The organism is Dethiosulfatarculus sandiegensis (assembly GCF_000931935.2).
Classification (GTDB): domain Bacteria; phylum Desulfobacterota; class Desulfarculia; order Desulfarculales; family Desulfarculaceae; genus Dethiosulfatarculus; species Dethiosulfatarculus sandiegensis.
Genome location: NZ_AZAC01000033.1, coordinates 1 through 57,032, shown reverse-complemented (window position 1 = coordinate 57,032; position 57,032 = coordinate 1). Strand labels below are relative to the sequence as shown.

The window sequence follows — 57,032 nt, the reverse complement described above, 5'->3', positions numbered from 1 at the left end:
CGAAATTCCTGACACTCCTTAAAGGCCTTATTGGTGGTATTCCCTGGCCCCGAAGATGGCCGTGCCGACCCTTACCAGGGTGGCGCCTTCTTTTATCGCCGCTTCAAAGTCTCCGCTCATGCCCATGGAAAGTTCATCCATGGCTCCTTTGGGCAGGCCCTTGGCCAGGTTTTGAGCCAGTTCATACAGTTTGGCGAAAATGGGGCGCACCTTTTCCGGCTGATCGAAAAAGGGCGGCATGGTCATAAGACCCTTTAGCTTGAGATTCGGCAGCTCAGCCACCTTAAGGGCCAGTTCCCTGGCTTCATCTTCAGAGCAGCCGGATTTTTGAATCTCTTCCCCCACATTCACCTGCAACAGGATGCCCAAGGTTTTGCCCGCCTCTTCTGCGTGACGGTTAAGCGCCTTGGCCAGTTTAAAACGGTCCACAGTCTGCACCACATGGCTGTGAAGGGCGGCGGGTTTGGCCTTGTTGGATTGCAGGTGTCCAATGAAGTGCCATTCAGGACCCTGGCCCAAGGCGGGTACTTTTTCGGTCAGCTCCTGTACGTAGTTCTCCCCAAACAAAACCTGCCCGGCCTTAAACGCCTCTTCAACCGCGCTGATCGGTTTGGTTTTGCTCACTGCCACCAGCCTGACGCTCTTGGGATCTCTGCCGCAGGATTGGGCCGCCTTTTCGATTCTTTCCAGTATGACTTGCAGGTTTTGGGCAATGCTCATAATTTCACCTTTTTTCAATAAACGCCTATATTACAGGCTCAAATTTTATCCTTTTCCGGCAATAGGGCAATAAACCAACCAGAACCGGTGGATCGCAAGCCCCTGGTCTTGACGGGCAATGAAAATAAGAATTTAGACCAGCTTCATGTGCAGCAGGGGAAAGGGCCTGCCTTGGCCGTCAACCGGTGAACGGCCCATGATTTGAAAGCCAATATGTTTATAGAAACCTATTGCCTGCGGATTTTGCTCGTTTACATCAACAGTTGAAACGTTTAAGTTTTCAATAGCATATTTGCAAAGAAAAGAGCCGACTCCCCGCCCTCTGCTCTCCGGCAGTACGAACAGCATTTCAAGTTTATTTTCAGCCACTCCGCCGAAACCAAGGATCTTGCCCTGTTGGTCTTTTACACACCTCAAGAAAACCGCATCAAAATACTCTTCCAGAATCAGCGGTTTTAATAATGCAATGTCTTCTTCTGTTAAAAAGTCGTGAGTCGCTCGAACAGAGGCTTCCCACACTTTTATCAATTCAGGGTAATCATTTTTTACGACATGTTCTATTCTCATGCAAACCTTTGCTCAAGCGCTAGGCTCTGGGTGCAGGCGGCTAGAGTGGATTACTTAACCGTGCGCATCTGCCCGGGGTTTTATGCGGAAATCCCGGGGCTGCGTGGGGAAAAAGTTTAACTGTGTTTTATAAATTATTCCGATGGAAGCGGCAACCCGTGAATTCTCAGGAACGACAGCTTGTCCCAGTACCCGCGTTGAAAGACAATTTTCCCCTTCCGCACATGGAAAAAGCCGCACCCCCTGAGCCCCAACGGGTCTTTCCATTCCAGGATTCCCCATTCTCCGTCTTCAAAGATGTTTTCCACAATGCAAGTCATGTTTGCTTTTGAAAATTCTGTGACAAACATATCCTTTATGGCTTGCCTCCCCTTAACGGGGACTTCCGCCACCTGGTGATTGACCGCCTCATCCGCATACAATTCCGAGAGTTGTTCTGCATCAGCGGCATTGAATGCCTTTACAAATTTTTCAATAACTTGTCTGGGGCCCATTTCCCACTTCCGTCATATTTAAGTTATAAGTAAAAGATGTGCCCGGTCGAACCTTTGTCTGAATGTTCAGGGGGAAAAGGCCTAAAAACCCCATATGCCGCCGGTCAGGCAAAAGAGGTCCAGCATTATTCCGGAACTATAACACCCCAATCAAGCAAAATGCCGAGAACCCTTGCCAAGGGCAGGCCCACCACATTGGTGTAGCTGCCCGAAACTTCTTCCACAAAGGCGGCTCCCAGGCCTTGAATGGCATAGGCCCCGGCCTTGCCCATGGGCTCCCCGCTTCTGACATAGGCTTTTATCTCGGCCGGGCTCAGGCCGCGGAATTTGACCCGACTCACAGCCGACCCCTGGTGCTCGCCCTGGCTGTTTATGAGGCTGAATCCGGTGACCACCTGGTGTTCCCGGCCGGAGAGGATCTTGATCATTTCCATGGCCTGGTCAGCGTCTTTTGGCTTGCCCAGGATCTCATCCCCCAGGGCCACCAGGGTGTCGGCCGCCAGAATATTGCGGTTTGGGTGGCTTTGGAAAATGGAGACGGCCTTCAGCCGGGCCAGGCGGCAGGACGCCTCAAGCGCCCCTTCGTCTGGCAGAAGGGTTTCATCCACATCAGCGGGCAGGCATTCAAAGTCAATACCCATGCGTAAAAGCATCTCCCGCCTTCGGGGAGAGGCCGAGGCCAGGATAAGCGGGTTTTTGCCGGTCAGGCGGTACATTTGGTTTCTTCCAGGTCAAGATTCAGCCCAAAAAGGCGGTTTGTGTTCTGGCTGGTGGCCAGGGCCAGTTTTTCCGGGTCTTTTTCCAATACCCGGGCCAGGGCTGCAACTGTATAGGGCAGGTAGCTCGGTTCGTTGGGTTTTCCCCTTTTGGGCACCGGAGCCAGGAAGGGGCAGTCGGTCTCCACCAAGAGCCGGTCAAGGGGTGTTATGGCCACTGCCCTGCGCAAGCCTTCGCTCTTGGGAAAGGTGATGGTGCCGGTTATTCCCAAATGAAAACCCAGGTCCAGGGCCTTTTGGGCGATTATTTCGTCACCGCTGAAGCAGTGGATCACCCCCCCCACCTGGCCTGCGTCCTGTTCCGCCAAAAGGGCCAGGATTTCTTCGTGGGCCTCTCGATCGTGGATCACAAGCGGCAGCCCGGCCTTTTTAGCTGCCTCTATCTGTTCGGAAAAGACCCGGCGCTGTATTTCTTTAGGGGATTTGTTGTAAAAATAATCCAACCCGCATTCACCCCAGCCCACTGCGCCCTTGTTTTGGGCCAGCTCAAGCAGCTGTTTTGGGAAATCCGGCGGCGCACCGGCTGCGTCATGGGGGTGAATCCCCGGGCAAAAGGAGACATCCTTTTCCTTTTCGGCAAACTCGGCCGCCTTGACCGAGGTCTCGAGATCGACTCCTATGGCAACCACATGAATCACCTTTGCCTGGCGGGCGCGATCAAGCGCCGCCTGCGGGTCCTCCAGAAGATCCAAGTGGGCATGGCTATCTATTATCATTAAAACTCCTTGCGGATGCATTGGTTATGGCCGGATTCAGCCTGTTCCGAAAAAGGCGGCAGGGGGGAGATTCATGTTTGAGAGTCAAATTCCCCTTGGGCAAAAACCACTTGGCCTTTAAACACCTTGCACAAACGTACCACCCGTACGAGTTCCCTGTCGAGGGCGTCCATCATCACCACATCCAGCCCGGCTCCGGCGGCTGCGGCCAAAAAGGACGGGGCCGCGAAATCGGTCTTTACACCCGCGGTTTTGGTGGTGAGGTTGCTCAGGGCGATCATGGTAAGCGGCCTGGGCTCAATGACAGAGTCCAGACTGCGTAAAAATCCCAGCACACCTGCCGCGTGGGCCTCTCCCTGGGGAAGGCCCAGGGGCATGACCATGGGGTCCAAGACCAGCCTTTGGCCGGTGATGCCTTTCTGCCGGGCCCGCTCCGCTATCAGGGCGGCCAGGGCCAGGCGGCCTTCCGCGTCCTGGGGCACCTGGCCGGTCATGGTGGAAGCCACCAGGGTCAGGCCGTTTTTTTGGGCCAGCTCGAGCAGGGGGTCAAGGCGGCTTTCTTCGGCTGTGGCCATGTTCAATATGGGGGGCCTTTTACAGAACAAAAGCCCGGTTTCCAGGTCCTCGGCCCGTGGCGCGTCCAGCATGAGTTTAAGTCCGCAGGCCTTTTCAGCCGTCTTGATCAGAAATTTCCAGACCTCTCTTTTTTGGGAGGCCGCCACATAGCCCGGATTAAGGTCCAGCCAATGGGCTCCGGCTTCCTCCACCTGTCGGCAAAGCCGGGCCAGGAATTCCGCATCCCTTTTTTGGATGGCCCGGGCCACTGAAGGCCTGGAAGCGGTCAGGTTGTCGGCTGCTATTAACATGAATGCATTCTAGCCTTGCACAGACCGCTTGCCAAGTCCGGCAAGCATGACTTGACATTGGCCGGTATAAGAGGTCTATTTTTAGCTGAGTATTTATCCGTCAGCCGGGGGAAAGAGCATGACAGCTTCTCGCATAATTGATCTGCGCCGTCAACTGGATAAAGAGGAAAAAACCCGGCTGAGCCTTCATGCCTGCTTAAGCACCCAAGCCCTGCGCAGAAATGAGGAGCCCATGATCGGCTTGGGGCACCGTCAGTTCTTCAGCCTGGATGCGGACCGTGTGATGCATTCCCTGGCCTATACCCGCTACATTGACAAGACCCAGGTCTTCAGCCTGGTGGATAACGACCAGATCACCCACCGGGTTTTGCATGTGCAGCTTGTTTCCAAGATCGCACGCACCATAGGGCGTTTTTTGCGCTTAAACGAAGACCTCATAGAGGCCATCGCCCTGGCCCATGACATAGGCCATCCGCCTTTTGGCCATGACGGAGAGAAGTTTCTGGCCGAAAAATGCAGGCAGGAGGGACTGGGAGGTTTTCAGCACAATCTTCAGTCCGTGAGATTTTTGGAAAAGGTGGAAAAAGGCGGCAGGGGGCTTAACTTAAGCCTTCAGGTGCTGGATGGGGTGCTTTGCCACGACGGGGAGGTGCACTCGGCAAACCTGACGCCTGTAAAAGACAAGACCTTCAGCCGCTTTGACCGGGAAATAAAGGACAAGGAAGAAGACCCGTCCCTGCCGGTTATCCCCATGACAACCGAAGGCTGTGTGGTGCGCATATCAGACACCATCAGCTACATTGGCCGCGACCTGGAGGACGCCATTCTCCTGGGCCTGGTGAAACGCGAGGATCTGCCTGAAAAAGTGGTCCGCGTCCTGGGCCGTACAAACGGCACCATGGTTTATCGCCTGGTGGAGGACCTGATTGAAAATTCCCGGGAGAACCCCAGGGTGCGGTTCAGTGAACCCACCGGCGAGGCGCTTAAGGAGCTTAAGGACTTCAACCTGGAGAGGATTTACTTAAATCCCAAGATCAAGACCGAACACGACAAAATAAGACAAGCTTATCATAGACTTTTTGAAAGCTGTCTGGATGAGCTTAAAAGGGGCGTTAACATAAACAGCACGTTGAGCTCGTTTTTAAAGGGCATGCTTCCGGAATATCTTGACGAGCATCCGGCAGTGATCTGCCGGGATTTTATCTCCGGCATGACCGATGAATATTTCCTGCGCTGCTGCCAGTCCCTTGATGACCCGCCGCCCCTGCCCAAAAGACTGGGCAGTTCATTTTAGGCCTTTATTGGTGCTTTTATTCGTGAAGTTTTTCATTTGCCCCCTATTCAACAAGGCCCCTCAAAATTATTTTCACAATAAACTTGCATTTTCTTTATTTGTCCTTGACAATCCCCAAGCCAATAAGATTAAACTTTGGCTACGGGAGGGATGCTTCAAGTTCTGTGGGAGGAACTAAGTTAGAACGATATCCCGCCTAATTCGTGGTCTTTGCAGTCGTGCTGCGCTGTTTGTTGACCGCTCGATATTTTTGCTCTTGAATCACTAAATTGTCCTGTTCTCGGCCAAACAGATGAGGTCTGTCCAGGTATGGCGGACCACTATAGGCTTTGTTTGGTCCGGGCCGGGGAGGAATCATGGTTGCTAAAGCATCCCAGCCAGGTGCTGCTGCAAAGGCGCGTCTTGGCGAGGAGCCGCAATTGGCCCTCGAAGATATTCATTTAAGGTTCGGTGGTTTAAACGCCTTGAGCGGTGTCAGCTTCAAGGTCGCCAAGGGCCATATCCAGGCCATCATAGGCCCTAACGGTGCGGGCAAGACCTGCATCTTAAACTGCATCTGCCGTTTTTATCACCCCTATCGGGGGCGAATTTTTTATGAGGGGCAGGACATCTCCAAGATATCCACCCACAAGGTGGCTTCCTTAGGCATTGCCCGCAGTTTCCAGAACATCGAGCTCTTCAAGGGCATGACCGTGCTGGACAATATCAAACTGGGGCACCATGTGCACATGCACGGCGGCTTTCTCTCCGGCGGCCTGTATCTGGGTAAGGCCAAGCGGGAGGAAATGAGGGTGCGCACCGAGATCGAGGAGAAGATTATCGATCTGCTGGAGATTGAGGCCATCCGTAAAAAGGTGGTGGGAACCCTGCCCTATGGTTTTCAGAAAAGGGTTGAGCTGGCCAGGGCCCTGGCCATGCGTCCCAGGATTCTTCTTCTGGACGAGCCCATGGCCGGAATGAACCTGGAAGAAACCGAGGATATGGCCCGCTTTATTCTGGATGTCAATGAAGAGTGGGGCGTCACCGTGGTTTTGATCGAGCATGATATGGGTGTGGTCATGGATATCAGCGACCGGGTGGTGGTGCTTGATTTCGGCACCAAAATCGCCGAAGGCACCCCGGAACAGGTGAGTAAGGACCCCCATGTGATTCAGGCCTATCTGGGCTCCGAGGAAGCGGCCCACTCCAAGCTGGGGCTCTGACAACAGGCAACGGGAGGGTTAAGACGAAAAAAAATAAACCGGCTTTTGCAGCCGTCTTACAGATACATGCTCATTTAAGGTTCTTTTGATATCGGCTTTGCCGGTAGTTGACACGAGGATCGTATCATTAAATCTCTTCCTAAGCGGAGACAAGGCGAAAGTGGTCCAAACATACATCAAGGCTGAAGAAAAGGGAGTCGACATAGGGCAGAACACCTTGCCTGGACTGCTTCTGCGAAACGCGGAAAAGTTCGGTGACAGCCAGGTTGCCCTGAGGGAAAAGGAGTTCGGTATCTGGCAGGATGTCACCTGGCGCGGATACCTTTCCCATGTCAAATATTTCGCTCTGGGGCTCAAGTCCCTGGGGTTTTGTGATGATGATTCCCTGGCCATTATCGGCGACAACCGTCCGGAGTGGGTATATGCCGAACTGGCCGCCCAGGCCTTGAAGGGCATGCCTTTGGGAATCTATCAGGATTCCATCTTGACCGAGGTGGCCTATGTGATCGACCATTCAGACGCTTCTTTTGTGGTGGCCGAAGACCAGGAGCAGACCGACAAGGTCCTGGATATGAAAGACGAACTGCCGAAGGTCAGGAAAGTCATCTACACCGATCCAAAGGGCATGAGGGCCTATGACGATCCTCTTTTGATTTATTTCCCCGATGTGGAGGAGCTGGGCCGGGAATATGAAAAAGAACACCCCGGCGCCTTTGAGGAATCGGTCAACCGCCTGACTCCGGCCGACGTGGCCCTGATCGCCTATACTTCGGGCACCACGGGCAAACCCAAGGGCTCGGTTCTGACCCATTCCAATATGCTCAAGATGGCCTTGAACTTAAGCGAGGTGGACCCCAAGCTGCAAGGCGACGAATTTGTCTCGTTTTTGCCCCTGCCCTGGATAGGCGAGCAGATGATGAGCATCAGCTCGGCCTTGGCCATTGGCTTTACGGTTAATTTCCCGGAAGAGCCGGAGACGGCCATGACCGATCTCTATGAGATCGGACCCAATGTGGTTTTCAGCCCGCCAAGGGTTTGGGAGCAGCTTTCCCGAACCGTGATGGTGAAACACTTAGACGCCTCTGCCTTTAAGCGTTTTATCTACAGGCTTTGCATGCCTATCGGTTATCAGATGGCCGATTTCCACTTTGAAAGAAAAGAGCCCAGCCTGGGTTGGAAAATACTCTATGGCATGAGTTACCTGCTTTTGTTCAGGGCCTTGAAAGACAGACTGGGCTTTTCCAATATCAGAAGCGCCTCAACCGGCGGTGCGGCCCTGGGGCCGGATGTGTTCCGTTTCTTTCATGCCTGTGGCGTGAATTTAAAACAGATCTACGGCCAGACCGAGATCAGTGGCATCTCCTGCATCCACCGGGCCGACGAGGTGGATTTTACCTCTGTGGGAGCGCCCATCCCTGAGACCGAAGTCAAGATTGCGGATCCGGACCCCGAGGGCGTGGGTGAGATCATAAGTAAATCACCGGCACTTTTCGAAGGTTACCTGAAAAACGATAAGGCCACCGAAGAAACAATCTTAGATGGTTGGCTCTATTCAGGTGACGCCGGTTATGTAACCGAGAATAAACAGCTTGTCTGTATTGACCGTATAAAAGACCTCATGAAATTAACCAGCGGAGCCAGGTTCTCGCCCATGTTTATCGAGAACAAGCTCAAGTTCTGCCCCTATGTGGTTGAATGCTGCGTTTTGGGTCATGACCGGAACTATGTAACGGCCATGATCTGTATTGACTACAACCACACAGGTAAGTGGGCAGAGGAACACAGGGTGGGCTACACCACCTACACCGACCTGGCCAGCAAGTCCGAGGTTTACGAGCTTATTGAAAAAGAAGTGGTCAGGGTGAACCGCTTCCTGCCCGAGGCGGCCAGGCTCGCCAAGTTTGTCTTGCTTTACAAGGAGTTCGACCCGGACGACGGCGAGTTGACCAGGACGCGCAAGCTGCGCAGGCGCTTTATTGCCGAGCGCTACGCCAGTGAAATCGAGGCCCTTTATGAGGACACCGACCAGGTGCACGTTGAGAGTGAGATCCAATACCAGGACGGCAAAACCACCACCATTATCACGGACCTGCATATCCGTCAGATGAAGCCTCTTGAGGAGTATGAGCTGGAGGCGGAGCGCAAGTGGTGGCAATTCTGGAAACCGGTTCATTAGCAGGTTGCACAGCCTGCCCGAGGCCGGAGACATTCGGTTTGTTTGAAACGCCTGCCCTTGGGGGGCGGGTTTGAGCGGTCCCAAAAGGCCCGTGAATAAAATCAGCGCTTTTAAGGCGCCAGGGAGACTAAGCCCTTATGCAGGAGTTCATTCAGTTAGTCGTCACCGGATTGGTCATCGGCTCGGTCTATGCCCTTGTGGCCATGGGCTTTGCCCTGATCTACAAATCCACCAGCATCATCAACTTTGCCCAGGGCGAATTTGTGCTGGTGGGCGCCTATGTCTGCCTATGGCTGTATTCCGGGTTGGGGCTGCCCATTGTATGGGCCTTTTTACTGACCATGGTGGCCAGCGTGCTGATGGGCGTCCTTTTGGAACGTCTTATCCTGCGCCCCATGATCGGCGAGCCGATTATCAGCGTGATTATGATCACCATCGCCCTGGCCACGGTGCTCAAAAGCCTGGTGACCATTCTCTGGGGCACCCAGATTAGGGTCTTTGATCCGCCGATCTTCAGTCAGGCCGCGATTCATCTGGGCACGGTGAGGGTCTCGGAGGTCTATTTATGGACCTTTGGTTTTGCCTTCCTGTTCCTGGGAATTTTTGCCGCCTTTTTTAAATTCACCCGGGTGGGGGTGAGCATGCGGGCTGTGGCCAATGATCAGCAGGTGGCCCAGAGCATGGGCATCAGCGTGAAAAAGGTCTTTGCCATTTCCTGGTCCATCGGCGCTTTGGTCTCGGCGGTTGGCGGTATTCTGGTAGGCAACATAAACGGCATCAACATCACCTTGAGCGGTTTTGGCCTCAAGGTGTTCCCAGCGGTTATCCTGGGCGGACTGGAGTCCATTGGCGGGGCTATTATCGGAGGCCTCACCATAGGAATTCTGGAGAACATCATGGGTGCCTACCTGGATGTCTATCTTGGCGGCGGCGTCAAGGAGATCTCTCCGTTTATTGTTCTGATCATTATTCTCATGGTCAAGCCCTACGGGCTATTCGGCATAAAAGAGATCGAAAGAGTCTAACCGAGCTTGTTTGACGCCCTTTTTAGGGGCCATCAGGAGATAAAAAATGCCTTGCGGCCTGTTTCATTCGACCTATGAGAAAGACGACGCCATCTTCCAGACACGCTGGATAAAGTGTTGGATGGCCGCCTTTATAGTGTTTTTGCTCACCTATCCCCTTTACGGGGACGCGGTGAGCGAATTCATGGGCATGAACACCCTTAACCTGTTCAACCTGATTTTTATCTACATCGTGGGGGCCCACGGCTTAAACCTTCTCACCGGCTATACCGGACAGATATCACTGGGCCATGGGGCTTTCATGGGTGTGGGCGCTTATACCGCCGGAATTCTGGCCAATATGGGCTGGCCTTTTTGGCTTTGCCTGCCCATGGCAGGGCTTATGACAGCCGCGGTGGGCATGATTTTCGGTTTGCCTTCCTTGCGTTTAAGAGGGCTTTACCTGGCTATCGCCACCTTGGCGGCCCAGTTTATCCTGGACTATGCCATGCGCAACTGGTCCGGCCTGACCGGCGGCTCCAGCGGCCTGATCGTGCCTGCGGCCGAGTTGGGTGATTTTATTTTTGATTCGGATATCAGCTTTTACTACCTGGCTCTGACTTTTGCCGCCGCGGCGACCATGTACCTCAAAAACCTGACCCGCACCAGAACCGGCCGGGCCTTTGTGGCGGTGAGGGACCGCTACCTTTCGGCCGAGGTTATAGGGGTCAACCTTTTCAAGTATCGCATCATGAGCTTTGGCATAAGCTCCTTTATGGTGGGCATAGCAGGCGGTTTGTGGGCTTATTACATCACCATCATCAGTGATGAGCACTTCACCCTGTGGCTCAGCGTGCAGTTTCTGGCCATGATCATCGTGGGCGGTATGGGGCATGTACTGGGCTCTATCTTCGGGGTGATTTTCATGACTGTGCTGCCCGAGCTCCTGCGTTTGCCCGCCGAGATGATGAGCGAGATTTATCCCAGTATCTTCGAGATGTTCGCAGCATTGCGCGAGATGATTTTCGGCCTTATGGTAATAGCCTTTCTTATCTTTGAACCGGATGGAATGGCGGCCCGCTGGCATACCATAAGGGCCTATTGGAAGTTGTGGCCGTTCTCCTATTGAGAGTTGCTTTCTGAAAAGGGTTGGGAGGCCCTTTTCGAAAATCTCCAGAATGAAGATAAAGGCTGTTGCCGGCGCAAAGAAAAAGGGAGGTTTAAAAGACCGGCGCAGGCCTTATCGGTCATAGAAGGGTCGCGGAAGATATGGCTTTTTAAAAAGAGGCCGGTTTTTCGTGTCTGACAATTGGGAGGTAATACTTGGGAAGGGAGACTTAGACTATGAAAAAGCTTTTCATGTCTTTAGCTGTGGTGCTGGCCTTGAGCCTGGCCCTGGCGCCGGCTGTTATGGCCAAGGAAATAAACGTAGGCGGCATTTTCGACATTACCGGAGCCACCGGAGCCGTGGGTAAGGACTATGCCAAGGGCGCGGTGGCTGCCACGGGTTATTTCAATGCTCAGGGCGGGGTCGACGGCGAAATGCTGAAGCTCATCGCCAATGACTACGCCTACAAGATCCCCGAGGCAGTCAACCTGTATAAACAGTACAAAAGTGTGGACAAGGTCAATGTGATCCAGGGCTGGGGCACCGGCGACACCAACGCCTTGAGGCCCTTGATCAACAAGGACAAGATCGTATTTTTCAGCGCCAGCTACGACGGCAATTTGACAAACCCCAAAAAGACTCCTTACAACTTTTTTATCGGCACGTCATATTCAACCATGATCCGTCTGGCCCTTTTGTATGCCAAGGAAAACGGTTGCAAGAAGTTTGTCTTTATCTATCCGGACCATCCCTATGGCAAGAACCCCATTCCGGCGGGCAAGGATTTCGCCAAACAGCTGGGGCTTGAGGTGGGGCCTGACCAGATCGTGGGCTTGAGGGCTATCGACGCCACCAGCCAGCTTCTGGCCCTTAAGAAGTTCAATCCCGAGTATGCCTGGATTGGCGGAACCACCCCCTCCACCGCGGTCATCTTGAAAGACGCCGCCAAGTTGGGGCTTAAGACCAAATTCATGGTTAACTGCTGGGGGTTTGACGAGAACCTGCCCAAGCTGGCGGGCAAGGCCGCGGAGAACTCCTTTGGCTTGATGCCTGTGGCCCCCTGGGGCGCGGATGTGCCGGGCATGAAGGCGGTGGTGGAGTCTGCCAAGGGTGAAAACTACACCATGCACTATGTGAAGGCCTGGGTTTCCACCATGATTATGGTGGAGGGCATGAAACGGGCCAAAAAGGCCGGCAAGCTGGATGGACCCGGATTAAAGGCCGCCTTGGAGACGATCAAGGACTTTGACACCCAGGGTCTCACAGCGCCGATTACCTACACCCCAAAAGATCACAGGCCCAACACCAGTTGCGCCATCGGCGGGGTCAAGGATGGAAAGCTCTATATCGTCAAGAGCGTCAAGTTCCCGCGCGAGGCCAAATATATCGGTTGGTAGCAGTCATACAGGGCAAGGGGCTTAAAAGTCCCTTGCCCTATACTTAAAGATCAAAGGTGATCCTAATGCCGCTTCTTTCGGTTAACAACATCGAAGTTATCTACGACGACGTCATATTGGTTTTAAAGGGCCTTTCCCTGGAGGTGGAGGAAGGCCAGATTGTAAGTGTGCTGGGCGCAAATGGCGCTGGTAAAACCACCACCTTGAAGGCCATCAGCGGCTTGTTGAAGACCGAAGAGGGCGAAGTAACCGACGGCTCCATTATTTTTGACGGTGATAAGATCAACGGCCTGGAGGCCGAGGATATCGTCAAAAAAGGTATTTTCCAGGTGATGGAAGGCAGGCGGGTCTTTGAAGACCTGACTGTGCGGGAAAACCTGGTGGCCGCGGCCCACACCCAGAAATGCAGCCGTTCCGAGCTGGATGACCGTATTGACCATGTGTATTCTTATTTTCCCCGTTTAAAGGAAAGGGAAGCCGGTCTGGCCGGTTATCTCTCCGGTGGTGAACAGCAGATGCTGGTGATCGGCAGGGGCATGATGGCCAAGCCCAAGCTGATGATGCTGGATGAACCCAGCCTGGGTCTTTCCCCTCTTTTAGTGGGTGAGATTTTTGAGATAATCGTCAAGCTCAACAAGGAATTGGGCACAACTATCCTTTTGGTTGAGCAGAACGCGCGCATGGCGCTTAATATCGCGGACCATGGCTATATCATGGAAAACGGAAAAATTGTGCTTGACGACACCACTGAAAAATTAAAAAACAATGAAGATGTCAAACAGTTTTACCTTGGCATGACCGAGATGGGCTCCAAACGCTCCTACAGGGACGTTAAGCACTATAAAAGGCGTAAGCGCTGGCTGACTTAGGTGAGAGCCCGACTGAATAGTGAATCCAATGCGCCCGCTTTTGATTATGGTCAAGGGCGGGCGCTCAGGTTGCAAAATATATAAATACCGTCTGTAAGCCCCTTGGGTTCCGGCCTAGGTGACCTGCTTTTTCATCTGATGCGCGCTGCCTGCTAACGGAGAACTACCAGGGGCGGGAGAAAATCATGCCTGATATGAATCGCTCCAAGGGCTTTTATCTGCCAAAGTTGGAAACCATGTCGCCGGATGCGCGTCAGGAATATCTGGATAAAAAGACTCAAGAGATAGTGGCTCATGCCTATGAAAAGGCGCCTTTTTTCAGGGAGCTGATGAAAAAACAGGGCGCCTTGCCCCAGGACATCAAAACCGTTGCGGATTTAAGCGGGCTTCCGGTGACGGAAAAGGCGGAGCTGGTGAGGCTGCAAAGGGAGAACCTGCCCTTTGGCGGATTTTGCGCCGATAAAATGGAGGGCTTGAGGCGGGTTTATGTCTCTCCCGGCCCGATCTACGAGCCTTGTGAAGCGGTTCTGGAAGACACCCGCTGGTCCCAGGCCTTTTTTGCAGCGGGCTTTAGAAAGGGCGACCTGGCCCAGGTGACCTTTAACTTCAATATGGTGCCCTTTGCCTTTATGCTCGACGAGGCCCTTAACCAGATGGGCTGTAAGAGTGTACCCACCGGAGTGGGCAACACCGAGATTCAGGTTCAGGTGTTAAAGGATCTTCAGGTGGAGGCCTATGTGGGCACGCCGAGCTTTTTATCCGCCCTGGCCGAAAGGGCCGAGCAGATGGGGCTGGACCTGCAAGAGGACCTTAACCTCAAGGTGGCCTTTGTGGCGGCTGAGATGCTGCCGGAAAGCCTGCGTGAATCCTTGCAAACCAGGCTGGGTATGATGATACGCCAAAGCTACGGCACAGCCGATGTGGGTTGCCTGAGCTATGAATGCCCCCTGACCGGAGGCATGCACTTTGCCCAGGATTGCGTGGTGGAGGTGGTTGATCCCGAGACCGGACAGCCGGTGGCCGAAGGCGAAATGGGCGAGGTGGTGGCCACGGTCTTTAATAAGACCTACCCCTTGATCCGCTTCGGCACGGGCGATCTTTCCGCCTATACCACCGAAACCTGCGAATGCGGCCGCACCGCGCCTAAGCTGACCAGGATCATGGGTCGGGTGGATCAGGTGACCAAGATCAAGGGCATGTTCGTGCATCCGGGGAGCGTCACCCAAATGTCCGCCCGCTTTGAGCAGATAAGCGCCTGCCAGTTGGTGGTCACCAGGGAGAATAATCAGGACGTAATGACCCTGGTCTGCGAGTTGGCTGACGAGTCAGGGGCTACGGAAGAGTTTGCGGCCGAGGTGATGGACGCCATGAAGGAATTTTTGCGTCTCAAGGGCCGGGTGGAGGTTACGGCCAAAGGCACCTTGGCTGAGGGCTGCGAGGTTATCTCCGATAAAAGGGTCTGGGACTAAGCTTTACGGCTATGAAGCCGAAAAACCGCCCCTTGCCAGTCAAGAGGCGGTTTTTCGGTGCTTGAATCCAGAACCGAGGCAGACTTTGCAAAGATCCTTAAGCGGCGGATCTTGGGGAGGAGATGGTCCAAGCCTCGGAACGGCTGGATGTACTTTTAAATTCAGGATCAAATACGGGCCACAGCGCAAAGATCAGGGCCCTGCCAAAAAAAACATCCGGATTTAGGCCTTGCGGATCTTGCCCGAGGCCATCATGTGCGCCACTGCGGCTACAATCAGGTTGTCTTCATTGGTGTTTTCCTGCATGGCTCCCATGATTTCCATGAGAGAGGTGGTAACGGCCTTTTCGCTCTGGTTATTCTGGTTCATTTTCTCGTCTCCTTTTTAAAGGTCTAAATCCGGTTTATTTAGAATCGGTTTGAAAGTTTCTTTGTTTACCGTTGCCCTTTGGATTAAGCAAAGGGCGTGCCAGACGTCATGGTTATGCCTGATTAATGGTTGTCAAGAGTATTGGATGATTATTTTCAGTCAAACCGGCTGGTTGGGGTTATGAGAATCTCCGATGGCCGGATGGGATTTTTTTTGGGGAATTTGGCGGACGTCGTTTCCGGTTTTCCCGGACCGTTTGTGTCCGGGAAAACCGAAAAAACCGTGTAACTTGTGGGGTTGTGAAAAATTAGCCTCCGGCTCTGACCTTAATCAGTTCGGCCACTATGCTTACGGCTATCTCTTCCGGTGTTTCGGCCTTGATGGGCTCGCCGATAGGTGAGTAGACCTTGTCCAGGGTTTTTTGGCTGACGCCTTCATCCAAAAGGGCGCCATAGATGGCCTTGCGTTTTCTGCTGGAACCTATCATACCTACATATTTGGCATTTTGTTTAATAGCCTGGCTCAGGACTTCCTTGTCATACATGTGCCCCCTGGTCAGGATGACCAGATAGGCGTCTTCGCCCAGGTCCTTTCCCGTAAGCACGTCCTGATAATTATTTACCCAGATTTCGTCTGCCTGGGTAAAACGTTCGCGGTTGGCGAAGTCTTTGCGGTCATCCATCACAACCAGCTTGAAACCAACCATTTTGACCAGTTTTGCCACCTGTAAAGACACATGGCCTGCGCCAAAGAGATAAACCGTGGGGTCTGCCAACACAGCCTCCCAAAGACAGGGCAGGTTCTGGCCCGAGGGAAGCTTAAGGTCATGGATCCCAAAGGGGCGCTCTTTTATATATTCTTCCAGCTTGGGAAGTATCTCTGAGTTAACCTCGGGAAAGCCGTCCAAGCTGCCAACCGGCTCCTTGTCCAGGGCCAGAAGCAGTTTACGCCCCTTTTGGGTCTTGATCGGGCCGGGGAGCGCCGGGGTGAGCAAAAGCCCTTGGCCGCCTTTCTGAGCCAGATGGGCGGCTGCCTGGTAGATATCCCGGGCCGCGGAGTCGGCCGCCTTTACCGGTTCCAAAAAAACGTCTACATTGCCGCCGCAGAGCATTTCACTGTCTGAAACATCCTTGCCCCGCAGGGAAAAGTGCAACAATTTGGTTTGTTCTTCCTGAAGGCAACGGCAGGCTTCCTGTTGAACGTCTCCTTCCAGTTTGCCGCCGCCGATGGTGCCTTTTATGCTGCCGTCGGCCAGGACCAACATGGAGGCCCCGCTGGATCTGGGGGCCGAGCCGGAGCGTTTCACTATGGTTGCCAGGCAAAGGTCATTGGCTTTTTTGAGTTCTTCATTTACCAGGGTTACGAAGTGTGCCATGTGTATCCTTTTGCTCTTTGCCGGTCTCGGCGGCAAGATAACTGATGCTTGCCGGTCCCTTGTCTAGTGATTAAAGGCGTGCATTATGGCCTCCAGGACTGATCCTCCCAGGGCGCGGGCCTTTTCGCTTATGGTGTTTAAATATTCCACCTTTCCCCTGGGGTCGATATCCCCCACCTTTAATCCTTGGTTTACCTGCGACCCGGGCCTGATGAGCCCCCTCACCACCCCGGAGACCTGAGCCGTGAGTTCCGCTTCGTTGATCAGGGCCAGCACCTGGCCTTCTTTCACAGTGTCGCCTAATTGGCATTTTGGCTGAAACCGTCCGTCCGCAGGGGCCCTGAGCACCCTTTTGGCCGTGACTCCCGCCATGGACCCCGGCACGCCGGTATTGGGTTCAGGGCTGCCCTGGTAGATAAGACGCCCCAGGTTGTGGCCCCGGTTGGTCTCGATGGCCAGGTGCACTTCGTCCGGAGCATTGAAACCGGGCCCCAGGCCAATGGTCAGATCGGCCATGCTTTTTTTAAGGCCTGTATTCCTTTTGGCAATAATCGCATCCACTACGACCTTGGGCCGGTACTCGGTCAGGCAGGTGAGTTCCGGGTCCAGCAGGACCGGAAGCATCCCCTTTTCCTGGATCTTCAGGGCGTGTTCCACATTTTTTGCCAGGCGGGCGGTGAGCCCTTCCACGGTTTTTTCTTGATCATGCACAGCTTCGCAGAAACTCACTGCCCGGCGCACCGCCAAGGGGGCGGGCACCTCGGTGGTCAATACCTTGAATCCCGCCTGCACCAGGCGATAGGCCACCCCGGATGCCATCTCTCCTGCACTTTTAATAACTACGCGAAGGTCTTTGAGATCATTCAACTCTGAAACGCCCTTAATCTCGGCCATGGAACAATACCTCGCAGTCTCTGTAAAGGTTTGTAGCCCTTAAGCCCTCTTTGAAGTGGAACAATTTTTTTCCAGCTATTTTAAGACGAATGGGCAAGCGGCAAAGGCCTGCTGAATATGGGTTTATAACAATGATCGCCCTACCATAACTCGAAAAGGCGGTTTTTGGGGAAAAAATTAGCAACACCTGCTTAAGTAAATTACATCGTAAAACATATTGCCCCTTTAGGAAAAGCAATAAAATTAAGAAGTGAACCTGCTGGAAATCTTAAGGGTACTTGATTAGGGGTATTTACTTAACCGAGAGGGATAAGTATTGTAATATTGAATATACATGGGTTTAGTTGTGTTTTAGTGCTCGCGCATCTAAGATGGCTGACAGGGAATTTGAAAACAAGAAAGCGGACCACAACATGATGCCTGAATCCATAGAAGGGGTGCAAAAGGGGCTTAGCCGGGAGGGGTATGTGGCTGACCGGGGGCTGGCCACGGTGGTGTATTTGGCGTTTAAATTAAACAAGCCTCTTTTTCTCGAGGGAGAGCCCGGGGTGGGCAAGACGGAATTGGCCAGGGTGCTCGCAGAGATGGGGAAGGTGGAGCTTATCCGCCTGCAATGCTATGAAGGGCTGGATGCCCATGCCGCGCTTTATGAATGGAACTACGCCAAGCAGCTTCTGACCATACGCATGATGGAAAGAGAGAAAAAGTCAAGCCGGGAGATGGGGCCTGAAATCTTTGGCACGGATTTTTTAATAGAGCGGCCCCTGCTCAAGGCCATCAGGGCCGAGCAGAACGGCGCCCCGGTTCTTTTGATAGACGAACTGGACCGGGCGGATGAAGAGTTTGAGGCTTTTCTACTTGAGTTTCTCGGTGAATTCCAGATCACCATACCGGAGGTCGGCACCCTTAAGGCAACCCGCCCGCCCCTTGTGGTGCTTACCAGCAACCGGACCAGGGATGTGCACGACGCCTTGAAAAGACGTTGCCTTTACCATTGGATAGATCTGCCTTCCTTTGAAAAGGAACTGGCCATTGTCAAGGCCAAGGCCCCGGAGGCGGGTCCTGAGCTGACCAGGCAGGTTACCGCCTTTATGCAGAAGATCCGCCAGGCAGGGCTGGTCAAGCGCCCCGGAGTCAGCGAGACCCTGGATTGGGCCCAGGCCCTGGTTCTTTTGGGAGCTGACTCCCTGGACAAGGAAAACGTGGATGCAACCTTGGGATGCATCTTAAAACACCAGGAAGACCTGCGTTGGTTCCGCAGTCGGCACTGGCAGGATAAAGAGGCCAGGGCCGCATTTTTGGCCGCCCTGAACGCTTGAATTTTAGGGATTATCAAAATAAGAGACGTTTATGCAGAAAAAGGCCCTAAAACCTGAGATGGTAATCCATGTGGTCTCAGACGCCACCGGGGTCGGGGCCGAGCGCATGGCCAGGGCCGCCCTGGTGCAGTTCCAACACAGCATAGAGTTCAGGATTCTGCGCCACGCCTTTGTAAAATCCAAGCCCCAGCTCAAAAGGGTGTTGAAACAGGCGGCCAAGGACCGGGGCATGGTGATCTACACCATGACCGACGCTGAGTTGAGGGCCATGCTTGAGGCGAGTCAATATGACCTGGGCCTGGACGCCCTGGATATGCTGGGGCCCATCCTGCGCCGGGTGGGCAGGCGGAGCAAGGTCAGGCCGGTTTTGGATTCCGGGCTTTTGCCCGGCGCCCTGGGAGACCGGGCCCTGCGTCTGGCCGGGGCCATAGATTTCACCCTGGAACACGACGACGGCCGGGGAATTAATAATTTGGGCAAGGCGGATGTGATTCTCTTGGGGGTGAGCCGAACCAACAAGACCCCCATAAGCATGTATCTTTCCTGCCACCATTGCCTCAAGGTGGCCAATGTGCCCCTGACTCCCCAGGTCATCCCTCCTGAAAAAATATTTAAACTGAAAAAACCCCTTATGGTGGGGCTCACCATAAGCCCTCAAAAGCTTGCTCATTTCAGGCGCAACCGTTTTAAGGGAGGCATGGTTCAGAACTATTACGACCTTAAGACTATCTCCCAGGAACTGGATTTCAGCCGTCGGATCTTCAGTAAAGTTCAAAAAATCAGGCTGATTGACGTTACGGATCGGACCATAGAGGAAGTGGCGGGGCTGATCGCCTGATATTTTTGTTTGTTTCTTCACTTTTCTTTAATTAACCTTTAATTATGATAGATACCGGTTTCTCTATTATCGGGGCATGTTTGGTCTGGAAAAGAGGCGCAAGGCGGTTTAAGCTTTTTCAAGTGGAATAGGCTTTAAATATCAAGCAGCATCCAGGCCCTTCTCAGGGCTGGTACGAGGGAGATTCATGACGCGGATCCAGAGAGTCTTTGTAGTGGGAGCCGGTGCTTTGGGCTCCAGCCTGGCCGGGCTTTTAAAAAAAGCGGCTCAAACAGAGCCTGTCTTGGTGGGGAAAAGCCCTCATCTTAAGGCGATCAGCCAAAAGGGGCTTTTGTTTATCAGTGAAGACGGAGCGGAAGAACTCATCGGCCTGGCCACGGCAGAACCCGCCGAGGTGCCTTTCCTTGGTGCAGGGGATCTGGTCCTGCTGGCCGGTAAGATGACCGACGCCCCTTTTGTCTCTGCCTGGCTCAAGGAAAAGGCCGCAGCCGATACCACAGTGGTGGCCCTGCAGAACGGAATAATGGTTGCAAAGGCATGGGAGGAGCTTTTGTCCCGGCCAGTTGACAGAGGACTTGCCTTTTACGGGGCCAACAGTCTGGAGCCTGGCCGGGTCACCTGTTATGAAGGCGCCTTGCGGTTTAAACACTCCGAGCGCACTGAAGATCTTTGCGAACTGTTTGCCGGGCTGAGCCTGCGCTGCCGGGTAAAGGATGATTTTGAGAGCTTTGTCTGGATCAAACTGGCCATAAACTGCCTGGCCAATCCCCTGGCCGGTATTCTGGGGGCCAATAATCGCGGGCTCAGCAGGGATGTTTTAAACCCGGCCAAAAAGGCGATCCTGGATGAGGTGTTGGCCGTGGCTCAAAGCCGGGGTGTTCTGCTGGATCTGACGGTGGAGAAGATAAACGGATACTTAAGCGGGGAAAATATCCCCTCCCTGCACACTGACCTGGTAAGGGGGCGTCCCACGGAGATCGAGTACTTGAACGGGGCGGTGGCCCGTCTGGGCAGGGAAAAGGGCATCCCCTGTCCGGCCAATGAGTTGATCAGCTCTTTGGTGAGATATCAGAGCGGGCAGTCTATACATTAAAGTGTTTACTTTAATGCTATTTCGAGCAGACGAGCGGTTTTTTTAAGGGCGTTTAAGTTATGGCAGGCCAGAAAGTGGTCCACGTGGGGCAGGGCGGCGGCCATGCCCTGGTTAATGGGTTTGTAGCGGGGGCTTTCCAAAAGGGGGTTTAACCAGAAAACCCTTTGACAACGGGCCTTGAGCCGGGCCATCTGGCGGGCCAGTTCCTCCGGTTCGCCCCTGTCCCAGCCATCACTTATGATCAGGGCCACCGAGTTGGTTAAGGGCGAGCCTGTGGTCCGGCTGAGCAGGCGGGCCAGGTTGCGGCCTATAAGGGTGCCCCCCGCCAGGTCCGGGGCCAGGCGGGCCAGCCGGGCCATGAGCTGATCAACCGGCAGGTCAAAGAACCTTTTTGTGACCAGGGTCAACCGGGTGGCAAAGACATACACCTCCACCTGACGCCAGGCGACGGCCAGGCCCTTTAGAAAATGGAATAAAAACGGGGCCGCCAGGTCCATGGAACCACTTATGTCGGCCAGGATCACCAGCCTTCTGGGCTTTTTCCTGGGGCGTCTGTATTTCAGGTCAACCAGCTCGCCCCCTGAGCGGAGGCCCTTGCGCAGGGTTGCCTGCCAGTAGAGCAAACGGGATCGGCCCGGGGTCTTTCTGCGGGATATCTTTTGGGCCAGGGGCTTCAGGAGGGAGCTGACTTCTTGGGCCATGGCCGCCGCCTGTTCCGGATCAAGGTAATGAAAGCCAACCCTGCCCAGGACCTCTATTTCAGAGGCCGGGTTTTGGGGATCTTTTTCGGTTTCGGTTTTTTTATCGCGGTTCACCCCCAAGCCAAGGTTTGTTTCCCCGAGGGCTCGGGCAGGGGGCGGTTCAAAGGACGGGGCTCGTGGCCGGGCCTGGAAATAATCCTCAAAAAGCAGCTCAAAACCTGCGAACTGTTCCCTGGACTGACACAAGGCCGCCCTGAGCCCGTTTTTAAGATCCGGTTTGGATTCCACACCCAAGATCATGGCGGACTTGACCGCATCCAGCACCTGGGAGGTGGATACCAGAAAACCCTGATCACCCAGATAGCGGGTGAAACCTATGATCATCTCCTGCATATAACCTTGACCAAGTTAAGGGCCTGCAAAACCGGACCCGGCTTTGCAGGCTATGAATCAGGCAAGCCCTTCTATGCTCATAGGTTAAGTTCCAAAGGCCTTGCAGGCCAGTTTATTTATCTTCCTTATTCTTTTGCCGAAGGGCCTTGAGCACCCTCTCCGGGGTCATGGGCAGCCTGCTCATGCGTATGCCAACGGCATCAAAAACAGCATTGGCAATGGCAGGCGCGCTGGGCACACAGCCCGGCTCACCCACGCCTTTGGCCCCAAAGGGTCCCTGGGGATCAAAGGTTTCCACAATAATCGGGGTGATCGGGGGCAGGTCCTTGGCTGTGGGCAGCATGTAATCCGAAAAACGGTCGTTCAACACCCGGCCGTTTTTCAGGATTAGCTCTTCGCTCAAGGCATAACCCAATCCCTGCATGGATCCGCCATAGACCTGACCGGCCAGGGTGAGCGGGTTTAAGGCCCTGCCCACATCATGGGCCGCTTGGTAGTTGAGCACCTCCACCTGGCCGGTTTCCGTATCCACCTCCACCAGCACCCCATGGGCCCCAAAGGCCCAGGCGCAGGAGATATTGCCTTTCATTTCCCTGTCCAGCATTTCATTGGGCGGGTCGTAAAAGGTCTCGGCCATCAGCATTTGGCCCTGGCTTTTGAAATGGGCCTTTTTCAGGATTTTGGCCAGGGGCATGGCCCCCTGGCCTAGGGGGCCGGTGGAGACATGATAAATCATGCTTTTCTGAAGCCTGAGCTCCTCGGGCCTGCACTCGATCAGGTCGGCGGCCAGCCCAAGTATTTTCCTCTTAAGTTTTGATGCGCATTTGATCGCCGCATTGCCCGAGATAAAGGCCTGGCGGCTGGCGTGGGTGCCCACGTCCCAGGGGCAGAGGTCTGTGTCATGGGTGACCAGGACTACGTCCTCCATCTTTACGCCCAGGGCCTCGGCCGTGATCTGGCGCAACACCGTCTCGTTGCCCTGGCCGATCTCCACCGCGCCGGTGAAGACGCTCAGCTTGCCAAAGTCATCAAGCTTCATCATCATGCCGTGGCCGTCTGAACGGTAAACCCTGGCCCCGCCGCCAACGTGGATCATGGAGGCCAGGCCCATGCCTTTTAGTTTTTTGGAGTCGGCCGGGTTGGAGGCCTTTTGTTTCTGGTGCTCCTCCCAGCCCAGCCCCTGGGCCACTTTTTTTAAGCATTCACTTAAACCGCACGAGGTGATGCGGTATTGGGCCGGAGTCGTGGTGTCCGGCCGGTTGGCGTTTAAGAGCCTGAATTCAAGGGGGTCCATGCCTATCTCATGGGCCAGTTGATCCAGGTTTGATTCCACGCAAAAGGTGGCCTGGGGATTGCCGTAACCCCTGAAGGCCTGGCAATAGATATTATTGGTATAGACGCATTCAGCGGTAAAGCTTATGTTCTCAACCTGGTAAAGGGAGCTGATCGGCGAGATCATCACGCTCGGCGTGGTTGCGCCCCAACTGGTGTAGGCCCCGTTATCCAGGAGCATTTTTACTTCCCGGTAGGTGAGCCTGCCGTTTTCGTCGCACCCCTGGCTGATTTTCATTATGGCAGGTTGCCTGGGGGCCAGGGCCTGAAACTCCTCTTCCCTGCTGAACAGGATCTTCACCGGCTTACCGGTGCTGAAGGCGAGCAGTATGGCGATGAATTCATAGCAATGGGTGTCCAGCTTGGAGCCAAAGGCCCCGCCTATGGTCTGGCATTTTATCCGAACCCGGCTGTTATGAAGACCCAGGTCCTTAAGTGCGTTTGCGTAGTCGGCCTGGGCCAGATAGGGAATCTGGGTGATGGAGTGCATGGTCAGGTTCTTTTGCTGGTCAAACTCGGCTATTACCCCGCTCAGTCCCAGGCAGCAATGGCTTTGCCAGGTGGCGTTGTACTCGCCCGAGGCGTGGTGACTGGAGAGGGATTTCGCCTTTTCCAGGTCTCCGCTTTCAAAACGCCATTTAAGCCTTAATTTATTGCTCTCAAGGGGACGTCCCTTGGCATCGGTTTCGTGGAGCAAGGGAGCGTTTTGGGCCAGGGCGTCTTCCGGTGAAAAAATCCCGGGCAGCGGTTCATATTCCACCTCGATAAGCTCAAGGGCGCGGGCCGCGGTTTCCGGATCCGTGGCTGCCACGGCGGCGACTTCGTCCCGTAAAGAACGCACCTTGTCCTTTTTCAAAGGCGAGTTGTCCTTTAAAAACCCTATGTTAATGGGCGGAAAATCCCGTGCCGTGATCACGGCCTTTACTCCGGGGAGTTTTCCGGCCCGGCTGCAGTCTATGTTTTTAATGCGGGCGTGGGGGTGTTTGGCATACAAAATCGCGCCATGGAGCATTCCGGGTCTGACCTGGTCGTTTATATAGACCGCCCGGCCGGTGACCTTGTCCCTGGCGTCTGTCCTCGGCATTTCATGGCCTACGTAATTCAGCTCTGTCATGATTTGTTCCCCGCGGCTAAGATGGCCTTTATGATCTGCTGGTATCCGGTGCAGCGGCAGATATTGCCGTCAATGGCTGTGACCGCCTGGTCTTTATCCGGTTCCGGATTTTCCAGTAAAAGGCCCTTGGCGCTCATAACCATGCCCGGAGTGCAAAAGCCGCATTGCACGGCGCCTTTTTGTACAAAGGCCTCTTGCACCGCATCCAGGCTGCCGTCTGCTTTTGCGAGCCCCTCTATGGTGGTTATCTCGCATCCTTCCACTTCCAGGGCGGGCAAAAGGCAGGCGTTGACCGCCTTGTTGTCCATGAGCACGGTGCAGGCTCCGCATTCGCCGACTCCACAGCCGAGCTTGGCCCCTTTGAGCCCGAACTCTTCGCGCAAAAGTTCCAACAGGGTGTAGCACGGCTTTACCTGGGCGCTTACCTTTTCCCCGTTCAAGATAAAGTCCACCTGCTTGTTCATTTACCGGCCTCCCTCGCGCCTGGGGGTGTTTGGGCCCTTTTGATCGCACTCAGAACGGTTCTTTGCAAAAGCACCTTCAGAACCTGCCTTCTGTACCAGGCCGAAGCCCTGATATCGTCCCAGGGAAGGGTGTCGGCCAAGGCGGCTTCCAGGATATCACCTGAGAGCGGTTTGTCGGCCTGGTGGCCTCGCAGGGCGCGGGCCGCCTGCTTGAGCATAAGCGGGGTGGGGCCGACCGCGCCGGCCGAAATCCTGGCCTTTTCCACGGTCCGGCCTTTTTCATCCAGGCTGAGCCACACCGCCAGGTTCACCACGGCCAGGTCCAGGGATTTTCTGCGCCCCAGCTTACTGAAGGCCACCGCCTTGCCCTGGTTTATGGGTATGACAAATCCCATCAGGAGTTCTTCCGCCTTTGCCTTGGTGGCCCTGGGGCCGGTGAAAAAGCCGTCCAGGTCAAGCAGATGATCGGTATCCAGAGAGGCCAGGCGCACCTGGGCCCCCAGGCTCAAAAGCACCGGTATGGTGTCGGCGCTGGATACCGCGCTCATCACATTGCCCCCCACTGTGGCCAGATTGCGCATCTGGGTGCAACCCATGGTGGCAACCGCCTCCACCAGGCTTGGCAGCTCCTTTTTTAGGAGCGGACTTTCCAGCACCTGGTCCAGGGTCACGCCCGCGCCAAGAAAGATGTGGTCCGGGTATTGTTTTATCTGGTTCAGCTCAGCCACCCTGCGCAGGCTGATAATAGATTTGAATTGCAACCTGCCCGCCCGGTAAAGCACCATTACATCGGTGCCGCCTGCCATGAAGCGGGCGCTTTGGCCCATGGAGGCCTTGGCCCGCAAGGCCTGGTTAACCGTTTCAGCCCTGACATAGTCGTAGCCCAAGATCAGCCCTCCCCTGTTGCCTGTTGAGACCAGGTTTTTTTAAGACGCGGAAAAGGGGCCGGGGCCTTGCCCAAGTTCATCTTCGGGCCCCTTTTCCGCGCCTTGGTTGCCGGAGATTTTTTTACTTGGCCATGACGAACTTGCCGTCCTTGACCTGCACCATGACCATGGAATCCACGCCCAGGCCGTTATGGTCCTTAGGGGTTATGTTGTAGATTCCACTTATGCCCACGTAGTTTTTGGTGCTTTCAATGGCGTCTCTTAAGGCTGCTTTGTCTGTGCCCGCCTTTTCCATGGCCAGCGCCAGGATCATGATGGCGTCCCAGGCATAGCCGGAGTGGGTGTTGATGGGGTATTTTTTGTTGTAGTGGTAGACATCGTTGTAAAGGTGCACAAATTCCTTGATCACCTTTTTCTGGGGGTCTGTGTCCTTCAGCTCCTGCCAGACCATGAGCTTGGTGGAAGGCATGAGATCGCCTTCAGCCGCCGCGCCCGCCAGTTTTATGTATTTGGGGCCGGGCAGGCCGTGACACTGCACCAGGGGCATCTTGAGCCCCAGGGCATGGTGGTTCTTGGAGACAATGGCTCCGGCCGGTCCGATGGTCCAGCAGACAATGGCCTGGGGCTTTAAGCCCGCTATCTTGGTGAGCTGGCTTTTCATATCCACGTCCCTGGGATTGAACTGCTCCTTGGCCACGATCTCAAACCCCATCTCCGGCCCCATTTTGGCGACCCAGCGGGCTCCGTCCCTGCCAAAACCGTCTGAAGCGGTGATCAGCCCCAGCTTGGTGAGGCCCTTGGCCTTTAAGTAGCCCAGCACCTTGGCCACGGCAACCGAGGAGCGTTGGGGGGCCTTGAAGACCCATTTGGCGCTGCCGAAATTCATCTTGCCGATCTTGCCTTCCATGATCACCGGGTCTCCGCCCACGGTCATCACAGTGGGAATCTTGGATTGATCCACCTGCTTTTTAACCGCCATGCCGGTGCCGGTGCGGGTGGGGCCGACCACGGCCACCACTTTGTCCACGCTGACAAATTTCTTAAAAGCCATCACCGCCTTGGTGGGTTCTCCCTCTGTATCGGCAGTGACAAGTTCGATCTTCTTGCCCTTGACTCCGCCTTCCTTGTTGATTTTTTGGGTGACCATTTCAGCCACCATCTGGGTGGGCGCCCCGATAAAGGCAGCCGGTCCGCTCAAGGCGAAAAAGGCTCCGATTTTAATGGGCTCCTCAGCCTGGACCCCCTGAGCGCCTATGCCGCCTAAAAAAAGGGCAATGGTCAGGACGGCCGCAAGTTTTCTGCCTGTCCGCATGGTTAAACCCTCCCTAATGGAAAAAATGCAAAAATTCCCGTCCCCTTAAGGGGACGGGGCCTCCCCGGCCAGGTTTTGAAACCTGCCTTCTAATCAAACCTGTGGTCAAAGACCCTTTTGGATTTACGGTCACTCCTGGGCAGACCGGCGTATTTCACCAGCTCCACCTTGGCCGAGACCATGATCTGCTCCTTGACGGCTTTTTGAATCGCCTTCTTTGTGGCCTCGTCTTCTTCGGGCCGGGCCGTGTCGGAACGCTCCACCCGGATGGTCATGTAGTCTTTTCCGTCTTCACCCCTTTCCAAGATGATCTGGTATTCGCTGCCGATTCCCGGGCTGTTGCTTAAAACATGGTCTATCTGGCCGGGGTAGATATTCACCGCCCGGAAGATGATCATGTCGTCGCTGCGCCCCAGGATGCGCTGGTGTCTCGGCAGGATGGAGCCGCAGGAGCAGGGCTCGGGGATGAGCCTGGTCAGGTCTCTGGTGCGGTAACGGATCAGGGGCGCGGCCTGTTTGCGCAGGGTGGTGACGACCATTTCCCCCATTTCACCGGGCTTCACCGGCTCCAGGGTCATGGGGTCTATGATCTCCAGGATGTAGTAGTCGGCCCAATAGTGAATGCCCTCATGGGCCCGGCATTCCAGGCCGGTGCCCGGCCCGTAGAGTTCTGTGAGCCCGGGAATGTCGAAAAGCTCCACCCCTTCACCCAGGCCCTGAATAATGCGTCTTCTCATGGCTTCGGAGGTTCTTTCCGACCCATAGATGATTTTTTTCAGCTTCACCTCTTGGGTCAGATTCCGTTTTTTAAGCTCTTCAGCCAAAAGAAGGGCCATGGAAGAGGTGCAGCAAAGCACCGTGGCTTTAAAATCAATTAAAAAACGACATTGCATCTCAATGTTGCCCGGACCCAGGGGCAGAGCCATGGCTCCGAAACGTTCACAGCCGTTTTGAAACCCCCAGCCCGCGGTCCAGATGCCGTAACCAACCGCGATCTGCACCCGGTCCAGGGGAGTGAGGCCGGCCATTTCATAGCAACGGGCAAACATGTCGGCCCAGTCGTTTATGTCATCCGCCGTGTAGGCCAGAACCTTTCTCTTGCCGGTGGTGCCGCTGGAGGCGTGAACCCTGACCACCTTTTCTTCGGGCACTGAAAGCAGGGGCAGGGGATAACCCTTTCGCAGGTCGTCGGCTGTGGTAAAGGGCAGTTTTACGAGATCGTCTTTGCTTTTGATGTTTTTTGGGGTCACACCGGCCCGATTCAGCTTTTGGCGGTAATGGGGGCAGTTCTCATAGGCATGTTTCAGAGTCCAGGCAAGCCCCTGATTCTGCAGGGCCAACAGCTGGTTTTCATCTTTAAGCGAAGGCATGAAGGTCATGACCTGTTTCTCCTTGGTCTGGTTTGGGGAGCATTGGGCGAAAAGGTCCGGGCCCGGCCCACAAAAGGGATCAATGGAGCAGGATTTTGTGAGGAGAGGGAAGCTCAGGTCAGGTAGAGATAACGAGCTGGAATAGAGGCCATATACAGATGAAATGCTAAAACGGGTTCAGGTTGGGATAAACTCTCCGGGCGGGCCTGTGGATCTTGGCCACAGACCTTTATTCTTGCCGGAATAATAATGCCTCAAACAGCCCCTCCTTTTTGCCTCCGCTCGGAGGTGGCTTTCTCATCCAGGTTTAACTTTTCGTCAACCACCACCCCATAGTGCTCTTGGGCAGCTTCAATGCTTATGACTCCGTCTTTTACTTCTTGGGCCACCTTTTCAGCCGGGCGCCTGTAAGGCTCGCCCCAACCTCCGCCGCCGCCTGCCTGCTGAAAATAGACGGTTCCCCTGGGCACCCCTGTCACCAGGTCCTTGGTGGTGCAGATATAGCGCCGGCCATCCGGGTAGTTAAGCCAAATGCGGTTTAAGGCTCCCCGGCCGCCCCCGGCCGAGCCAAAGGAAGGCTCCACGTCTCCATCGCCAAAGGTCACGACCTGGGTGTCGTCCGAGCCGATTTCAAATTCCGTGATCACCCCCAGTCCGCCCCGCCACTGCCCCGGCCCGGCCGAGTCGGTCCAATATTCATGGCGTTTGAGCAGATGGGGGGTCTGCTGCTCAAACATCTCGTAATCCTGGTCCAGGACTCCGCCGCTGGCGTCGATCATGCCGATGTGGTCGTAGCCGTCCACGCCTTTCATGGCCCCTGAGCCGCCTTTAAGGCCCATGAAGCCTATATCCACGTAGGCGTCTTGTTTTCTGGGGTCAATGCCGGTGGTCAAAGAGCAGAGCAACTCGTTCCACTCGGCGGTGACCCGGTCCGGGATCACCGGCGAAAGCGCCCGCATGATGGCGTCTGCATTGTTGGGGCACAGATGGTTGCCGTAAGTGGTTGCGGCCGGGTAGGCCGCGTTCAAAAGAGTACCCTCCGGGATGGTGATGCTCATGGGCCTTATCATGCCGTCGTTGTGTGGAATATCCGGGTTCACCATCTGCAGGAAGGTCAACAGCGTGGCAGATGCGCTCGAGGTGTAGGTGCCGTTTACAAATCCCTTGGTCTGGGGGTCTGTGTCGGAATAGTCAAAGTGTATGGATTCATCCTCCACGGTTATTTTAACCCGAATCACATGCACGCTGCCGGGATTTTTGCCGTCAAAATAGGCCCTGGACTCTCCCTGGTAGACTCCGTTGGGAATGGTTCTTATCTCGGCTTTCATCATTTTTTCGGTGGCCCGGAACAGGTATTTTTTGTGGGCTTCGAAGCTAAGAAGACCATAGCGGGCTATGAGGCTTTTGATGCCGCGCTCGCCCACCACGCAGGATCCGATCTCGGCCCGCATGTCTTCGGCCACAATATCCAGGCGGATATTGGCAAAGATGAGGTCCCACACGTCTTTTCTGAGCTTGCCCTTTTCATAGACCTTGATCGGCGGGATGCGCAAGGCCTCTTGCCACACCTCGGTGGCCTGTGGGTTGTAGCCTCCCCGGACCGCCCCGCCTATATCGGCCTGGTGGCCCTTGCAGGCCGCCCAGGCCACCAGGACCCCGTCATGGAAAATGGGTTTAAAGGCGGCCACGTCGTTGTTCTGGTTGCCCAGGGAAAAGACGTCGTTGTGAAAGATCACATCCCCGTCGTGGATATCGTCTCCGTAATAATCCACCAGATACTGACACACGGGACTCAGGCTGAAGGCCAGGATCGGCAGGTTTTCACACTGCTCCAACATGCGGCCCTTGGCATCGTAGAGCCCGGTCACAAAGTCCTTGGCCTCGCAGAGAATAGGGGAGCGGGTGGTTCTGGCCAGGGCGATCGACATCTCGTCGGTTATGGATTTAAAGCGCCGTTTTAAAATGGATACCAGGACCTTGTCTATCTTTGGCTTTGTCATTGTCATGGCCGTATCCTTTCCAAAACTTCCGTTTCCTTGGCGGGCAGGTAAATGGTCATGGTGCCGTAGCGATCCACCACCATGCGGTATTCAGGGGTTATAAAGGTGGAAGTGTTCACCTGTTCCACCATGGCCGGTCCGGCTATGCGCATGCCGTGGCGCAAAAGCGCTCCGTCATACACAGCCATATCCATGAATTCGTCTGCCTGGGGCACATAGGCCCTTCTACGGCCCTTAAAGGCGCTTTGGGGCTCTTCGCCAAAATAGGGCTCTTCCTGGAACTTGGGCTTGTCGGTTCGTCCTATGGTCTTAAGCCGCATGTTGATCAGCTCCACCGGGGTGCCCACGTCGCTCAGCTCATAGCCGAAAAGGCGGTTGTGGGCCGGGTGGAAGCGGTCTATCATGGCCCTTAAATCCAGGTTTTCCACCTCTTCCGCGCTCACTTCCACATTCACCTCGTGGTATTGCTTTAAATAGCGCAGGTCCAGGGAATAGATAGCCTCCACCTTATCCGGGCTTATTCCCTCGCCGCCAAGCAGTTTATGGCCCTCCTGGTTCATCTCGCGGAAGAGCTCCTTAAAACGCCTGGTCTCCACTTTTTCGAACAAGGTGGGATAGGTGCGCACAAAGTCGTGCTCCAGGTCGCTCATCAGCATGCCTGCCGCGCAGAAAATGGAAGATTCCCTCGGCACCAGAAGCAGGGGAATCTCAAGCTCAAGCGCTATCATGCAGGCGTGGTTGGGGCCCGCTCCCCCGGCCACCACCAGGGGGAAATCCCTGGGGTCGGCCCCCTGCTGCACGCTTACTTCCCGCACTGCTGCGGCCATGTTCACGTTTATGACCTGGTACATGCCCGCCGCCGCCTTTTCCACGGAAAAGCCCAAGGGGTCCGCGACATGTTTCTTGATGGCCCGTTTTGCCTTGTCTACGTGCAAAGGCATTTTGCCGCCCGCGAAATATTCGGGCGAGAGATAGCCCAAAACCAGGTCCGCATCTGTGCAGGTGGGCAACTCCCCGCCAAGTCCATAGCAGGCCGGGCCGGGTGAGGAACCGGCCGATTGGGGTCCCATGCGCAAGAGCCCGCCCTCGTCTATCCAGCCGATGGAACCCCCGCCCGCGCCGATGGTGACCACGTTCAGCATGGGCAAGGCAATGCGGCGGTGGTCTATCTCGCCTTCGGTGGTGACCAGGGGCTTGCCGTCCTTGATCAGGGCCGCATCAAAACTGGTGCCGCCCATGTCCACGGTTATGAGGTTTTTTTGTTCATGCACCCGGCCATAGGCAATTCCGGCCACCGGCCCTCCGGCAGGACCGGAGAGCAGGGTGTTGGCTGCCCCCTTCATGGCCGCCTCGGGGCTTATCACCCCTCCGTTGGACTGCATGATCAAAAGCACGCCCTGGTATCTGGCCTCATCCAGTTTACGGATAAGGCTGTCCAGATAGTTTTTCAGAATGGGTCCCACAAATGCGTTCAGGCAGGTGGTGGAGACCCGGTCGTAGAAACGGATGGAGGGTAGAATCCCGGTGGAGGGGCTTAAATAGGCCTCGGGCAGGATTTCCCTTACCAGTTCGGCGGCCTGGTTTTCGTGCTCCGGGTTGGCAAAGGAGTTCATAAAGCAGACGGCAACCGCCTCGCACTGGTTTTCCTTTAGCTTTTCAGCCTGTTCCCGCACCTGTTCAAGGTCCAGGGGAACCAGTTCCCTGCCTGCGTAATCCAGCCTGCCCTTTACCGGAAGCCTCAAGTGCCTCGGAACCACGGGCTTTACATTTTGATAGCGGTTGTTGTATTGCTCTTCCCTGATGCCCCGGCGCATCTCAAGGGCGTCCCTCACCCCGCTGGTGGTCAAGAGCCCGGTCTTGGCCCCGCGCATGGTCAGCACCGCATTGGTGGTGACCGTGGTGCCGTGGACAATTGCCTCCACCTGATCCAGGAACTCCTCCAGGCTCATGCCATGGTCCCCGGCCATGAGCCCCACTCCCTTCATGGTGCCTATGCTCGGGTCTTTGGGAGTGGACAGCACTTTGTAAATGGATGAAGATCCGTCTTGCCTGGTAAGTAGAAAATCAGTAAAGGTGCCTCCCACGTCTATGCCGATCTTGTATTTCATCTGACGCCTCACCCTTAAAGAGGATGGTTTGAATGGCTTTTTTCCGTTTGTTCTGAAAAGGCCGCTTCCCTTGGTTTAAAAAATGGAAGGCTCTTCCATCTCGCCCAGCACCTGGCGCATCACCCCGGCCATCTCGCCCACCGTGGCATAGGCCAGGCAGCATTCCACCAGGTCGGGCATGATGTTCTTGCCCTGATCAAGGTTTTTTTCAAGCCCCTTGAGCGCCTTGGCGACCTGGCTTTGGGAGCGGAAACTTCTCAGCCTTTTCAAGGATTCGGCCTGTTTTTGGGCTGATTCCTCACTGTATTCATGGAGCAGCACTTCCTGGTCCTCCCGGCCTTCGCCTTCATCGTTGTACTTGTTGACCCCAACCTTGACCCTTTCCCCCGAGGCCAGGTCCTTTTCCCACTCATAGGCCTGGCGGGAAACCAGGCGCTGCACCTGGCCGCTCTCCACCGCGGCCACCATGCCGCCCCATTTTTCCACCTGCTCCATTTCAGAGAGGATTTTTTCTTCCATCTGTTTGGTCAGGGTCTCTATGAAATAGGATCCAGCCAAGGGGTCCACCGTGTCCCTTAAGCCCACTTCGTCCATCAATAGCTCCAAGGTGCGCAGGCTTAACAGGGCCGAGTGGGGAGTGGGAATGGTGTAGGCCTCGTCATAGGAGCAAAGGGCCGTGGTCTGGGCTCCGCCGAGCGCCGCGGCCAGGGCGTAGTAGGCTCCCCGCATGATGTTGTTCATGGGTTGGGCCTTGGTCAGCCCATAGCCGCCCCCGCCAAAGAGCCCCCTCAGGAAAAGGGCCTTTTTATTGGTTATGCCGTAGCGCTCTTTCAAGAGTCCTGCCCAGAGTTTGCGCGCGGACCTGAACTTGGCCACCTGTTCCCATAGATTGCCGAAGATGTTGAAGTTAAAGGAGAACCGCCCAGCCACCTGGGTGGGCTCATAACCCCTGGCAATGACATTGTCCAGATAGGCAAAGGCAATGCCAAAGGCAAAGGCGATCTCCTGGGCCGGGGTGGCCCCGGATTCCCGGATGTGATACCCGCAGACGCTCACCGGGTTGCAGCGGGGCAGGTTGCCCTGGGCTGTTGCGTATTCAATCACATCGCAGGTAAGGTCCACGGCCGGACGCACCGGATAGATCCAGGCCCCGCGGCCGATTATCTCCTTGAGGATGTCGTTTTGCGGGGTTGCGCTTATCAGGGCGGGATCAATCCCCTGCTTTACGGCCATGGCCTGGTACATGGCCAGCATGATGTTGGCCACCGCGTTGATGGTGAGCCCGGCCCCGATTCTGGTGAGGTCTATGCCTTTGAAGGCCACCTCAAAGTCGGCCAGGGTGTCCACGGCCATGCCCACCCGGCCCACCTCGCCCACGGCCATTTCATGGTCCGAGTCGTAGCCCATCTGGGTCGGCAGGTCAAAGGCAACGTTCAGCCCGTTCTGGCCATGGCTGATCAGAAGCTTGAAACGCTGGTTGGTCTCCTCCGGCGTGCCGAATCCCGAATACTGGCGAGTGGTCCAGGCCCGGCTGCGGTATCCCTGGGGGTGCAGGGCGCGGGTAAAGGGGAATTCTCCCGGGTCGGCCAGGTCTCTGGCATAGTCAAAGCCGACTTGCTCAAGGTCCGCGGGGCCGTAGACCGGTTTCACCTTGATGCCGCTGGCCAACTCCACTTCCAGGATGGCGTCTTTGGCATCCTTTTTATAGCGGGCGACTCCCATTATTCCTCCTGCTGTCTAAGGCGGATGGCCGTAATCACCCCTTGGGCCAGCTCGGGCAGGGGGGTTCCGCCTGGAAAAACCCCAACCACGCCCATTTTCCTTAACGGTTCTATATCCTTGCTTGGAATCACGCCTCCCACCACCACGGCCACCCGGGTGAGCCCTTTTTCCTTAAGAGCCTGCATGAGGCGTTTACAGATCGGCAGATGAGCCCCGCTCATAATGGAAAGCCCTATGGCGTCCACAGACTCTTCAAGGGCTGTCATCACAATGCGCTCCACACTCTGGTGCAGGCCCGAGTAGATCACCTCAAGCCCTGCGTCCCGCAAGGCGTGGGCAACCACCTTGGCCCCCCGGTCGTGACCGTCCAGACCCGGTTTGGCCACCAGGATGCGTAAACGGCCCTTGCCTTGGTTTTGGTTCAGGGCGTTATTCATGGTTTCCATCCTCTTTGGGCAAAAGAACTGCCAATATGCGGTCCCCGCCTGCGATGATATGGTTTTTGCAGGCCAGGGCAGCCTCTTCGGGCTGCTTGTTTTTAACTGCCTGCAGAAGTTTTCTGTGGTCCTCAAGGGAGCGCCTGGCGGTCTCCGGATCCGAGAGCAAGGCCACCCTGAAGCGATGCAGCACATCGTGCATTCCGTTTATAAGTTTGGTGAGTATGCTTGAGTCGGCGGCCTGATAGAGCATTTCGTGGAAACTGGTGTTCAAGGTGATGAGCCTGTCCTGGTTATCCTCGCGCAAGGCCTTTTCAAACTGATCCACGTTTTGGGTCAGCTTTTTAAGCTGGTCAGCGCTAATGCGTTCAGTGGCCAGTTCCACGGCATAGGATTCCAGGGCCGCCCGCACTCCCACCACCTCGGCCACTTCCTTGGCGCTGATGGGGCGCACCTCGTATCCCCCGGTTTTGCGCCTGGTGACCAATTCCTCCTGCTCCAGCCGGTGCAGGGCTTCGCGCACCGGGGTGCGGCTGGCCCCTATGCGTCCGGCCAATTGTTCCTCCACCAGGCGCTCTCCCTCTTTAAACTCGCCTGTTATGATCATGCTCCTTAAAAGATCAGTTACCTGCTCTCCCAAGGAGCGGCGTTCCAGTTTGATCTTGGCTGCCATTACCTGGCTCCCCAGAAACCCGCCTCACGGGCGATATTCGGCTTAAGCACCTCGTGGGTGCCTCCACCGTAAAGCAGAAAGCGGCAATCCCTGAAATAACGCTGGGCGGGATATTCGCTGGAATAGGCATAGGCCCCCATTATGCGGGTGGCCTCGTCGCAGGCCCGGCAGGCGGTTTCCGTGGCAAAGTATTTCAACATGGCCGATTCCCTGCCGCAAGGCTCGCCGCTGTCGATCATGGCGGCAGTCTTGTAGAGCATCAGTTCAGAGGCCCAGATTTCCGTTGCCATGTCGGCGATTTTGGCCTGGATGAGCTGGTAATTGTTTATGGTCTTGCCGAATTGGCTGCGCTCCTGGGCGTATTGGAAGCTGGTTTCATAGGCCGCCTTGGAAAGCCCCAGGGCCAGGGCCGCGGTCATGGCCCTGATCTCGGCCAGGATGGAAAGCAGCGCACCCAGGCCCTTGCCCGGTTTGCCGAGAAGGTGGTCTTTGGGTATGAGGCAGTTGTCAAAGGCCACTTCGCCTATTTGGGTGGTCCTGGTGCCGAGCAGCTCAAAAGACGGGCTCACGGTCAACCCCTTGGTGTCTCTGGGAAGCAGGAAAAAGTTCAACCCCCTTATTCCCTTTTCCGGGTCTGACTGGCAAAGCACCGTGAAAAAAGAGGCCAGGGGCGCATTGGTTATCCAGGTCTTCATGCCCTGGATCAGCCAGTGGTCTCCCCGGTCCGTGGCGGTTGTGGTGACTCTGCCCAGGTCTCCGCCCGCCTCCGGTTCGGTGAGGCAAAAGGAGCCGAGCATTTCGCCCCGCATGGCAGGCATGAAATAGCGTTCTTTGATTTCATCGGCGCCAAAGCGGTATAAAAAGTTGGTGGCCATAAGGCACTGCTTGGCCGCCACCGCGGCCAGGGATAAAAGCCCCTTGGCCAGCTCTTCGCACATGATGCAGTAAAGGGTGCAGTTGCCGCCCGAGCCGCCCTTGTTCTTGGCGTAGCGGATGCCAAAGGCCTGCATTTCGGCCAGCTTTTTAAATAGCTCCATGGGGAATTCGCCTGATTCGTCTATCTCCTGGGCCAAGGGCGCGACTTCCTGGGCCACGAACCTGGCCATGATCTGGCGCAGAAGCTTCTCAGGGTCCGAGCGCAGGGCTTTTGGGGTCATGACCCGGCTCCTTTCGTGAGGTTTTCCATAATCGCCGGAACCACCTTGAACAGGTCGCCCAAAACGGCATAGTCGGCCACCTTGAAGATCGGGGCCCTGGGGTCTGTATTTACGGCCGCGATATAGCGGGCTCCCAGAAACCCGGCCCGGTGTTGAATGGCCCCACTTATGCCCAGGGCCAGGTACAACTCCGGCCTGACGCTCTGGCCGGTCTGGCCCACCTGGCGTTCAGGTCCTATCCAGCCCTGCTCCACCGCCACCCTGGTGCCGGCCACCTGGCCGCCCAGGGCTTGGGCCAGTTCTTCCAGCAGCTCAAAGCCCTTTTGATCCTTGAGCCCCCGGCCTCCGGCCACGATCACCTTGGCCAAGCCCAGGTCCACCTGTTTTTGGGCCAGGTCCTTAAAGGAAACAAGCCTCGGCAAAAGATCCTCCGGCTCTATTTCCACTTTAAAGTCAATAACCTCTGCCTTTAGTCCCGGATCCTTCTTTGCGACAGCCATGACCCCCGGCCTTACCGTGGCCATCTGGGGCCTGGCCCTGGGGGTGAAGATGGTGGCCATGACATTGCCCCCAAATGCGGGCCTGGTCTGCAAGAGGTTATTGTTTTCCGGGTCAATGGCGAGTTCAGTGCAGTCGGCGGTGAGCCCCAGGTCCAGCCGCCTGCTTAAGCGCGGGGCCAGATCCCTGCCCTGGGGCGTGGCCCCCATCAGCAGTATGGCCGGGTTTTCATTGATAATCAGGTCGGCCAGCACCTTGGTGTAAGCCAGGGTCTGGTATTGGGCCAGGTCCGGGTGATCGGCCACATACACCTTATCCGCCCCATGGGCCGCCAGCTCAGAAATGAGACCCCTCACCCGGTGCCCGAAAAGCACGGCCGCTAGGCTCTGATTGGTGGCCCGGGCCAGTTTGCGCCCCTCGCCGAGAAGCTCCAGGGAGACCCGGTTCAGGTTCTCCTTGTCCACCTGGGCAAACACCCACACCCCTTGATACCCGGAAAGGTCCGGTATGGGTTCTTCTTCGATATCCCCCATCAGGGCCTCGAACTTACAGGCGCTCAAACAGGCCCCGCACTCAGTGCAGCGCCGGTTTATGCCTGCCAGCTTGTCTTCAATGGTTATGGCCCCATAGGGGCAGGCCTTGAGGCAGAGCCCGCAGCCGGTGCAGTTTTCCTCTACTATCCATATGGCCATTACAAACCCCTTTCCAAGGTCTGTTAACCGGGTCTTGATCCCATTGATTTCAGATAAGCTTGTGTTCCCTTAAATGCCCCAGCAAAAGGCCCGCCTGCTCCCGGGCCGAGCCTTCCAGCCAGTTGGTCCTTTTCTCTGATTTGGGGCTGAAGGTGCGGGCCACCTGGGTCAAAGAGCCCTTGAGCCCGGTTTTCCGGGCGGGGCAACCTATGTCAGCCGCGTTTAAGACCGATATGGGCGCCTTTTCCTCACACATCTCAAAGAGCCGGTCCAGCCGGGGCAGGCGGGGGCTTTGCGGCCATTTTTGCACTGTCACCAGGCAGGGCAGGGGGCAGAGCACTTCTTCCTCGCCGTTTTCCAAAAGCCGCCAGGCCCTTACCCAGTCGTGCTCCAGGATCAAGTTCACCACATAGGTGATCTGGGGCCAGCCGAGATGCTCGGCCACTTGGGGCCCGATCTGAGCCGTGTCCCCGTCTATGGCCTGGCGTCCACAGACCACCAGATCCAGCCCCTCTTTTTCCTGCAAATAATCTAGGGCCTTGCCCAGGGTCAGGCTGGTGGCCCAGGTGTCCGCGCCCGCAAAGTTCGGGTCAGATAAGAGGATTCCCTGGTCCGCCCCCATGGCCAGGGCCTCGGTGAGGGCGTCCACCGCCTGGGGCGGGCCCATGGAAAGAACCGTGACCTTGCCCCCGGCCTGGTCTTTGATATTCAGGGCAAGCTCCAGGCCCAGGCGATCGTCCGGGTTTATTATGGAGTCAACCCCTTTCCTGATAAGGGTGCCGGTCTTGGGGTCCAGCCTGATTTCATGGGTGTCGGGCACCTGTTTGATTAAGACTGCCAGGTTCATGGTTTTTCTCCTGATTTGCGTGCTTGTTGCATTTGGCCCCCAAAAAGGCCTCTGCCACCTGTTTGTCGTGCAAAAGCATGGTCGTATCCCCGCTTTGGGTGATGCGTCCGTTCACCATCACATAGCCCCTGGTCGCGGTCTTAAGCGCGGCGTGCGCGTTTTGCTCCACCAAAAGGACGCTGGTCTTCTGCTCGGGCAGGGAGGCGATTATGCGGAATATTTCCTTCACAAAAAGCGGGGCCAGGCCCAGGGATGGTTCATCCAGCAAAAGCACCTTGGGGCGGCTCATGAGAGCCCTGCCCAGGGCCAGCATCTGCTGCTCGCCTCCGCTTAGGGTGCCTGCCAGTTGGGTCTTTCTTTTTTCCAGGATGGGGAATATCTCAAGTATTTGCTTTAAGTCTTTCTCCACCCGGGCCTTTTCCTTTTTCATGCGTAAAAAGGCGCCCAACAAAAGGTTGTCCATCACCGAAAGCGGGGCAAAGACCTGGCGTCCCTCCGGGCATTGCACAACCCCCCTGGCCACCGCCTTGGCCGCTCTGCCCGGGGGAAGGGCCCCGCCTTTTAAAATCACCTCTCCCCGGCTGGCCCGGTGCAGCCCGCTTATCACATTCAACAGGGTTGTCTTGCCTGCTCCGTTGGCTCCAATGATGCAGACTATCTCCCCTTGGGAGACCTCAAGGGAGACTTGGCTCAAGGCCTTGACCGCGCCGTAATGGGCGCTGATCTTTTTCACCTGGAGCATGCTTTCAGAGTTCATCGGTCACCCCGAGATAAGCTGCTATCACCTCCTGGTTGTTCTGCACCTGAAGCGGCGAACCCTGGGCGATCTTGCGCCCATGGTTTAAGACCACCACCTGGTCACTGATGCCCATCACCAGGTCCATGTCGTGTTCGACCAGGATCACGCTGACCCCTTGTTCTTTCATGCTCAGGATGAAACCGGCCATGTCCCGGGTTTCGGTCATGTTCAGCCCGGCGGCGGGTTCATCCAGGAAAACCAGCGCGGGTCTTGCCACCAGGGCCCGGGCTATTTCCACTCTTTTTTGATCCCCATAGGAGAGCTGTCCCGCCCGGTTAAGGGCCAGATGCGACATCTTCATGGCCTCCAGCATGGCAAAGGCCTGGTCTTTTATCCTGGCCTCTTCGGAAAGCAGGCCGGGCAGGCGGAACAACGAGGAGATAAATTCCTTTTTGGTGGCTGCGTGCAGCCCCAGCATTACGTTTTCCAACACCGTCATGTGATTGAACATCTGAAGGTTCTGAAAGGTCCTGGCCAGGCCCAAGGCGGCCAGGTGGTGGGGCTTTTGCCCAAATATGCTCTGCTCCTTGAAAACAGCCTTGCCGTTTTGCGGGGTGTAGACTCCGGTCAAACAGTTGATGGCCGTGGTCTTGCCCGCCCCGTTGGGCCCGATCACCGCAGTTATGGCCCCCATGCCCGCCTCAAAGCCCACATTGCTCAAGGCCTGCACCCCGCCAAAGCGCATATCCAGGTTTTCCAGGGTGAGAATGGGCTTCACGCCGCCTCCTTGCCCCTGGATTTGAACCAGCCCCTAAAAGGCAGGCTCACCAGTCCGCCCGGGGCGAAGATCAAGATGACCATCAGGATGCCGCCATAGAAAAGGTCTTTGTATTCTTCAAAAAAGTGGAGCACCTGGGGCAGGGGGGTGAGAAAGGCCGCCCCCAGGATGCCGCCCCACAAGGACCCCATGCCGCCCACAATGCACATGGTCACCACTTCCACGGAATAGAAGATGTCAAAGGTCTTGGGGGTGATGATCCCGAAGTAATGGGCATAAAGGGAACCGGCCACAGAGGCGTAGACAGCGCTCAGCACAAACACCTTCACCTTGTAGGTGTCGGTGGGCACCCCGGCTGCTGCTGCCGCGGCTTCCGAGCTGTGCAGGGCCCTTAAGCCGCGCCCCACCCTGGAGACCACCAGGTTTCTGGCCAGAAGCACCCCCAAGAGCGCCACTGCCCAGACCAGGACATAGAATCTCAAGTCCGTGTTGATCTCAAACCCGAACAGCGAAAGGGCAGGTATGCCGGTGTAACCGCTGGGTCCGCCGGTGATATCGTCTAATTGCAGGATGACTATGTTTACGATCAGGTTGAAGCCCAAGGTGGCCATTACCAGGTAATTGCCTTTGAGCCGTAAGGTGGGAATGCCTATGAAATAGGCGATAACAGCCACCAGGATGGCCGACAGCACCAGGGTGCACCAGGGATTGGCCCCATAGCTGCCGGTCAACACTCCCGAGATATAGGCCCCCAGGCCGTAAAAAGCCGCGTGCCCCAGGCTGATCTGGCCTGCGTAGCCTATAAGCAGGTTAAGCCCGGTTACCACGATGGCGTTTAAGGCCAGCACGTTCAGTACGTTTAGATAATAAGGATTTTGGATGAAGAAGGGTGTAATCAAAAGGAGAACGGTCAAAAGGAGCAGGCCCGGGAAAAAGCCTTTTTCGCCGCTTTTTACGTTCATACCCGGCTCCCTTCCCCATGCCCCATGAGCCCGCTGGGCCTGATGAAAAGGACTGCCAAAAGCACCACAAAGGCGATGACGTCCTTGTAGGTGCTGGAGATAAGGCCCGCACCCAGGCTTTCTAAAAGCCCCAGCACCACTCCGCCCAGGACAGCCCCGGTGAAGTTGCCGTAGCCTCCCAAAACAGCGGCGGCAAAGCCTTTCAGGCCTATCATCACCCCTACGTTGTAGGAAAGGCTGGTAATGGGGGTTATGAGCATGCCCGCCAAGGCCCCCAGAACACCGGCCAGGCCAAAGGAATACATGATCATGCGGTCGGTGTTGATGCCCATCAGCCTGGCCGCCCTTTGGTTCACCGCTGTTGCCCGCATGGCCTTGCCGGTCATGGTGGCGTTGAAGAAAAAACTGAGCAGCAAAATGGCGACTATGGTCACCCCGACCACCCAAAGGTTCTGGGGTGTGAAGATGGCCCCCAGTATCCTGATCGGCATATCCGGGCTCAAGGGCGGCAGGGCCAGGGCCTCCTTGCCCCAGAACTGCTTGAACACCCCGCGCATGAAGATGCTGGCTCCTATGGTGATAAAGATCAGAACCACGGTCTCGTGCCCCCTGGCCGGCCGCAGGGCCAGGCGCTCCAGCACAAAACCGGTTAAGCCCACACTGATCGCGGCGGCCAAAAAGGCCAGGGGTATGGGCAGGCCCAGGCCAAAGAGAAAGGTGTACATCATAAGCCCGCCCAGGCTCAGAAAGTCTCCCTGGGTGAAGTTCACTATGCCGCTTGCGTTGTGAACCAGGCAGAATCCCAGGGCCACCAGGGCATAGACCGCTCCGGTGGTGAGACCGCTGGTTATGTATTGGGGCAGCTGTTCCAGGATCATTAATTGCCTCTTATCTTGGAGAGGGAATTCGGGTGGTTCATATAACGCCGTTACTTGCCAGCTCATCAAGTCGGCCGTTTTTAAGGCCCAGAGATGAGTACACGGAGCGGTTGTGTTCGCCCTTTCTGGGGGGGAAGCTCAAGGCTCCTTGTCGCTCCTTCAGATAAGAGGTCCATATCGGCGGCGGGGCCAGGGTCAGCTCCAGGCCTGTCACCGGATCTTTGCTATTTAGCAGGGTGGGATTTATCAAGGGATCCGCCACCACCTGTTTAACGGTCTGTATCTTGGAGACCGGAAGCTTGATGCTTTTCAGCAGCTCAACCACCTTGTCCGAGCTGAGCCGGGAAGTGAGCCGGGCCAACTCCCGGTTCAGTTTTTTTACGTCTTCTATACGGCCCTGGTTGGTCTGGTATTCCGGCCTGGCAAGCTCCGCAAACTCCTTAAGTTCAACCATGGCCGCGAACTGGCGGTCATTGCCCACGGCCAGGTAGATAAAACCGTCTTTGGTGGGAAACACGCTCACCGGGGCAAAGAACTGGTGGGTGTTGCCCCTTCTGGTGATGGTCTGGCCAAATGTTTTGTTAAGGGTGATCGGCACTGTGAGCCAGCTCACCGTGGAAGCGAACATGGAGAGGTGGATCTCATCTCCGGCCCCGGTCTTTTCCCTTAGGTAAAGGGCCTTCATGATCTGGCCAAAGGCATGTTCACTGGTTCCCATATCCGGCAGGGGAATGCCCAGCACCTGGGGTTCGCCTCCTGCCTGGCCGGTGAGTTCCATAAGGCCGCCCCTGGCCTGGAGAATGGGGTCATAGGCCGCCTCGGTGTGATCCGGCCCAAAACCAGACACCCCCAGCCAGATAAGATCCGGTTTGATTTCTCTTAAGGTCTTTGGCTCGATCCCCAGCTTGGCGTAGCTTGAAGGGAGCTGGTTGGTGCAGAAGACATCAACCTCAAGCTCCAGCAAAAGCCTGGCCAGGAGGCCTTTGCCCTCTTTTTCGGCCAGGTTAAGGGTGATGGCCTCCTTGCCCGCGTTTATGCATAAAAAATAACGGTTCATGCCCTCTTCGCCGGGCATGGAAAGCCCCACTTTTCGGTTGGGGTCTCCGTATTTTGGGTGTTCCATGCGAATGACCCTGGCCCCTTCCTGGACCAGGCGATAGGTGAAGTAGGGCAGCACAGTGGCTTGTTCCATGCTCAGAACCGTAAGGCCGTTTAGGGATGTCATATATAAGCCTCGCCTGTTGGCTGGGTTGGGGCTTTGGGTTAACTTTCCGCTTTGAGTTTTGAAAGCCTTGTTAATACATGAGTAATCAGGTTTTTTGGTCCGAGTCTTTCCGTCCGGTTGACTCCCATAACTCCTACGGGTTATATTGGCTTTGCGCTGTATCCTGTATACAGTATGCAGATTATAGAAAGCTTGAATTTCCCGTGTCAACCCTTAACCCCTAAAAATATCGGATTAGTAGTATTAACTCTGTTAAGATGATTTCACCCCTGGTCCAAAGGCGGTTTTCCCGGAAACAATAAAATTATTGAGGGAGATGATCATGCCGCTTCCCGGTTTTAAATACGTGGCTCCCGTGAATCTGGATCACGCCCTGGCCCTTAAGGCCCAGCATCAGGAAAGGTCCATGTGGCTGGCCGGAGGGACTGATCTTGTACTTCGCGCCCGGCAGGGTCTGGCCAAACCCGAGGTGGTGATAAGCCTCAAAAAATTGGTCCCCGAACTCAGCGGGGTGCAGAAGCGTGGCAAAAAGCTTTACATAGGCGGATTGAGCAGCCTGGATATGGTGGCCAAAGACCCTTTGCTTAAAGAGCCTTTCCCTGGTCTGGCCGAGGCTTTGGCCTCCATCGGCGCACCCACCTTGCAGCATAGGGTGGGAACCTTATCGGGCAACCTGTGTCTGGAGACCCGTTGTAATTATTTCAATCAGAGCGAGTTCTGGCGCAGCGCCCTGGCTCCCTGCTTTAAAAACGGGGGTGAAGTCTGCCATCCCGGCGGGGAGAGCGCGGACCGCTGTCGTTCTGTCTGCGCCTCGGACGGAGCCATCATGCTGGCCGCCTTGGACGGCGGTTTTGAACTGGCAGACAAATCAGGCTCCCGGCTGCTCCCCTGGCATGAGTTTTATACGGGCAAGGGCGAGACCCCCTTTGCCCTGGAGCCGGATGAACTGGTGCAAGGGGTTTACCTGGATCTGCCCGTGCCCGGCTCGGGAAATGCCTATTTCAAAATGGCTTCCAGAAAAAGTATTGATTTCGCCTTGTTGAGCGCGGGTGTCAATCTGGTTGTGCAAGACGGCCTGGTTAAAAAGGCCAACCTTGTGCTGGGTTCGGTATTTGCCGCTCCCCTGATAATGAAAGAGGCCACCCAGACCCTGGTGGGCAAACCGCCGGAGCAAGACAACCTTGACCGTGCAGCAGACCTGGTGGCCAGGCATGGCGAGGTTTTTCTGATCGATAACCTGGGTGTTGATCTTGATTGGCGCAAAAAAATGTTAAGGGTCTGCGCCTTAAGGGCCCTGAACAAGGCCTTGGGCCGGGTCGAAAAAGGGGGTGCCCATGCAGCCTGAAGCAGTGGAGATGGAGCTTAGGGTTAATGGCTCTACGGAAAAGGTGAAGGTCTTGCCGAACCAGACCCTGCTTGAGGTTTTGCGCGAGAAACTTGGGCTTACCGGAGTGAAGGAGGGGTGTGGCGAAGGGGCTTGCGGGGCCTGCACCGTTTTGGTGGACGGCCTTCCCAGAAGGGCCTGCCTCACCCTTGCCCTGGAAGCCGAGGCCAGGCCCGTGGTCACGGTTGAGGGATTGGGCAAAAGGCGGGGCTTAAGTGACCTGCAAGAGGCCTTTATTGAAAAGGGCGCTATTCAATGCGGGTTTTGCACACCGGGTATGTTGATTTCGGCCCACCATTTTTTACAGCAAAAGGAAAACCCTTCTGAAACGGAAATAAGGACCCAATTGGGCGGGCACATCTGCCGCTGCACCGGCTATGCCAAGATAGTGGAGGCCATAACCTTTGCCGCCTTGAAGTTACAAGAGCAAAAGGAGTCCAGTCATGCCAGTTGAACAGAGCCTGATCGGAAGCCGCATGCCCAGGGTGGACTCAGAGGCCAAGGCCACCGGCAGGGCCATATTCACCGGCGACATCTCCCTGCCCGGCATGTTGCAGGCCAAGGTGCTTCGTTCACCCTATGCCCATGCCAGGATCAAGTCCATTGACACTCAAAAGGCCGAGGCCCTGCCCGGAGTCAGGGCCGTGGTGAGCGGCATGAACACCGCTGGCGTCAAGTGGGGTGTGTTCCGCTATACCAGGGACCAGAAGCTCTTGCCCCAGGAACGGGTGCGTTATGTGGGCGAAGGCGTGGCCGCCGTGGCCGCGGACACCCTGGAGATAGCCCAGGAGGCCGCATCCCTGATCAAGGTGGATTATGAGCCCCTGCCCGCCGTGTTCAATGTCTGGGACGCCATGGCCCCGGACGCCCCGCTTTTGCATGAAGACCATCCCGGCAATATCAACGTTCATGTGGCCATCGAGGCGGGGGAAGTGGAAGAGGGGTTTGCCGGGAGTTATCTGGTGAGGGAGGACACCTTCACCGCGCCGGAAGATTCTTATTTTATGACTGAACCCTATGCCGCGGTGGCCAATCCCAGGCAGGACGGTTCCTTGGAATTGTGGATGCCGAACGCGGCTCCCCACCAAAAGGCCAAGGCGCTCGCCAATGCCCTCAAGATGCCCCTGAACAAGGTGATTGTGCGCAAAAGCTATATCGGCGGGGCCTTTGGCGGCAGGAGCGATGTTTTCCCGGCCGAGTTTATCACCGCCCTTTTGAGCCTGGAGTCCGACAGGCCGGTGAGGCTTTGCTTTACCAGGGAGGAGAACAGCCTGGCCACCAGAAAGGGCCACGGCATGTACACCATAGTCAAGACCGGCATGGATAAACAGGGCCGGGTTCTGGCCAGGGACGTGACCTGTTACATGGACGGCGGGGCCTATTCCAGCACCGGACCCATAGCCACCAGTGTGCCCTTTTTGTGCCATGAACAATGCTACCGCCTGCCTGCGGTGCGCTATAACGGCTACCGGGTCTACACCAATAAGCCCATAGGCGGCATGTATCGGGTGCACGGCCGGGCCTGGGCCACCGGGGTGGATCTGCAGCTCGATATCATGGCAGAGGAACTGGGCCTGGACCCCCTGGAGTTGAGGCTCAGAAACGCCCGTCAGGCAGGCGAAACCACGCCCACCGGCAGTTATGTGCAGTCCTGCAGATTGAGCCAATGCATAGAACAGTCTGCCGAAAAGGCGGGCTGGCGGGAGAAATACGGCAAGCTTCCCGCATATCATGGCATTGGCCTGGGCACCAACAGTGTGCAGACCGGCTTTCCCCTGGGGATCAGGGGCGGTTCCGCGGCGATTATCAAGTTCAATGAAGACGGCGGGGCCACCCTGATAAGCGGGGTGGTGGATAACGGGCAGGGCAATGACAACATGCTGGTGCAGATAGCCGCCGAGATTCTGGGGCTTGATCCCCGGGATATACAGCTTATCAGCGCCGACACCGAGGCAACTCCCAATGATCCGGGGGCTTACTCCATGCAGGCCACCTTTACCGGGGGCAATGCCGTGTTATTGGCCGCAACCGATGCCAGGGACCAGATTTTCGAGGAGGCTGCCCAGGCCCTGGAGGCTCACACCAGGGACCTGGTGGCCAAGGATCGGAGCATCTATGTGGCGGGCGCGCCGGATAAGGCCCTGCCCCTGGCCAAGGTGATCCGCATGGCCCTTTTAAAAGGCAACAATATAATCGGCCGGGGATCGTTTGCCTCCAAGGTTGATCACAGAAGGGAGTGGCTGAAAAATCCCCAGGGCCAGCTCAGCGAAACATTCAGCTTCGGCGCCACCATAGCCGAGGTGAAGGTGGACCCGGAAACCGGCGAGGTCGATATTTTGAATATGGTCTTGAGCCAGGATTGCGGCAAGGCCTTAAACCCCATGCTGGTGGAGGGGCAGTTTGAGGGCGGGGCCGTGATGGGCGGATCAAGCGGCATGATGAAGGAAGAGCATCTCTGGACCAAGGAAGGCTTGTGCCTGAACCCTGGTTTTTTGGATTACAAGGTGGCCCTGCCTTTGGACGTGCCGCCCATGGAGAATGTTATAGTGGAATCCATTGACCCCACCGGACCCTTTGGGGCCAAGGAGGCCGGGATGAGTGTGGCCATGAGCGCGGCCCAGGCCCTGGCCGGGGCGGTCTCCAATGCCATTGGCTGGCCGGTGATGGAGTATCCCCTTACCCCGGACCGGGTGCTAAATGCCCTTGCTCAGAAAAAGGCGGCTTACGGAGATTCAAAAGGAGGCAAGCCATGAAGCCCAAGGCGGTTGACCATATATGCATTGCAGTGCGCGATTTGGCCCGGGCCAGGGCCAGGTATGAAGAAGTGTTGGGTTTCAAACCGGATGGGGTCTATGAGGCCCCTTCGGAATCCATACGGGTGGTGCGTTATTATTTGGGCGAGGTGGCCCTGGAGCTGATGGAGCCCATGACCACGGACTGCGAGGTGGCCCGATTTCTGGAGAAAAAAGGGGAGGGCGTTTTCTTGATTTCCTACCGGGTCAGCGATGTCAAGGCCACCCTGGAGGCCCTGGGAGAAAAGGGGGCGCCGCTTTTGGATAAAAAGCCCAGAAGGCTGATGGGCAACAACTACGCCTTTATAGCCGCCCCTTCCTATACCTCGGGCGTTTTGACCGAGATCATTGATGGTGATTTTGACTACAGCTATGATGACCCCTCCACTTGAAACACCATGGAAAGGCGGGATATGAATTTCGCGGACTGGCCCAAGGAAGACCTGGTCAAGTATCTGGATTTTCTAATGATGAATTACAGGACCATGGACGCCTTCTGGTTCATAAATCTGGAAAACCGCCATGGCCTGGATGAGGCCTGCCTGGTGAATGAGCTGGTCTGGGGAAAGGTCTCGGCCCTGGCGGCCAGGGACCTGAAAGAGCGGTTCAATCTCGGGGAAAAGGGGCTCAAGGGTTTTTTAAAGGCTCAGCTCATGTTCCCCTGGGCCTATCTGGTGGGCTATGAGTTCAGACAAGGCGAAGATGAGCTGGTCTTGGAGGTGCCCTGTTGCCCGGCCCAGGACGGCAGGGTCAAGCACGGCCTGGGTGAATACCCCTGCAAGGCCATGCATCAGGCCGAGTTCGAGGGGTTTGCCCATGAGATAGACCCGGGAATCAAGGTGGAGTGCATCTTTGCCCCGCCGGATGAACACCCGCCGGATATGCATTGCAGATGGCGTTTTAGTATGGCGGATCAATAGGTTGTCGACTCCTAATCAAAAGCTTTTTTTGCATATGTAGAGCTGGTTCAGGCCCCAGCTGAAAGGTTTTTTGAGCTCTATCTTAAGTCCGGCATGAGCCAGCATGGAACTCAGTTCCGAGTCGGTGAGACCCCAGACCTCGCCCGGCTTCATGCCCCGATCGTCCTGGTCTGCATCCCAAAAGGCAAAGGCATGCCATAAGCGGGAGATAAAAGGGGTGAGGTTGGTCAGGATCAGTCTGCCCTGGTCTGAAAGAAGCCTTGCCGCTTCTTTCAGCACGTCTTCGCGGTTGGGAATGTGATTAAGGCAGGCCACCAGGGTTATGGTTTCAAAATTCCCGTCTGCAAAAGCCAGCTTGGAAGTGTCCGCAACCACTTGGTCGGCTCCGGGCCAGGGATGTACGTCCACACCCAGGCCCTGACCGCCTTTTTCCCGGTACATGGCCACCAGCTTGTTTTCAGCGCAACCAATATCCAGAAGATTTCCCTTTACCTGGCTTAGAACCAGGCCCAGGCGTATCTCCTGGTTGGTGGTTAAAAACGGTATTTTTTGGATAATGGGTTGGGGTACGGCAAGCTTCAGCGGCAAGAGAGCCTGGTTTAGCAGGTAAGACCCTATGCCTGGATAGAGAGTTCGTTCCTTGGCTTGCATGGAATAATCCTGAAAAGTGTTTTGAAATTTTTTCAGAACAAATCCCGAATATCGCCATGGTATTTAAATTGTATGTGATAGTCAATAAATAGAAATACCCACTTGGCCGGGTTATTTACCTGGCTATAAAGGCGCAGAACGGAATGTGGTTGTGCTTGGATGAAAAAAGGACATGCTGGTTTTTGCCAAAGTCAGATAATTTCCAGGCGAGTGGCCATAACAGCCGCCTGGGCCCGGTCACTCACATCCAGTTTGTCGTAAACATGCACAACATGGGTCTTTACCGTGTTGGGGCTTATTCCCAGTATTTGGGCAATGTTTTCCCTGGTGAATCCTTTGGCCAAAAGCTTTAGCACCTCCAGCTCCCTAGGGGTGAGCCCAAAGGTTCCCCCGGGGGGAGCAATGCCTCGATCCGAAGAGTCCCCCAGGCTTTTTTCCAAAGAATACATGTACCTCTCCATGCGGGCATGGGCCTGTTTCTGACTGGTGATGTCAAAACCTATCTTCACCGCATAAAGGGTGCGGCCTTTATGATCCTTTATGGGAAATGAATGCACCTCTCTCCAATGGGCGGTGGGGTTGATTTCCGTGAAGAGTTTTTCCCGCACCTGGTGATGCCCGGTATAAAAAACATCCACCACCGGGCAGTCGGGGCAGGGGTGGTCTCTGCCCAAAAGGGCTTTGTGACATTTTTTGCCCACTATTTTTCCCGGCCTGTATTCCGGTTTGCCCCCTGTAAAGCCATTTGACCAGATAAGATTGAAATGACGGTCGATTACATGCACCGGCGCTTGAATGCTGGTGAGAATGGCCATGGGCATGAGGCTTTCCAGGGTGGGTCTGGCCTGGCTGGATTCTGATTTGGCTGCCAACATGACGGCTCCTTGGCCCGAACCCTGTTAAAGGGATGGCATGCAAAGCAAAGAACTTTTGGCAGAAAAATTTTAGCCTACCTGACACAACTTGTCCAGAAATCTAAAAAATGATTACCTGAGTGTGGGTTTTTGGGTTAAAAAATTGTTTCTTGAGATAAAAACCAAGATTCTTTTATTTAATCTTTTTATCAATCTTTCTCAGGGCTCGCCTATAATGAAAAACATATATACGCTTGGCCAACCAGGGTCAGTCAGTGGTTTTCACAGAGAACAAAGGCGCTGAACCTCAAAATATTGGAACGCCGGTTTCCATGGTTGGGAAACGGTCCCTTTGGGGTTGTCAGGTTAAAGTTTTTGTTTTAGATCATTTGGGAAATGATTGGAGGGATCCATGCCTCTTGGCTTTAGTTCTCAAAATTCGGGCAGGGTTGCCTTTGGCTTTTTCCACATTGAAGTTCAGATGCTTTTACTGAACAACTGTTTTTTCTTTGCCAGAGATTTTTGCGAGCTGATCAAAAGATTGGCCTTGGTCCAAGCCGGAGATCCTTTTGAAGAACTTTTAAGAGGGTGGGTCATAGAATACTCTTTGGATATGGGTGAATTGCATGGAGCAATAGCCGGGATATCCAGGCATGGATTTCTAGGCGATCTTTACCGCCGTTGGCCCTTTCCGCAAGACAGGGCTGAGTTTTTTCAGAAGAGCGAAGGCAAGGCCACTAATAAGCTTGTCACCTTGAGTATCGCCGGTTACGGTGAAGCAAGGGATTTGACCCTGGCTGCTTTTGAAACGGATTCCGGTCCTTGCCTGAATTTTTGCGGTTATCATTTTGATCAAAAAGAGGTGAGGCGGTTATTTGATTATGTCTGGCAGGGGGGCATGCCCGGCTGGGAAAATAAGATCCGCCCGGATTATCTTTTAGAGACTGTGGCCATGATGCCCAAGTCCGGTTCCTTTTGGCTGGGGGATAATGATTTTGATAAGGATTCTAACGGCTTTTCTGTCGATTGATCTCCTTAAGCGGGCGTAGCAGAATTGGTTATAAAATTACTCGCCGGAGTTTTGAGCGCGAAATTCAAACACCTTTAAAACGCACGGGGTTGGCATGGAGCACAACAGGTATCTGGATCTTTACCAAGAGAAACTTGCAACCTTTGACCAGGCTGTATCCTCCATCAGGGATAACGGCCTATTAATTCACGCCCTGACCACGGCCGAACCGCCCGGCCTTTTAAACGCAGTGGCCCGCAGGCTGAAAAACGGTGACCTTAAGAAACTCAAGGTGTTTTCCCTGCTTCCGTTGGCCCATGCCTGCAACAGTCTTTTGATCCCTGAACTTTGCGATTGCGTGGAAAGTTTCACCGCCTTTGTGAGCTCCGGCGATCGAGGCCTGGTCAGTGTCGGGTTAAGTCAGTACATCCCCAATCATTTTCACCAGGTTCCCAGATTGATAACCCAAAATATGGATGTGGAGGTTTGCGTCACCACTGTTTCACCCATGGACAAAGCGGGATACATGTCTTTGGGCACGGCCAATGATTTCACCTCCACTGCCGCGCGCAAGGCCAGACTGCTTTTGGTTGAGGTAAACAAAAACATGCCCCGGGTATTTGGCCGTTCTGCGGTGCATGTTTCCGAGGTCCACGCCATTTGCGAAAACCATGTGCCCTTGCAAGAGATGCCCGCCGCATCACCAAAAGAGGAGTTCAAGGCAATCGGCGGCGCCATAGCGGAAATGGTGCCGGATGGGGCAACCTTACAGTTGGGAGTGGGAGGCTTGCCCAATGCGGTGGCCGATTATTTAGGCAGCCACAAAGACCTGGGTATACACACCGAGGTCTTTGGCCCCGGCATGGCCAAACTGATTCAAAAGGGCGTGGTAAACGGTTCAAAGAAAACTCTGCATCCAGAAAAACACGTATTCACCGTGGCCCAGGGAGACCAGGAGATGTTCGACTTCATGGATGACAACCCGGCCATGGAGAGTTATGGGGTGGATTATGTTAATCATCCCGCTGTAATAGCTAAGAACCGGGATATGATCTCCATTAACTCCATAATCGAGGTCGACCTTTTGGGTCAGTGCAATTCCGAGTTCATGCGCGGCCATCAATTCAGCGGAACCGGGGGGCAGTTGGATTTTGTGCGTGGCGCTTATGATGCTCCGGGGGGTAAGTCCATATTGGCCTTTACCTCCACAGCCAGAAAAGGAAGCATCTCAAGAATTGTGCCCCGGCTGGAAAGCGGCGCCATGGTCAGCACTCCCAGGATGGACACCCATTGGCTGGTGACTGAGTATGGCAAAGCCAATTTGAAAGGCATGTGCGCCAGGGATCGGGCGCTTGCCGTAATAGATCTGGCCCATCCCAAGTTTAGAACCGGTCTTTTGCGGGCGGCTGAGGATATGATGCTGCTTTAGGCTGTTTTCGGTTCCTGACTTCTTTGCAGGTTTTGTTCTTTAAATTAATAAGAAAAACAAACGGCTAAGGCCTATGGGCCTTAGCCGTTCGGCTATGCCTTTGGCTTTGTCGGTTGACCGGCCAAAACCGGACGGGTTAGCATGGCTGAACCGTTTTTTGAGGCTTCAGCAAAGGTGGGGGTATGAACAGTCTTTTGCTTTGCCATCCGCACAATGATCTTGAGTTTGTAAAAGGACGGAATGCGAATCTTTACACCGCAGGCGGTGAGCGCTATCTGGATCTGGAGGCCGGTATCTGGTGCACTGCCCTGGGGCATGGCCATGAGAAAATAGCCGCAGCCTTGAAAGAGCAATACACCTCTTTGGCCAACCTGGGAATCAGGTTTGACAATCCCCTGGCGCAGAAGGCCTCCGCCATGGTCCTTGAGTTAACCCGGATGCCCCAAGGCAAGGCTGTTTTTTTAAGTTCCGGGTCAGAGGCTGTGGAGTTCGGGATAAAAGCCGCGGCCTTGGCTACCGGGCGGCACAGGTTTGTGGCCTTGAAACAAACCTATCTGGGAGCCTATGGCCGGGCCGGAAACAGGGAAACCGCCTCTTGGCTCAACCTGGATGCTGCCAAGTGCCTCAAATGTGCCGACCCTGATAATTGCACGGAATGCGATGTGCTTCGGGATCAAGATTTTTCCGAAATCGCCGCTTTTGTTTTGGAGCCGGGTTCAGGTTTGGGGCAAGTCCGTTTTTTCCCTGAAAGGATGATTCAGGCTGTCACCGATTTGATTCGTCGAGTCGGGGGCCTGGTAGTGCTGGACGAGGTCACAACTGGAATGGGCCGCACAGGCCGTTGGTTTGGGTATGAGCATTATGGCATCAGGCCCGATATCGTCTGCCTGGGCAAGGGGCTGGGCAACGGGTATCCGGTCAGTTGTGTGGCTGTTGAGAGCAAAGTGGCTGAAGTGCTTCAGTCCAGCGGGTTTCGTCATGCCCAGTCCCATCAAAATGATCCTTTGGGATGCGTGGTGGCCTGTATTGTAATTGAGGAAATGAAAAGGCTGAACCTTGTTGAAAGGGCAGGGCGACTGGGCGAGTTTTGGGGCGCCGACCTGAAGCGAGCGCTGGAAGGATTTTCTCAATTTAAAGAAATTCGCGGTAAAGGGCTGATGCTGGCAATTGAGCTTGGGGAAGAACAATCTGTAAATATGGCCGAACGTTTGTTCGAAGGCCTTATAAAGAGAAAGATTATTTGCGGTTACAGCCCGGGGGCGAATGCGATCAGATTTTTACCGGCGTTGACTATTGACAAACAAGACCTTGCGCAGACAACTGAAGCTGTGTACCAGGTTATGCTTGAGTTTTGATAGAGGCAACCTTCATAAAAATAAATCAAAAAAGCCGCGGCTCCTCTGGTTGTTGGAGTCGCGGCTTTGGTTTTGCTTGTTCTTAAAAATGCCGTGGTAGTCGGATGATCTGGGGATGATTACATCTCATTTATACCTGTTTCAGTTGGCTGTAGTATATTTTATAAAATTGGTTTGCACGAATTAACATATAAAATTGAATCATTAAACTAGGTTTTTAAATTGGGTTCCTTTCAAAAACTACTGGTCATTATTTAATAAAATGTGATATGGGTTACGTTAACTTTTTTTTTGCTCAGATAGGGAAACTGATTTTGTTTTAGTTTTACAGATAAGATATAGTTGATTTTATTTGTCTAATAAATTGGTAGCTTTTAAAAGGGGGGGATGATTTTGGTTCAGCTTAGCCGCCTATACTATCAGATTTTCCCTTTTCGGACGGAAATCCATCCAGGTTGCAGACAAGGAGCGGTCTATGTTTTCTAGTTTGAAGCTGTCTTGGAAAATTTTGGGCGGATTCGCAGTTGTGCTGATCCTTTTGGTTGTGACAGCTTTTGTGGGCTATTCCGGGTTGGACTCCGTTGGCCGAGCTGTCAACGACAGCAGGGCCATTCAGCTTATGGCGACTCAGATAGTGGAAGCCCGTTTTACAGAGCAGGAATACATGAGGCACATGTCTCAGGGAAAAGCTCAAAAGCTCCTGAAAATTATAGATAATTTATCGGAAAACATCACCAGGGCGGAAAAAGAAGTGGACTTGGGCGGTGATGCGGACCAGCTTAAGACGGCGGGTGAAAAGGTTGCCGGCTACAGGGATCAGTTCCGTATTTACCTCAAGCTGGCCGGTGAAAAGGTCCAGGCCCAAATGGAAATGGAGCAGGCGGGCAAGGCAGCCCAGAAGGTGTCAGATGCCATCCGGAAAAACCAGGAAGGCGCCTTGGAAGATTCCCAGAGTAAATCCGATGTCCAGATCCGTGATTTGATCTCGGCAACAGATGATGCCGTCCAAATGTTGCAGGGTGTCTTAAATGCCCGTCTTCTGGCCAATGAGTGGAAACTTAAAACCACTGTTGAGGCCAGGGAGAAGGCTTTTGAAGCCTGGGAAACGCCGAACCTTATGCTTAAGGGCCTGATATTCGGGAACCTGAGTAAGGTAAAAAAAGAGATCGATAAAAAAAATCTTAGCAAGATCAAAGAACTTCATGAGGCATATGTACAGGCGCAATCAGAGATCATGCAAAATAGCGAGGCTATGAACGACGAAAAGGCGGCTGAGGCGGCCAAGGCCGTCACAAAGTCAATCGAGTCTTACCTGAAAGGGCAGTTGATTGTGGTCAATGTGGTGCGCCAGCAGACCACGTTGGAGACGGGTAAACAACGCACCGCAGCTGCCATGGCCCAGGCCATTGCCCTTGACTTTTTAAATATGCGCATGTTGGGAAAAGATTTTGCCGTAGCCGGCCAAACTGCTAATGCGGAAAAACTGCGCAAGGCATTAGTGAGCATCAAAAAAAGGTCCGCCAGAATGGAGAGTTTGCTTATTTCCGATGCGGATATTGCCCAGGCTAAAAATTTGATCAAGGCTGCGGATTCATATGGCAAGGCCTTTGAGCGCTATGTTGAGGCGACCTCAAGCCAGGCCGCCGCTGAAAAGGCCATGCTTAAAAGCGCCACCCAGGCCCAGAAAGTATGGGAAAACACCAAAGAGATTGCCCGCAAGATTATGGACAGCAACATGAAGCAAGCCCAGAACATCATGCTGGGGGTGGCCGGATCCACCATACTCTTGGGATTGGCCCTTGCCTGGTTGATTACCGGCGGAATAAGCGGCTCCTTGAAAAAAGTGTTGGCGGATCTGGATGAGGGCGCCATGAACGTCGGTAATGCGGCCGAGCATATCGCCGCAGCCTCAGACTCCCTGGCTCAGGGAACCAGCGAACAGGCTGCCACTTTGGAACAGACCTCCGCCTCTTTGGAAGAAATGGCTTCCATGACCAGGAGTACTGCTGAGAATGCCGGCCAGGCAGACCAGCTTACCGAAAAAAATAAAGTGGTTATTGAAAAAGCCGAAAAGCGCATGAATGAGATGGCCGGTTCCATGGAGTCACTGGCCGAGTCCAGTGGCGAAGTTGCCAAGATAGTGAAATCCATTGATGAGATTGCCTTCCAAACCAACCTTCTGGCTTTAAACGCGGCGGTGGAGGCTGCCCGGGCAGGTGAGGCGGGAATGGGGTTTGCCGTGGTGGCTGATGAGGTGCGTTCTCTGGCTCAAAGAGCGGCAGAGGCGGCCCGGAACACTCAGGAGCTTATTGATGCCACCATCACCCGGATTGACGACGGCTCCAAACTGGTGAACAAGACCAAAGAGGCATTCAAGGAGGTTATCACCTCATCGGTTCAGACCGCCCAGATCATTAGTGAGATAGCATCAGCCAGCCAGGAACAGGCTGAAGGTATAGAACAGGTTAAACAGGCAACCGGGCAGATGGATCAGGTGGTCCAGCAAAACGCCGCCGGAGCCGAGGAGTCTTCCGCCGTGGCTCAAACTTTAAATGCCCAGGTGGAACAGTTGGGCCAGGTTATAGAAGGTATTCATCAGCTCATGGATGGTAACAAGGGCCACAACCTGCAATTAGTCAGTCAGGATCAGGAACCGGAAGAGTATCAGGAATCAATGCCTGATCAAAAGGACCAGTTCCTTTTGGAAGAAACCAGACAGTCAGGAGACGGGGCCTGACACCCCGGCAGCCGGGCGACCTGCGTCGGCAAGCAGATGTTCGTCCGCTATCCACATAATAGGATGCACACATTGATAAGAGGGAGCCTTTTCGCAAAGGCTCCCCTTAGTTTATAGGTCAACGTTTTTTAGCTTTGCGAGGGCCAGTCGACAAAAGAATGGGCTTTGCCGACTGGCTCGAACCACGCGCCTTAAGAAAGCCTCGCAATTCGGCGGGCCGTCATTCGGCGGGGCCATGCCTTGCGATCAAGGTTCAATGGTGCTGCCAAGGATTTTTAAAAAGTTGCTCATCCATGTGGGGTGGGCGGGCCAGGCCGGAGCGGTGCAGAGGTTCCCATCCACGCAAGCGTTGGTAAAGGTTTCGTTGTGATCTTCCCAGGTGGCTCCGGCCATTTCCAGATCCGGCATTACTGCCGGATAGGCTGTGCAGGTGCGGCCCGAAACCACATTGGCCGCAACCAGAATCTGCTGCCCATGGCAAACGGCGGCAATGGGCTTTTGGTTCTCGGCAAAATGCCGGACAATTTCGATTACCCTTGGGTTTAAGCGTAAATACTCCGGCGAGCGTCCTCCGGGTATGACCAGGGCATCGAATTCATTTTCGTCAATATCATCAAAAGTGCCGTTTAAGTGGAAATTGTGACCCGGTTTTTCGGAATAGGTCTGATCTCCCTCAAAATCATGCACCGCGGTTCTCACCGTATCACCGGCGGCTTTGTCCGGACAAACCTTTGTCACATCATGACCCACCATTACCAGGCATTGATAAGGCACCATGGCTTCATAGTCTTCCACAAAGTCGCCTACCAACATGAGTATTTTTTTTACGGACATGCAAACCTCCCTGCTTGCCTGCATTGGATTTAAAGCTTTGCAGAGCTGACTGGGTTAAGATGTAATAATACTTATTCGATCATTTTAGCAGATAAAAACCGGTTTTATCTTTATCAAAAAACGAGTTTTTGTTGATGCGCCGCGCTTGACCGATAATATGAGAAATAGGGGGGATGTAATTTCCCGCATAAAAACGGCCCCGGGCTGGGCGGCCTAGCTGTTGTTGTCAAAC

51 protein-coding genes are annotated in these 57,032 nt (G+C 55.0%); 20 read left to right on the top strand and 31 right to left on the bottom strand.

The annotated features are described in order from the left end of the window. Positions 1-27 precede the first annotated feature (27 nt). The 6 genes from X474_RS17575 to X474_RS17550 form a co-directional block, all read right to left on the bottom strand. The gene (locus tag X474_RS17575) at positions 28-720 is read right to left on the bottom strand and encodes a YggS family pyridoxal phosphate-dependent enzyme (protein WP_044350761.1); all 693 of its coding nucleotides are present in this window, start codon (positions 718-720) and stop codon (positions 28-30) included. A 132-nt stretch (positions 721-852) separates the two neighbouring features. Beyond that, entirely contained in the window at positions 853-1,287 is a 435-nt protein-coding gene (locus tag X474_RS17570; RefSeq protein WP_044350759.1) for a GNAT family N-acetyltransferase, read from the bottom strand. A 134-nt stretch (positions 1,288-1,421) separates the two neighbouring features. Continuing rightward, on the bottom strand, positions 1,422-1,781 hold the full coding sequence (locus X474_RS17565; RefSeq protein ID WP_044350758.1) for a nuclear transport factor 2 family protein: 360 nt from the start codon (positions 1,779-1,781) through the stop codon (positions 1,422-1,424). 125 nt (positions 1,782-1,906) lie between these two features. Further along, positions 1,907-2,497, bottom strand: coding sequence for a Maf family protein (locus X474_RS17560; RefSeq protein WP_044350757.1), 591 nt, complete (start codon positions 2,495-2,497; stop codon positions 1,907-1,909). Continuing rightward, positions 2,485-3,273 (bottom strand): TatD family hydrolase, encoded by a 789-nt coding sequence (locus tag X474_RS17555; protein WP_044350755.1) that lies wholly within the window; start codon positions 3,271-3,273, stop codon positions 2,485-2,487. The genes X474_RS17560 and X474_RS17555 overlap by 13 nt, the downstream gene beginning before the upstream one ends. Before the next feature lie 71 nt (positions 3,274-3,344). Continuing rightward, positions 3,345-4,139, bottom strand: a complete 795-nt coding sequence (locus X474_RS17550) for a dihydropteroate synthase (RefSeq protein ID WP_044350754.1) — start codon at positions 4,137-4,139, stop codon at positions 3,345-3,347. 118 nt (positions 4,140-4,257) lie between these two features. On the opposite strand from X474_RS17550, the gene X474_RS17545 reads away from it, so the two are divergent. From X474_RS17545 to X474_RS17510, 8 genes are all read left to right on the top strand, one after another. Next, the gene (locus X474_RS17545) at positions 4,258-5,433 is read left to right on the top strand and encodes a deoxyguanosinetriphosphate triphosphohydrolase family protein (protein ID WP_044350752.1); all 1,176 of its coding nucleotides are present in this window, start codon (positions 4,258-4,260) and stop codon (positions 5,431-5,433) included. A 356-nt stretch (positions 5,434-5,789) separates the two neighbouring features. Beyond that, positions 5,790-6,635: an ABC transporter ATP-binding protein gene (locus tag X474_RS17540; protein ID WP_044350751.1), complete on the top strand. Its 846-nt coding sequence runs from the start codon at positions 5,790-5,792 to the stop codon at positions 6,633-6,635. 160 nt (positions 6,636-6,795) lie between these two features. Then, positions 6,796-8,811, top strand: coding sequence for an AMP-binding protein (locus X474_RS17535; protein ID WP_197282173.1), 2,016 nt, complete (start codon positions 6,796-6,798; stop codon positions 8,809-8,811). 137 nt (positions 8,812-8,948) lie between these two features. Continuing rightward, the gene (locus tag X474_RS17530) at positions 8,949-9,836 is read left to right on the top strand and encodes a branched-chain amino acid ABC transporter permease (protein ID WP_044350750.1); all 888 of its coding nucleotides are present in this window, start codon (positions 8,949-8,951) and stop codon (positions 9,834-9,836) included. Positions 9,837-9,882: 46 nt separating this feature from the next. After that, complete coding sequence (locus X474_RS17525; RefSeq protein WP_044350748.1) at positions 9,883-10,944, top strand: branched-chain amino acid ABC transporter permease; 1,062 nt, start codon at positions 9,883-9,885, stop codon at positions 10,942-10,944. A 215-nt stretch (positions 10,945-11,159) separates the two neighbouring features. Further along, positions 11,160-12,320, top strand: a complete 1,161-nt coding sequence (locus tag X474_RS17520; protein ID WP_044350747.1) for an ABC transporter substrate-binding protein — start codon at positions 11,160-11,162, stop codon at positions 12,318-12,320. 65 nt (positions 12,321-12,385) lie between these two features. Beyond that, positions 12,386-13,189: an ABC transporter ATP-binding protein gene (locus X474_RS17515; protein WP_044350746.1), complete on the top strand. Its 804-nt coding sequence runs from the start codon at positions 12,386-12,388 to the stop codon at positions 13,187-13,189. A 185-nt stretch (positions 13,190-13,374) separates the two neighbouring features. Continuing rightward, entirely contained in the window at positions 13,375-14,658 is a 1,284-nt protein-coding gene (locus tag X474_RS17510; protein WP_044350745.1) for a phenylacetate--CoA ligase family protein, read from the top strand. 222 nt (positions 14,659-14,880) lie between these two features. Here X474_RS17510 and X474_RS26265 read toward each other — a convergent pair whose 3' ends face one another. From X474_RS26265 to yqeB, 3 genes are all read right to left on the bottom strand, one after another. After that, positions 14,881-15,027: a hypothetical protein gene (locus X474_RS26265; protein ID WP_156360823.1), complete on the bottom strand. Its 147-nt coding sequence runs from the start codon at positions 15,025-15,027 to the stop codon at positions 14,881-14,883. A gap of 307 nt (positions 15,028-15,334) precedes the next feature. Continuing rightward, positions 15,335-16,402 (bottom strand): XdhC family aldehyde oxidoreductase maturation factor, encoded by a 1,068-nt coding sequence (locus tag X474_RS17505; RefSeq protein WP_044350743.1) that lies wholly within the window; start codon positions 16,400-16,402, stop codon positions 15,335-15,337. Between the two features lie 63 nt (positions 16,403-16,465). Next, a complete protein-coding gene (yqeB, locus tag X474_RS17500; RefSeq protein WP_052515360.1) occupies positions 16,466-17,296 on the bottom strand; it encodes a selenium-dependent molybdenum cofactor biosynthesis protein YqeB in 831 nt (276 codons plus the stop codon). A 371-nt stretch (positions 17,297-17,667) separates the two neighbouring features. Here yqeB and X474_RS17495 point away from each other — a divergent pair, with 371 nt between their 5' ends. The 3 genes from X474_RS17495 (at position 17,668) to X474_RS17485 (ending at position 20,546) form a co-directional block, all read left to right on the top strand. Beyond that, positions 17,668-18,615 (top strand): AAA family ATPase, encoded by a 948-nt coding sequence (locus X474_RS17495; RefSeq protein WP_197282172.1) that lies wholly within the window; start codon positions 17,668-17,670, stop codon positions 18,613-18,615. A 31-nt stretch (positions 18,616-18,646) separates the two neighbouring features. After that, the gene (gene ppsR, locus X474_RS17490) at positions 18,647-19,453 is read left to right on the top strand and encodes a pyruvate, phosphate dikinase/phosphoenolpyruvate synthase regulator (RefSeq protein WP_052515359.1); all 807 of its coding nucleotides are present in this window, start codon (positions 18,647-18,649) and stop codon (positions 19,451-19,453) included. A gap of 187 nt (positions 19,454-19,640) precedes the next feature. Beyond that, complete coding sequence (locus tag X474_RS17485; RefSeq protein WP_044350741.1) at positions 19,641-20,546, top strand: ketopantoate reductase family protein; 906 nt, start codon at positions 19,641-19,643, stop codon at positions 20,544-20,546. Between the two features lie 5 nt (positions 20,547-20,551). On the opposite strand, the gene X474_RS17480 is transcribed toward X474_RS17485, so the two are convergent. The 19 genes from X474_RS17480 to X474_RS17390 all read right to left on the bottom strand — a co-directional run bounded on the left by X474_RS17480 (position 20,552) and on the right by X474_RS17390 (position 42,835). Then, positions 20,552-21,631 (bottom strand): vWA domain-containing protein, encoded by a 1,080-nt coding sequence (locus X474_RS17480; protein ID WP_052515358.1) that lies wholly within the window; start codon positions 21,629-21,631, stop codon positions 20,552-20,554. A 121-nt stretch (positions 21,632-21,752) separates the two neighbouring features. After that, on the bottom strand, positions 21,753-24,086 hold the full coding sequence (locus X474_RS17475; protein WP_044350739.1) for a xanthine dehydrogenase family protein molybdopterin-binding subunit: 2,334 nt from the start codon (positions 24,084-24,086) through the stop codon (positions 21,753-21,755). Beyond that, positions 24,083-24,550, bottom strand: a complete 468-nt coding sequence (locus X474_RS17470) for a (2Fe-2S)-binding protein (RefSeq protein ID WP_044350737.1) — start codon at positions 24,548-24,550, stop codon at positions 24,083-24,085. Before X474_RS17470 ends, X474_RS17475 begins: the two co-directional genes overlap by 4 nt. Further along, positions 24,547-25,437, bottom strand: coding sequence for an FAD binding domain-containing protein (locus X474_RS17465; RefSeq protein ID WP_052515357.1), 891 nt, complete (start codon positions 25,435-25,437; stop codon positions 24,547-24,549). Before X474_RS17465 ends, X474_RS17470 begins: the two co-directional genes overlap by 4 nt. A 121-nt stretch (positions 25,438-25,558) precedes the next feature. Then, positions 25,559-26,749 carry an ABC transporter substrate-binding protein gene (locus X474_RS17460; protein ID WP_052515356.1) on the bottom strand — a complete coding sequence of 397 codons (1,191 nt, stop codon included), beginning with the start codon at positions 26,747-26,749 and terminating at the stop codon, positions 25,559-25,561. An 89-nt stretch (positions 26,750-26,838) separates the two neighbouring features. Then, the gene (locus tag X474_RS17455) at positions 26,839-28,128 is read right to left on the bottom strand and encodes a phenylacetate--CoA ligase family protein (protein ID WP_044350735.1); all 1,290 of its coding nucleotides are present in this window, start codon (positions 28,126-28,128) and stop codon (positions 26,839-26,841) included. Positions 28,129-28,373: 245 nt separating this feature from the next. Next, positions 28,374-30,119: a hydantoinase B/oxoprolinase family protein gene (locus X474_RS17450; RefSeq protein WP_044350772.1), complete on the bottom strand. Its 1,746-nt coding sequence runs from the start codon at positions 30,117-30,119 to the stop codon at positions 28,374-28,376. Positions 30,120-30,121: 2 nt separating this feature from the next. Next, on the bottom strand, positions 30,122-32,227 hold the full coding sequence (locus X474_RS17445) for a hydantoinase/oxoprolinase family protein (RefSeq protein ID WP_044350733.1): 2,106 nt from the start codon (positions 32,225-32,227) through the stop codon (positions 30,122-30,124). Between the two features lie 75 nt (positions 32,228-32,302). Continuing rightward, positions 32,303-33,949, bottom strand: a complete 1,647-nt coding sequence (locus tag X474_RS17440) for an acyl-CoA mutase large subunit family protein (protein WP_044350732.1) — start codon at positions 33,947-33,949, stop codon at positions 32,303-32,305. Continuing rightward, positions 33,949-34,386, bottom strand: a complete 438-nt coding sequence (locus tag X474_RS17435; RefSeq protein WP_044350730.1) for a cobalamin B12-binding domain-containing protein — start codon at positions 34,384-34,386, stop codon at positions 33,949-33,951. The genes X474_RS17440 and X474_RS17435 overlap by 1 nt, the downstream gene beginning before the upstream one ends. Next, positions 34,379-35,059, bottom strand: coding sequence for a GntR family transcriptional regulator (locus tag X474_RS17430; RefSeq protein WP_044350728.1), 681 nt, complete (start codon positions 35,057-35,059; stop codon positions 34,379-34,381). Before X474_RS17430 ends, X474_RS17435 begins: the two co-directional genes overlap by 8 nt. Next, positions 35,059-36,216, bottom strand: coding sequence for an acyl-CoA dehydrogenase family protein (locus X474_RS17425; protein ID WP_044350726.1), 1,158 nt, complete (start codon positions 36,214-36,216; stop codon positions 35,059-35,061). The genes X474_RS17430 and X474_RS17425 overlap by 1 nt, the downstream gene beginning before the upstream one ends. Next, positions 36,213-37,406: an FAD-binding protein gene (locus X474_RS17420; RefSeq protein WP_044350724.1), complete on the bottom strand. Its 1,194-nt coding sequence runs from the start codon at positions 37,404-37,406 to the stop codon at positions 36,213-36,215. Before X474_RS17420 ends, X474_RS17425 begins: the two co-directional genes overlap by 4 nt. A 49-nt stretch (positions 37,407-37,455) precedes the next feature. After that, on the bottom strand, positions 37,456-38,253 hold the full coding sequence (locus X474_RS17415) for an electron transfer flavoprotein subunit beta/FixA family protein (RefSeq protein ID WP_044350722.1): 798 nt from the start codon (positions 38,251-38,253) through the stop codon (positions 37,456-37,458). Continuing rightward, entirely contained in the window at positions 38,210-38,995 is a 786-nt protein-coding gene (locus X474_RS17410; protein ID WP_082464470.1) for an ABC transporter ATP-binding protein, read from the bottom strand. The genes X474_RS17415 and X474_RS17410 overlap by 44 nt, the downstream gene beginning before the upstream one ends. A 4-nt stretch (positions 38,996-38,999) precedes the next feature. Further along, on the bottom strand, positions 39,000-39,770 hold the full coding sequence (locus X474_RS17405; protein ID WP_197282169.1) for an ABC transporter ATP-binding protein: 771 nt from the start codon (positions 39,768-39,770) through the stop codon (positions 39,000-39,002). Continuing rightward, a complete protein-coding gene (locus X474_RS17400; RefSeq protein WP_044350721.1) occupies positions 39,767-40,732 on the bottom strand; it encodes a branched-chain amino acid ABC transporter permease in 966 nt (321 codons plus the stop codon). Before X474_RS17400 ends, X474_RS17405 begins: the two co-directional genes overlap by 4 nt. Continuing rightward, positions 40,729-41,610 carry a branched-chain amino acid ABC transporter permease gene (locus X474_RS17395; protein ID WP_044350720.1) on the bottom strand — a complete coding sequence of 294 codons (882 nt, stop codon included), beginning with the start codon at positions 41,608-41,610 and terminating at the stop codon, positions 40,729-40,731. The genes X474_RS17400 and X474_RS17395 overlap by 4 nt, the downstream gene beginning before the upstream one ends. Before the next feature lie 37 nt (positions 41,611-41,647). Next, the gene (locus X474_RS17390; protein ID WP_044350718.1) at positions 41,648-42,835 is read right to left on the bottom strand and encodes a CaiB/BaiF CoA transferase family protein; all 1,188 of its coding nucleotides are present in this window, start codon (positions 42,833-42,835) and stop codon (positions 41,648-41,650) included. Between the two features lie 322 nt (positions 42,836-43,157). Between X474_RS17390 and X474_RS17385 the strand changes: the two genes are divergently transcribed. Genes X474_RS17385 through X474_RS17365 form a run of 5 tightly spaced genes read left to right on the top strand, consistent with a single transcriptional unit; the run spans position 43,158 to position 47,931 of the window. Further along, positions 43,158-44,180, top strand: a complete 1,023-nt coding sequence (locus tag X474_RS17385; RefSeq protein WP_052515355.1) for an FAD binding domain-containing protein — start codon at positions 43,158-43,160, stop codon at positions 44,178-44,180. Beyond that, complete coding sequence (locus tag X474_RS17380; RefSeq protein ID WP_044350716.1) at positions 44,170-44,673, top strand: (2Fe-2S)-binding protein; 504 nt, start codon at positions 44,170-44,172, stop codon at positions 44,671-44,673. The genes X474_RS17385 and X474_RS17380 overlap by 11 nt, the downstream gene beginning before the upstream one ends. Next, on the top strand, positions 44,663-46,972 hold the full coding sequence (locus tag X474_RS17375) for a xanthine dehydrogenase family protein molybdopterin-binding subunit (RefSeq protein ID WP_044350714.1): 2,310 nt from the start codon (positions 44,663-44,665) through the stop codon (positions 46,970-46,972). Before X474_RS17380 ends, X474_RS17375 begins: the two co-directional genes overlap by 11 nt. Further along, on the top strand, positions 46,969-47,403 hold the full coding sequence (locus X474_RS17370; RefSeq protein WP_044350712.1) for a VOC family protein: 435 nt from the start codon (positions 46,969-46,971) through the stop codon (positions 47,401-47,403). The genes X474_RS17375 and X474_RS17370 overlap by 4 nt, the downstream gene beginning before the upstream one ends. 21 nt (positions 47,404-47,424) lie before the next feature. Continuing rightward, the gene (locus X474_RS17365) at positions 47,425-47,931 is read left to right on the top strand and encodes a DUF6125 family protein (RefSeq protein ID WP_044350711.1); all 507 of its coding nucleotides are present in this window, start codon (positions 47,425-47,427) and stop codon (positions 47,929-47,931) included. Positions 47,932-47,946: 15 nt separating this feature from the next. On the opposite strand, the gene X474_RS17360 is transcribed toward X474_RS17365, so the two are convergent. After that, positions 47,947-48,582 carry a class I SAM-dependent methyltransferase gene (locus X474_RS17360; protein ID WP_044350710.1) on the bottom strand — a complete coding sequence of 212 codons (636 nt, stop codon included), beginning with the start codon at positions 48,580-48,582 and terminating at the stop codon, positions 47,947-47,949. 191 nt (positions 48,583-48,773) lie between these two features. Further along, on the bottom strand, positions 48,774-49,457 hold the full coding sequence (locus X474_RS27075) for a PAS and helix-turn-helix domain-containing protein (protein ID WP_052515354.1): 684 nt from the start codon (positions 49,455-49,457) through the stop codon (positions 48,774-48,776). 391 nt (positions 49,458-49,848) lie between these two features. On the opposite strand from X474_RS27075, the gene X474_RS17345 reads away from it, so the two are divergent. The 4 genes from X474_RS17345 (at position 49,849) to X474_RS17330 (ending at position 55,966) form a co-directional block, all read left to right on the top strand. Further along, on the top strand, positions 49,849-50,466 hold the full coding sequence (locus tag X474_RS17345; protein ID WP_044350707.1) for a condensation domain-containing protein: 618 nt from the start codon (positions 49,849-49,851) through the stop codon (positions 50,464-50,466). Positions 50,467-50,560: 94 nt separating this feature from the next. Further along, complete coding sequence (locus X474_RS17340) at positions 50,561-51,874, top strand: acetyl-CoA hydrolase/transferase family protein (RefSeq protein ID WP_052515353.1); 1,314 nt, start codon at positions 50,561-50,563, stop codon at positions 51,872-51,874. A 182-nt stretch (positions 51,875-52,056) separates the two neighbouring features. After that, entirely contained in the window at positions 52,057-53,229 is a 1,173-nt protein-coding gene (locus X474_RS17335; protein WP_052515352.1) for a class-III pyridoxal-phosphate-dependent aminotransferase, read from the top strand. 475 nt (positions 53,230-53,704) lie between these two features. Further along, positions 53,705-55,966: a methyl-accepting chemotaxis protein gene (locus X474_RS17330; RefSeq protein ID WP_052515351.1), complete on the top strand. Its 2,262-nt coding sequence runs from the start codon at positions 53,705-53,707 to the stop codon at positions 55,964-55,966. Between the two features lie 246 nt (positions 55,967-56,212). Here X474_RS17330 and X474_RS17325 read toward each other — a convergent pair whose 3' ends face one another. Further along, the gene (locus tag X474_RS17325) at positions 56,213-56,800 is read right to left on the bottom strand and encodes a DJ-1/PfpI family protein (protein WP_044350706.1); all 588 of its coding nucleotides are present in this window, start codon (positions 56,798-56,800) and stop codon (positions 56,213-56,215) included. Positions 56,801-57,032 lie beyond the last annotated feature (232 nt).

What these genes read in the sequence shown, in the direction of transcription:
- X474_RS17575 (WP_044350761.1), bottom strand. Translation starts at nt 720, where the DNA reads ATGAGCATTGCCCAAAACCTGCAAGTCATACTGGAAAGAATCGAAAAG.
- X474_RS17570 (WP_044350759.1), bottom strand. Translation starts at nt 1,287, where the DNA reads ATGAGAATAGAACATGTCGTAAAAAATGATTACCCTGAATTGATAAAA.
- X474_RS17565 (WP_044350758.1), bottom strand. Translation starts at nt 1,781, where the DNA reads ATGGGCCCCAGACAAGTTATTGAAAAATTTGTAAAGGCATTCAATGCC.
- X474_RS17560 (WP_044350757.1), bottom strand. Translation starts at nt 2,497, where the DNA reads ATGTACCGCCTGACCGGCAAAAACCCGCTTATCCTGGCCTCGGCCTCT.
- X474_RS17555 (WP_044350755.1), bottom strand. Translation starts at nt 3,273, where the DNA reads ATGATAATAGATAGCCATGCCCACTTGGATCTTCTGGAGGACCCGCAG.
- X474_RS17550 (WP_044350754.1), bottom strand. Translation starts at nt 4,139, where the DNA reads ATGTTAATAGCAGCCGACAACCTGACCGCTTCCAGGCCTTCAGTGGCC.
- X474_RS17545 (WP_044350752.1), top strand. Translation starts at nt 4,258, where the DNA reads ATGACAGCTTCTCGCATAATTGATCTGCGCCGTCAACTGGATAAAGAG.
- X474_RS17540 (WP_044350751.1), top strand. Translation starts at nt 5,790, where the DNA reads ATGGTTGCTAAAGCATCCCAGCCAGGTGCTGCTGCAAAGGCGCGTCTT.
- X474_RS17530 (WP_044350750.1), top strand. Translation starts at nt 8,949, where the DNA reads ATGCAGGAGTTCATTCAGTTAGTCGTCACCGGATTGGTCATCGGCTCG.
- X474_RS17525 (WP_044350748.1), top strand. Translation starts at nt 9,883, where the DNA reads ATGCCTTGCGGCCTGTTTCATTCGACCTATGAGAAAGACGACGCCATC.
- X474_RS17520 (WP_044350747.1), top strand. Translation starts at nt 11,160, where the DNA reads ATGAAAAAGCTTTTCATGTCTTTAGCTGTGGTGCTGGCCTTGAGCCTG.
- X474_RS17515 (WP_044350746.1), top strand. Translation starts at nt 12,386, where the DNA reads ATGCCGCTTCTTTCGGTTAACAACATCGAAGTTATCTACGACGACGTC.
- X474_RS17510 (WP_044350745.1), top strand. Translation starts at nt 13,375, where the DNA reads ATGCCTGATATGAATCGCTCCAAGGGCTTTTATCTGCCAAAGTTGGAA.
- X474_RS26265 (WP_156360823.1), bottom strand. Translation starts at nt 15,027, where the DNA reads ATGAACCAGAATAACCAGAGCGAAAAGGCCGTTACCACCTCTCTCATG.
- X474_RS17505 (WP_044350743.1), bottom strand. Translation starts at nt 16,402, where the DNA reads ATGGCACACTTCGTAACCCTGGTAAATGAAGAACTCAAAAAAGCCAAT.
- yqeB (WP_052515360.1), bottom strand. Translation starts at nt 17,296, where the DNA reads ATGGCCGAGATTAAGGGCGTTTCAGAGTTGAATGATCTCAAAGACCTT.
- X474_RS17495 (WP_197282172.1), top strand. Translation starts at nt 17,668, where the DNA reads ATGGCTGACAGGGAATTTGAAAACAAGAAAGCGGACCACAACATGATG.
- ppsR (WP_052515359.1), top strand. Translation starts at nt 18,647, where the DNA reads ATGCAGAAAAAGGCCCTAAAACCTGAGATGGTAATCCATGTGGTCTCA.
- X474_RS17485 (WP_044350741.1), top strand. Translation starts at nt 19,641, where the DNA reads ATGACGCGGATCCAGAGAGTCTTTGTAGTGGGAGCCGGTGCTTTGGGC.
- X474_RS17480 (WP_052515358.1), bottom strand. Translation starts at nt 21,631, where the DNA reads ATGATCATAGGTTTCACCCGCTATCTGGGTGATCAGGGTTTTCTGGTA.
- X474_RS17475 (WP_044350739.1), bottom strand. Translation starts at nt 24,086, where the DNA reads ATGACAGAGCTGAATTACGTAGGCCATGAAATGCCGAGGACAGACGCC.
- X474_RS17470 (WP_044350737.1), bottom strand. Translation starts at nt 24,550, where the DNA reads ATGAACAAGCAGGTGGACTTTATCTTGAACGGGGAAAAGGTAAGCGCC.
- X474_RS17460 (WP_052515356.1), bottom strand. Translation starts at nt 26,749, where the DNA reads ATGCGGACAGGCAGAAAACTTGCGGCCGTCCTGACCATTGCCCTTTTT.
- X474_RS17455 (WP_044350735.1), bottom strand. Translation starts at nt 28,128, where the DNA reads ATGACCTTCATGCCTTCGCTTAAAGATGAAAACCAGCTGTTGGCCCTG.
- X474_RS17450 (WP_044350772.1), bottom strand. Translation starts at nt 30,119, where the DNA reads ATGACAAAGCCAAAGATAGACAAGGTCCTGGTATCCATTTTAAAACGG.
- X474_RS17445 (WP_044350733.1), bottom strand. Translation starts at nt 32,227, where the DNA reads ATGAAATACAAGATCGGCATAGACGTGGGAGGCACCTTTACTGATTTT.
- X474_RS17440 (WP_044350732.1), bottom strand. Translation starts at nt 33,949, where the DNA reads ATGGGAGTCGCCCGCTATAAAAAGGATGCCAAAGACGCCATCCTGGAA.
- X474_RS17435 (WP_044350730.1), bottom strand. Translation starts at nt 34,386, where the DNA reads ATGAATAACGCCCTGAACCAAAACCAAGGCAAGGGCCGTTTACGCATC.
- X474_RS17430 (WP_044350728.1), bottom strand. Translation starts at nt 35,059, where the DNA reads ATGGCAGCCAAGATCAAACTGGAACGCCGCTCCTTGGGAGAGCAGGTA.
- X474_RS17425 (WP_044350726.1), bottom strand. Translation starts at nt 36,216, where the DNA reads ATGACCCCAAAAGCCCTGCGCTCGGACCCTGAGAAGCTTCTGCGCCAG.
- X474_RS17420 (WP_044350724.1), bottom strand. Translation starts at nt 37,406, where the DNA reads ATGGCCATATGGATAGTAGAGGAAAACTGCACCGGCTGCGGGCTCTGC.
- X474_RS17415 (WP_044350722.1), bottom strand. Translation starts at nt 38,253, where the DNA reads ATGAACCTGGCAGTCTTAATCAAACAGGTGCCCGACACCCATGAAATC.
- X474_RS17410 (WP_082464470.1), bottom strand. Translation starts at nt 38,995, where the DNA reads ATGCTCCAGGTGAAAAAGATCAGCGCCCATTACGGCGCGGTCAAGGCC.
- X474_RS17400 (WP_044350721.1), bottom strand. Translation starts at nt 40,732, where the DNA reads ATGAACGTAAAAAGCGGCGAAAAAGGCTTTTTCCCGGGCCTGCTCCTT.
- X474_RS17395 (WP_044350720.1), bottom strand. Translation starts at nt 41,610, where the DNA reads ATGATCCTGGAACAGCTGCCCCAATACATAACCAGCGGTCTCACCACC.
- X474_RS17390 (WP_044350718.1), bottom strand. Translation starts at nt 42,835, where the DNA reads ATGACATCCCTAAACGGCCTTACGGTTCTGAGCATGGAACAAGCCACT.
- X474_RS17385 (WP_052515355.1), top strand. Translation starts at nt 43,158, where the DNA reads ATGCCGCTTCCCGGTTTTAAATACGTGGCTCCCGTGAATCTGGATCAC.
- X474_RS17380 (WP_044350716.1), top strand. Translation starts at nt 44,170, where the DNA reads ATGCAGCCTGAAGCAGTGGAGATGGAGCTTAGGGTTAATGGCTCTACG.
- X474_RS17375 (WP_044350714.1), top strand. Translation starts at nt 44,663, where the DNA reads ATGCCAGTTGAACAGAGCCTGATCGGAAGCCGCATGCCCAGGGTGGAC.
- X474_RS17370 (WP_044350712.1), top strand. Translation starts at nt 46,969, where the DNA reads ATGAAGCCCAAGGCGGTTGACCATATATGCATTGCAGTGCGCGATTTG.
- X474_RS17365 (WP_044350711.1), top strand. Translation starts at nt 47,425, where the DNA reads ATGAATTTCGCGGACTGGCCCAAGGAAGACCTGGTCAAGTATCTGGAT.
- X474_RS17360 (WP_044350710.1), bottom strand. Translation starts at nt 48,582, where the DNA reads ATGCAAGCCAAGGAACGAACTCTCTATCCAGGCATAGGGTCTTACCTG.
- X474_RS27075 (WP_052515354.1), bottom strand. Translation starts at nt 49,457, where the DNA reads ATGTTGGCAGCCAAATCAGAATCCAGCCAGGCCAGACCCACCCTGGAA.
- X474_RS17345 (WP_044350707.1), top strand. Translation starts at nt 49,849, where the DNA reads ATGCCTCTTGGCTTTAGTTCTCAAAATTCGGGCAGGGTTGCCTTTGGC.
- X474_RS17340 (WP_052515353.1), top strand. Translation starts at nt 50,561, where the DNA reads ATGGAGCACAACAGGTATCTGGATCTTTACCAAGAGAAACTTGCAACC.
- X474_RS17335 (WP_052515352.1), top strand. Translation starts at nt 52,057, where the DNA reads ATGAACAGTCTTTTGCTTTGCCATCCGCACAATGATCTTGAGTTTGTA.
- X474_RS17330 (WP_052515351.1), top strand. Translation starts at nt 53,705, where the DNA reads ATGTTTTCTAGTTTGAAGCTGTCTTGGAAAATTTTGGGCGGATTCGCA.
- X474_RS17325 (WP_044350706.1), bottom strand. Translation starts at nt 56,800, where the DNA reads ATGTCCGTAAAAAAAATACTCATGTTGGTAGGCGACTTTGTGGAAGAC.